The sequence below is a fragment of the Yeosuana marina genome (assembly GCF_011762485.1).
Lineage (GTDB): Bacteria > Bacteroidota > Bacteroidia > Flavobacteriales > Flavobacteriaceae > Yeosuana > Yeosuana marina.
The window spans coordinates 576,507-634,177 of sequence record NZ_JAAKGI010000001.1 but is presented as its reverse complement, the minus strand read 5'-3'; the positions used below and the strand labels follow the sequence as shown (position 1 = coordinate 634,177).

At 33.0% G+C, this 57,671-nt stretch carries 62 protein-coding genes (1 of these 62 only partly in view); 32 read left to right on the top strand and 30 right to left on the bottom strand.

Features of this window, described 5'->3' with window-relative positions; all coding sequences use genetic code 11:
* The 7 genes from nrfD to rimM all read left to right on the top strand — a co-directional run.
* Positions 1-822, top strand: the 3' portion of a protein-coding gene (gene nrfD, locus G5V56_RS02820) for an NrfD/PsrC family molybdoenzyme membrane anchor subunit (protein ID WP_166961004.1). 513 nt of this gene lie to the left of the window's left edge; only the last 822 of its 1,335 coding nucleotides appear in the window; its start codon lies off the left edge, out of view; it ends in the stop codon at positions 820-822.
* 5 nt (positions 823-827) lie between these two features.
* On the top strand, positions 828-1,724 hold the full coding sequence (locus tag G5V56_RS02815) for a hypothetical protein (RefSeq protein ID WP_166961001.1): 897 nt from the start codon (positions 828-830) through the stop codon (positions 1,722-1,724).
* 7 nt (positions 1,725-1,731) lie between these two features.
* Positions 1,732-2,130, top strand: coding sequence for a c-type cytochrome (locus G5V56_RS02810; RefSeq protein WP_166960998.1), 399 nt, complete (start codon positions 1,732-1,734; stop codon positions 2,128-2,130).
* Positions 2,131-2,338: 208 nt separating this feature from the next.
* Positions 2,339-3,556, top strand: a complete 1,218-nt coding sequence (gene hemA, locus G5V56_RS02805) for a glutamyl-tRNA reductase (RefSeq protein ID WP_166960995.1) — start codon at positions 2,339-2,341, stop codon at positions 3,554-3,556.
* A gap of 71 nt (positions 3,557-3,627) precedes the next feature.
* A complete protein-coding gene (locus G5V56_RS02800) occupies positions 3,628-4,695 on the top strand; it encodes a lactonase family protein (protein WP_166960992.1) in 1,068 nt (355 codons plus the stop codon).
* 120 nt (positions 4,696-4,815) lie between these two features.
* Positions 4,816-5,379 carry a 30S ribosomal protein S16 gene (locus tag G5V56_RS02795; protein ID WP_166960989.1) on the top strand — a complete coding sequence of 188 codons (564 nt, stop codon included), beginning with the start codon at positions 4,816-4,818 and terminating at the stop codon, positions 5,377-5,379.
* A gap of 143 nt (positions 5,380-5,522) precedes the next feature.
* Complete coding sequence (gene rimM / locus G5V56_RS02790) at positions 5,523-6,047, top strand: ribosome maturation factor RimM (RefSeq protein WP_166960986.1); 525 nt, start codon at positions 5,523-5,525, stop codon at positions 6,045-6,047.
* A 63-nt stretch (positions 6,048-6,110) separates the two neighbouring features.
* On the opposite strand, the gene G5V56_RS02785 is transcribed toward rimM, so the two are convergent.
* Positions 6,111-6,560: a PA2169 family four-helix-bundle protein gene (locus tag G5V56_RS02785; protein ID WP_166960983.1), complete on the bottom strand. Its 450-nt coding sequence runs from the start codon at positions 6,558-6,560 to the stop codon at positions 6,111-6,113.
* 146 nt (positions 6,561-6,706) lie between these two features.
* On the opposite strand from G5V56_RS02785, the gene G5V56_RS02780 reads away from it, so the two are divergent.
* Entirely contained in the window at positions 6,707-7,423 is a 717-nt protein-coding gene (locus G5V56_RS02780; protein ID WP_166960980.1) for a tRNA1(Val) (adenine(37)-N6)-methyltransferase, read from the top strand.
* Here the strand turns inward: G5V56_RS02780 and G5V56_RS02775 are convergent, their stop codons facing one another.
* Positions 7,424-8,731 carry an amino acid permease gene (locus G5V56_RS02775; RefSeq protein WP_166960977.1) on the bottom strand — a complete coding sequence of 436 codons (1,308 nt, stop codon included), beginning with the start codon at positions 8,729-8,731 and terminating at the stop codon, positions 7,424-7,426.
* Between the two features lie 74 nt (positions 8,732-8,805).
* Between G5V56_RS02775 and G5V56_RS02770 the strand changes: the two genes are divergently transcribed.
* From G5V56_RS02770 to G5V56_RS02715, 13 genes are all read left to right on the top strand, one after another.
* Positions 8,806-9,894: an SRPBCC family protein gene (locus G5V56_RS02770; protein WP_166960974.1), complete on the top strand. Its 1,089-nt coding sequence runs from the start codon at positions 8,806-8,808 to the stop codon at positions 9,892-9,894.
* A gap of 131 nt (positions 9,895-10,025) precedes the next feature.
* Positions 10,026-11,204: an acyl-CoA dehydrogenase family protein gene (locus G5V56_RS02765; RefSeq protein WP_166960971.1), complete on the top strand. Its 1,179-nt coding sequence runs from the start codon at positions 10,026-10,028 to the stop codon at positions 11,202-11,204.
* A 101-nt stretch (positions 11,205-11,305) separates the two neighbouring features.
* Positions 11,306-12,073 (top strand): SGNH/GDSL hydrolase family protein, encoded by a 768-nt coding sequence (locus G5V56_RS02760; RefSeq protein WP_166960968.1) that lies wholly within the window; start codon positions 11,306-11,308, stop codon positions 12,071-12,073.
* 59 nt (positions 12,074-12,132) lie between these two features.
* Positions 12,133-13,032 carry a metallophosphoesterase family protein gene (locus tag G5V56_RS02755; RefSeq protein WP_166960965.1) on the top strand — a complete coding sequence of 300 codons (900 nt, stop codon included), beginning with the start codon at positions 12,133-12,135 and terminating at the stop codon, positions 13,030-13,032.
* 16 nt (positions 13,033-13,048) lie between these two features.
* Complete coding sequence (locus G5V56_RS19135) at positions 13,049-13,810, top strand: glycoside hydrolase family 18 protein (protein WP_206285859.1); 762 nt, start codon at positions 13,049-13,051, stop codon at positions 13,808-13,810.
* Positions 13,782-14,240 carry a glycosyl hydrolase family 18 protein gene (locus G5V56_RS19130; protein ID WP_206285858.1) on the top strand — a complete coding sequence of 153 codons (459 nt, stop codon included), beginning with the start codon at positions 13,782-13,784 and terminating at the stop codon, positions 14,238-14,240. Before G5V56_RS19135 ends, G5V56_RS19130 begins: the two co-directional genes overlap by 29 nt.
* A gap of 287 nt (positions 14,241-14,527) precedes the next feature.
* The gene (locus G5V56_RS02745; RefSeq protein WP_166960962.1) at positions 14,528-14,956 is read left to right on the top strand and encodes a SoxR reducing system RseC family protein; all 429 of its coding nucleotides are present in this window, start codon (positions 14,528-14,530) and stop codon (positions 14,954-14,956) included.
* A 6-nt stretch (positions 14,957-14,962) separates the two neighbouring features.
* Complete coding sequence (locus G5V56_RS02740; protein WP_166960959.1) at positions 14,963-15,853, top strand: Fe-S cluster domain-containing protein; 891 nt, start codon at positions 14,963-14,965, stop codon at positions 15,851-15,853.
* Complete coding sequence (gene rsxC / locus G5V56_RS02735; RefSeq protein ID WP_166960956.1) at positions 15,846-17,174, top strand: electron transport complex subunit RsxC; 1,329 nt, start codon at positions 15,846-15,848, stop codon at positions 17,172-17,174. The genes G5V56_RS02740 and rsxC overlap by 8 nt, the downstream gene beginning before the upstream one ends.
* Positions 17,175-17,176: 2 nt before the next feature.
* Positions 17,177-18,187, top strand: a complete 1,011-nt coding sequence (locus G5V56_RS02730) for an RnfABCDGE type electron transport complex subunit D (protein ID WP_166960953.1) — start codon at positions 17,177-17,179, stop codon at positions 18,185-18,187.
* Positions 18,188-18,189: 2 nt separating this feature from the next.
* Positions 18,190-18,786 (top strand): RnfABCDGE type electron transport complex subunit G, encoded by a 597-nt coding sequence (locus G5V56_RS02725; RefSeq protein WP_166960950.1) that lies wholly within the window; start codon positions 18,190-18,192, stop codon positions 18,784-18,786.
* Between the two features lie 5 nt (positions 18,787-18,791).
* Positions 18,792-19,397 carry an RnfABCDGE type electron transport complex subunit E gene (locus G5V56_RS02720; RefSeq protein ID WP_166960947.1) on the top strand — a complete coding sequence of 202 codons (606 nt, stop codon included), beginning with the start codon at positions 18,792-18,794 and terminating at the stop codon, positions 19,395-19,397.
* 1 nt (position 19,398) lies between these two features.
* Positions 19,399-19,974 carry an electron transport complex protein RnfA gene (locus G5V56_RS02715; protein WP_166960944.1) on the top strand — a complete coding sequence of 192 codons (576 nt, stop codon included), beginning with the start codon at positions 19,399-19,401 and terminating at the stop codon, positions 19,972-19,974.
* A gap of 9 nt (positions 19,975-19,983) precedes the next feature.
* Here the strand turns inward: G5V56_RS02715 and G5V56_RS02710 are convergent, their stop codons facing one another.
* The 15 genes from G5V56_RS02710 to G5V56_RS02640 all read right to left on the bottom strand — a co-directional run bounded on the left by G5V56_RS02710 (position 19,984) and on the right by G5V56_RS02640 (position 33,640).
* Positions 19,984-20,313 carry a 2Fe-2S iron-sulfur cluster-binding family protein gene (locus tag G5V56_RS02710; protein WP_166960940.1) on the bottom strand — a complete coding sequence of 110 codons (330 nt, stop codon included), beginning with the start codon at positions 20,311-20,313 and terminating at the stop codon, positions 19,984-19,986.
* A 173-nt stretch (positions 20,314-20,486) separates the two neighbouring features.
* Positions 20,487-20,816 (bottom strand): hypothetical protein, encoded by a 330-nt coding sequence (locus tag G5V56_RS02705; protein ID WP_166960937.1) that lies wholly within the window; start codon positions 20,814-20,816, stop codon positions 20,487-20,489.
* A 6-nt stretch (positions 20,817-20,822) separates the two neighbouring features.
* Positions 20,823-22,250, bottom strand: a complete 1,428-nt coding sequence (locus tag G5V56_RS02700; protein WP_166960933.1) for an NADH-quinone oxidoreductase subunit N — start codon at positions 22,248-22,250, stop codon at positions 20,823-20,825.
* Positions 22,251-22,271: 21 nt separating this feature from the next.
* Positions 22,272-23,762, bottom strand: coding sequence for a complex I subunit 4 family protein (locus G5V56_RS02695; protein WP_166960930.1), 1,491 nt, complete (start codon positions 23,760-23,762; stop codon positions 22,272-22,274).
* A gap of 10 nt (positions 23,763-23,772) precedes the next feature.
* Positions 23,773-25,692, bottom strand: a complete 1,920-nt coding sequence (gene nuoL, locus G5V56_RS02690) for an NADH-quinone oxidoreductase subunit L (RefSeq protein WP_166960927.1) — start codon at positions 25,690-25,692, stop codon at positions 23,773-23,775.
* 11 nt (positions 25,693-25,703) lie between these two features.
* Complete coding sequence (nuoK, locus tag G5V56_RS02685; protein WP_166960924.1) at positions 25,704-26,021, bottom strand: NADH-quinone oxidoreductase subunit NuoK; 318 nt, start codon at positions 26,019-26,021, stop codon at positions 25,704-25,706.
* The gene (locus G5V56_RS02680; protein WP_166960921.1) at positions 26,018-26,542 is read right to left on the bottom strand and encodes an NADH-quinone oxidoreductase subunit J family protein; all 525 of its coding nucleotides are present in this window, start codon (positions 26,540-26,542) and stop codon (positions 26,018-26,020) included. Before G5V56_RS02680 ends, nuoK begins: the two co-directional genes overlap by 4 nt.
* A 4-nt stretch (positions 26,543-26,546) precedes the next feature.
* Positions 26,547-27,023: a 4Fe-4S binding protein gene (locus tag G5V56_RS02675; protein WP_166960918.1), complete on the bottom strand. Its 477-nt coding sequence runs from the start codon at positions 27,021-27,023 to the stop codon at positions 26,547-26,549.
* Positions 27,024-27,027: 4 nt separating this feature from the next.
* The gene (gene nuoH / locus G5V56_RS02670; protein ID WP_166960915.1) at positions 27,028-28,092 is read right to left on the bottom strand and encodes an NADH-quinone oxidoreductase subunit NuoH; all 1,065 of its coding nucleotides are present in this window, start codon (positions 28,090-28,092) and stop codon (positions 27,028-27,030) included.
* A 10-nt stretch (positions 28,093-28,102) separates the two neighbouring features.
* A complete protein-coding gene (locus G5V56_RS02665) occupies positions 28,103-29,227 on the bottom strand; it encodes an NADH-quinone oxidoreductase subunit D (protein WP_240911198.1) in 1,125 nt (374 codons plus the stop codon).
* Entirely contained in the window at positions 29,227-29,688 is a 462-nt protein-coding gene (locus tag G5V56_RS02660) for an NADH-quinone oxidoreductase subunit C (protein ID WP_166960913.1), read from the bottom strand. Before G5V56_RS02660 ends, G5V56_RS02665 begins: the two co-directional genes overlap by 1 nt.
* A 9-nt stretch (positions 29,689-29,697) precedes the next feature.
* A complete protein-coding gene (locus tag G5V56_RS02655; RefSeq protein ID WP_240911197.1) occupies positions 29,698-30,291 on the bottom strand; it encodes an NADH-quinone oxidoreductase subunit B in 594 nt (197 codons plus the stop codon).
* Complete coding sequence (locus G5V56_RS02650; RefSeq protein WP_166960907.1) at positions 30,282-30,632, bottom strand: NADH-quinone oxidoreductase subunit A; 351 nt, start codon at positions 30,630-30,632, stop codon at positions 30,282-30,284. Before G5V56_RS02650 ends, G5V56_RS02655 begins: the two co-directional genes overlap by 10 nt.
* A 135-nt stretch (positions 30,633-30,767) precedes the next feature.
* Complete coding sequence (locus tag G5V56_RS02645; RefSeq protein WP_166960904.1) at positions 30,768-31,781, bottom strand: 2-oxoacid:ferredoxin oxidoreductase subunit beta; 1,014 nt, start codon at positions 31,779-31,781, stop codon at positions 30,768-30,770.
* Between the two features lie 2 nt (positions 31,782-31,783).
* A complete protein-coding gene (locus G5V56_RS02640; RefSeq protein WP_206285857.1) occupies positions 31,784-33,640 on the bottom strand; it encodes a 2-oxoacid:acceptor oxidoreductase subunit alpha in 1,857 nt (618 codons plus the stop codon).
* A gap of 157 nt (positions 33,641-33,797) precedes the next feature.
* On the opposite strand from G5V56_RS02640, the gene G5V56_RS02635 reads away from it, so the two are divergent.
* From G5V56_RS02635 to G5V56_RS02625, 3 genes are all read left to right on the top strand, one after another.
* A complete protein-coding gene (locus G5V56_RS02635; protein ID WP_166960901.1) occupies positions 33,798-34,148 on the top strand; it encodes a 4Fe-4S dicluster domain-containing protein in 351 nt (116 codons plus the stop codon).
* A 299-nt stretch (positions 34,149-34,447) separates the two neighbouring features.
* The gene (gene nifJ / locus G5V56_RS02630) at positions 34,448-37,981 is read left to right on the top strand and encodes a pyruvate:ferredoxin (flavodoxin) oxidoreductase (RefSeq protein WP_166960896.1); all 3,534 of its coding nucleotides are present in this window, start codon (positions 34,448-34,450) and stop codon (positions 37,979-37,981) included.
* A 119-nt stretch (positions 37,982-38,100) separates the two neighbouring features.
* Complete coding sequence (locus tag G5V56_RS02625; protein WP_166960891.1) at positions 38,101-38,475, top strand: HEPN domain-containing protein; 375 nt, start codon at positions 38,101-38,103, stop codon at positions 38,473-38,475.
* A 77-nt stretch (positions 38,476-38,552) separates the two neighbouring features.
* Here G5V56_RS02625 and G5V56_RS02620 read toward each other — a convergent pair whose 3' ends face one another.
* Positions 38,553-38,792: a NifU family protein gene (locus tag G5V56_RS02620; protein ID WP_166960886.1), complete on the bottom strand. Its 240-nt coding sequence runs from the start codon at positions 38,790-38,792 to the stop codon at positions 38,553-38,555.
* 3 nt (positions 38,793-38,795) lie between these two features.
* A complete protein-coding gene (locus tag G5V56_RS02615) occupies positions 38,796-39,932 on the bottom strand; it encodes an Mrp/NBP35 family ATP-binding protein (protein WP_166960881.1) in 1,137 nt (378 codons plus the stop codon).
* A gap of 216 nt (positions 39,933-40,148) precedes the next feature.
* On the opposite strand from G5V56_RS02615, the gene G5V56_RS02610 reads away from it, so the two are divergent.
* Positions 40,149-41,000, top strand: a complete 852-nt coding sequence (locus tag G5V56_RS02610) for a hypothetical protein (RefSeq protein WP_166960875.1) — start codon at positions 40,149-40,151, stop codon at positions 40,998-41,000.
* A gap of 5 nt (positions 41,001-41,005) precedes the next feature.
* Here G5V56_RS02610 and G5V56_RS02605 read toward each other — a convergent pair whose 3' ends face one another.
* The 3 genes from G5V56_RS02605 to trmB are packed head-to-tail and all read right to left on the bottom strand — an operon-like array spanning position 41,006 to position 42,645.
* Positions 41,006-41,335, bottom strand: a complete 330-nt coding sequence (locus G5V56_RS02605; RefSeq protein WP_166960868.1) for an MGMT family protein — start codon at positions 41,333-41,335, stop codon at positions 41,006-41,008.
* 3 nt (positions 41,336-41,338) lie between these two features.
* Positions 41,339-41,968 carry a lysine transporter LysE gene (locus G5V56_RS02600; protein WP_166960862.1) on the bottom strand — a complete coding sequence of 210 codons (630 nt, stop codon included), beginning with the start codon at positions 41,966-41,968 and terminating at the stop codon, positions 41,339-41,341.
* Positions 41,969-41,970: 2 nt separating this feature from the next.
* Positions 41,971-42,645 carry a tRNA (guanosine(46)-N7)-methyltransferase TrmB gene (gene trmB, locus G5V56_RS02595; protein ID WP_166960855.1) on the bottom strand — a complete coding sequence of 225 codons (675 nt, stop codon included), beginning with the start codon at positions 42,643-42,645 and terminating at the stop codon, positions 41,971-41,973.
* Between the two features lie 130 nt (positions 42,646-42,775).
* Between trmB and G5V56_RS02590 the strand changes: the two genes are divergently transcribed.
* Positions 42,776-43,852: a UDP-N-acetylglucosamine--N-acetylmuramyl-(pentapeptide) pyrophosphoryl-undecaprenol N-acetylglucosamine transferase gene (locus G5V56_RS02590; protein WP_166960849.1), complete on the top strand. Its 1,077-nt coding sequence runs from the start codon at positions 42,776-42,778 to the stop codon at positions 43,850-43,852.
* Here G5V56_RS02590 and G5V56_RS02585 read toward each other — a convergent pair.
* Together G5V56_RS02585 and G5V56_RS02580 are read right to left on the bottom strand one after the other, a co-directional pair.
* Positions 43,826-44,869 carry a sensor histidine kinase gene (locus G5V56_RS02585; protein ID WP_166960845.1) on the bottom strand — a complete coding sequence of 348 codons (1,044 nt, stop codon included), beginning with the start codon at positions 44,867-44,869 and terminating at the stop codon, positions 43,826-43,828. The genes G5V56_RS02590 and G5V56_RS02585 overlap by 27 nt on opposite strands.
* Complete coding sequence (locus G5V56_RS02580) at positions 44,869-45,549, bottom strand: response regulator transcription factor (protein ID WP_166960842.1); 681 nt, start codon at positions 45,547-45,549, stop codon at positions 44,869-44,871. The genes G5V56_RS02585 and G5V56_RS02580 overlap by 1 nt, the downstream gene beginning before the upstream one ends.
* A 203-nt stretch (positions 45,550-45,752) precedes the next feature.
* Here G5V56_RS02580 and G5V56_RS02575 point away from each other — a divergent pair, with 203 nt between their 5' ends.
* Both G5V56_RS02575 and G5V56_RS02570 read left to right on the top strand, forming a co-directional pair.
* Entirely contained in the window at positions 45,753-46,100 is a 348-nt protein-coding gene (locus G5V56_RS02575) for a T9SS type A sorting domain-containing protein (RefSeq protein WP_166960839.1), read from the top strand.
* Positions 46,101-46,176: 76 nt separating this feature from the next.
* The gene (locus G5V56_RS02570) at positions 46,177-47,157 is read left to right on the top strand and encodes a LuxE/PaaK family acyltransferase (RefSeq protein WP_166960836.1); all 981 of its coding nucleotides are present in this window, start codon (positions 46,177-46,179) and stop codon (positions 47,155-47,157) included.
* Positions 47,158-47,428: 271 nt separating this feature from the next.
* On the opposite strand, the gene tyrS is transcribed toward G5V56_RS02570, so the two are convergent.
* Positions 47,429-48,724, bottom strand: a complete 1,296-nt coding sequence (tyrS, locus tag G5V56_RS02565) for a tyrosine--tRNA ligase (RefSeq protein ID WP_166960833.1) — start codon at positions 48,722-48,724, stop codon at positions 47,429-47,431.
* 87 nt (positions 48,725-48,811) lie between these two features.
* Here tyrS and G5V56_RS02560 point away from each other — a divergent pair, with 87 nt between their 5' ends.
* Positions 48,812-49,822 (top strand): NAD-dependent epimerase/dehydratase family protein, encoded by a 1,011-nt coding sequence (locus G5V56_RS02560; RefSeq protein ID WP_166960830.1) that lies wholly within the window; start codon positions 48,812-48,814, stop codon positions 49,820-49,822.
* Here G5V56_RS02560 and G5V56_RS02555 read toward each other — a convergent pair.
* Genes G5V56_RS02555 through G5V56_RS02545 form a run of 3 tightly spaced genes read right to left on the bottom strand, consistent with a single transcriptional unit; the run spans position 49,782 to position 52,403 of the window.
* On the bottom strand, positions 49,782-50,270 hold the full coding sequence (locus tag G5V56_RS02555; protein ID WP_166960827.1) for a DUF4296 domain-containing protein: 489 nt from the start codon (positions 50,268-50,270) through the stop codon (positions 49,782-49,784). The two genes, G5V56_RS02560 and G5V56_RS02555, sit on opposite strands and share 41 nt — an antisense overlap.
* A gap of 59 nt (positions 50,271-50,329) precedes the next feature.
* Entirely contained in the window at positions 50,330-51,676 is a 1,347-nt protein-coding gene (locus G5V56_RS02550; RefSeq protein ID WP_166960824.1) for a dihydroorotase, read from the bottom strand.
* A 4-nt stretch (positions 51,677-51,680) separates the two neighbouring features.
* Complete coding sequence (locus tag G5V56_RS02545) at positions 51,681-52,403, bottom strand: polyprenol monophosphomannose synthase (protein WP_166960821.1); 723 nt, start codon at positions 52,401-52,403, stop codon at positions 51,681-51,683.
* A 176-nt stretch (positions 52,404-52,579) separates the two neighbouring features.
* Here G5V56_RS02545 and G5V56_RS02540 point away from each other — a divergent pair, with 176 nt between their 5' ends.
* Positions 52,580-53,224: a DUF4271 domain-containing protein gene (locus G5V56_RS02540; protein WP_166960818.1), complete on the top strand. Its 645-nt coding sequence runs from the start codon at positions 52,580-52,582 to the stop codon at positions 53,222-53,224.
* Between the two features lie 25 nt (positions 53,225-53,249).
* Positions 53,250-53,999 (top strand): uroporphyrinogen-III synthase, encoded by a 750-nt coding sequence (locus G5V56_RS02535; RefSeq protein ID WP_166960815.1) that lies wholly within the window; start codon positions 53,250-53,252, stop codon positions 53,997-53,999.
* A 57-nt stretch (positions 54,000-54,056) separates the two neighbouring features.
* On the opposite strand, the gene pckA is transcribed toward G5V56_RS02535, so the two are convergent.
* The gene (gene pckA / locus G5V56_RS02530; RefSeq protein ID WP_166960811.1) at positions 54,057-55,673 is read right to left on the bottom strand and encodes a phosphoenolpyruvate carboxykinase (ATP); all 1,617 of its coding nucleotides are present in this window, start codon (positions 55,671-55,673) and stop codon (positions 54,057-54,059) included.
* A 65-nt stretch (positions 55,674-55,738) separates the two neighbouring features.
* A complete protein-coding gene (locus G5V56_RS02525; RefSeq protein WP_166960808.1) occupies positions 55,739-56,131 on the bottom strand; it encodes a DUF423 domain-containing protein in 393 nt (130 codons plus the stop codon).
* Positions 56,132-56,210: 79 nt separating this feature from the next.
* On the opposite strand from G5V56_RS02525, the gene G5V56_RS02520 reads away from it, so the two are divergent.
* Complete coding sequence (locus G5V56_RS02520) at positions 56,211-57,575, top strand: saccharopine dehydrogenase family protein (protein ID WP_166960806.1); 1,365 nt, start codon at positions 56,211-56,213, stop codon at positions 57,573-57,575.
* Positions 57,576-57,671 lie beyond the last annotated feature (96 nt).

Sequence of the window (57,671 nt, the reverse complement as noted above, 5' to 3'; positions counted from 1 at the left end):
AGTGAAAACGCTCCAAAATGGCGACAAAAACTGTATAAAACATTGGCTATTAAATATTACGATACGCCAACACAACGAGAAACATTACATAAAATTACCAGAACCATGTCTGTCATGGTTATTGCTCTAGCAATCGTTGCTTACTCAGTTTTAGCATGGATATTTAGTTTAACGTTACAGCCTGGATGGAATAGTTCCATTTTTGCACCTTACTTTATTATTGCAGGTTTATATTCTGGAGTAAGCGTTATTATTATAGCAATGTATTTGATTCGTAAATTTTATCATTTAGATCATTATATAAGAAAAGTTCATTTTATGGGAGCTGGTGTCATTCTTTTAATCATTTCATTATTATTTGGATACTTTACGTTCAGTGAATATTTTTCACGCTGGTTTAGTCATAAAATTGAAGATGTCAAGCTTTTAGATACACTTTTCAATAGGTATTTTTGGAACTTCATCTTTGCCAATTATATTGGTGTTTTAGTTCCTGTAGTTATTCTTTTCTTTAAAAAGTTTAGAACAATAAAATCAGTAACATTCGCTGCTGTGATAGCTATATTAGGTTTGTATATGAATAGGTATCTTATTGTGGTTCCTACTTTAGAAAGCCCTTATATGCCAATTCAAGATACTAGACCCGAATATATTCAATACACGGCCACTTGGATTGAATGGGCATTGAGTTTTGCCGGTATAGCAGCATTCATATTGTTCTTTATTTTAATTATGAAACTAGTTCCAATCATTCCGATGTCTGGAATTATAGATCATGAAAGAGAGCAAAAAAGAAAACCTCATCTATCAAATAATCATTAGAAATTATGAGAACTAAAATATATACATTAATTTTTGTTGCTCTAGCTTTTTTAATTAATACCAAAAGTTTTGCTCAAGAAGTCAATTTAAAAAACTACAGAGTTCGTTTTGGTTTAAGCACAACAAAACAAGCTGATAATTCACGCAAATTAGAAGTTAGTTATATTGCTTCCAATAAAAAAGACAGAAAAGATAGAGTGCCTATTTATGGTGCCGATATTAACTTTTATAATGTTACCGAAGATAAAGATATTCTTTTAGGTACTGCAAAAACAGATAAAGAAGGGACTGCTCAATTAATAGTTCCTGCAAAACAAGCCTACACAGCTAATGCCGAGGGCTACATAAACTTAAAAGCTGTTTTTGACGGTACTGATGCTTTAGATTCTGAAGAAGATGAACTTGCCATAAAAGATGTCTTTCTTGAATTAAATTTAAAAGAAATAGATAGCGTTAAAACGGTCATTTTAAACGCATACACTCTTGATAGTTTACAAACCAAAATCCCAATTGACGAAACTGAAATAGTATTTTCTATAGGTGGTATGATATCTAACATGCCCATAAAACGAGAATTTGTCTCTGATGGAGCTTTTAAATTTGAGTTTCCAGAACATATCTCAGGAGATAAAAATGGGAATGTTGATGTTTTTGCATCTATTATAGATAATGATAACTATGGCAACGTTATTCAGAAAAAAAATATTGATTGGGGAATCAATAAACAAATCACTCATGAAACAAATAAATTATGGTCAGAAGCTGCACCTATTTGGATGTATGTTGTCCTATCTATTTTGTTAATTGGTGTTTGGGCAAACTATGCCTACAGTATTAAAAATTTATTTGATATTAAAAAAGAAGGAAAAGAATTAGAATTAAAATCACAAAATGAAAATTAAATCAAACATGAAAACAGTAAAATTATTAATGGTTATTGGAGTTTTAAGTGTAGCACTTTTAGCTTTCACAAAAGTAGAACAAGACAAATGGGTAGTTCCAGCGAAATATGAGAACATGAAAAACCCAACAAATCCTAAAGAAGATTTGTCAATTGGTAAATCATTGTATGACAAACACTGTAAATCTTGCCACGGTAAAGAAGGTTACGGAGACGGAACAAAAGCAGATGGATTAAAAGGAGATCTAGGAGATTTTTCTACTGCAGAATTTCAAAGTCAATCTGATGGTGCTTTATATTACAAAACTACCATTGGTAGAGACGATATGCCTGAATTTACAAAAAAAATACCAGATGATGAAGACAGATGGCTTATTGTAAATTACATGAGAACATTGGAAGAATAAACATCACACTATACTTTTATTAACAAAGCCGAACAAAATTTGTTCGGCTTTTCTTTGTAACATATTTAGAACCTTATTATAATTGTTTTTTGTAACATATGTTACACAATATGATAAATGTCATTATCTATGTAATGTCCTCTTACTATCTTTGAAGTTAAATAATAAATCTGTATAAATTTTTGAAGATTTTATAGTTAAACTATTTATGGAAAAATCACTACGTTATATAAGTATTTCACATAAAACAGCAACTACTGTTCAAAGAGAAAGATATCATATTTCTGAAGAAGAAAAAGAACGCTTAACTCATATTATTAGTAATGATTTTACTGATGTATCTGGCTTGTTTATTTTAGCCACTTGTAACAGAACAGAAATTTACTTTGAATCTGTTAACACTTCTGCAAATACCATTCTTGACTTTTTTATAAAGAATAAATCAAACGAAAGTATAGTATCAGAAAAAGCTTTGTTCTGTTATAGCAATAACACTTTGGAGACAGTAAAACACCTTCTACAAGTCTCTTCTGGTTTAGAGTCTTTAGTTTTTGGTGATGCAGAAATAATTCATCAAATAAAAAAGGCACATCAATTTTCAATGAGTCATAAATTACAAGGTTCTTTATTAGAACGCGCTTTACAAGCCGTATTTAAAACTCATAAGCGTATAAGTAACGAAACCGATTTTAGAGACGGAACAACTTCCGTAGCCTACAAATCATTAAAAGTAATTAGACAATCCTTTGATAAGGTTTCTGTTAAGTCTAAAAAAGTATTATTTGTTGGCGCTGGTGATATTGTAAAACAATTGTTTAAATACAATTCTAAATTTAATTTCAACAACATATACATTAGTAACCGTAGTGAAGAAAAAGCCATTATCCTGGCTCAAAGCAATCAATGTAAAACCTATCCATGGCCTAATGTGCTTGCCAATAATTTTGATGATTTCGATGTAATTATTAGTGCTGCAAGTAATTGCCCTAATTTAATTAAAGAAGTTCCTGCTTCAAATAAAAAAACATTACTGATAGATTTAGCGGTTCCTTGCAATATTGATAAAAAATTAGCAGACAAAAACAATATTGTTTTTCATGATTTAGATTCAATTTCAGTCGAGCTTGAAGAAACAAAAGAACATAGATTAGCCGCTACAGATGACGTTGCTTGCATTATCAATGATGAAATAGAGTCTTATAACGAATGGCTAGAAGGAGCGCCTTTAAGAGCTCTTTTAGCAGATTTAAAAATAAAGGTAAATAAGAAAGTTAAAACTCATTTTGAATCAACTGAAAAAAAACAAAACATAAAAGAAGTCACCAATCAAATAATGAAAAAATTGATGACAAAAAGTAAAGCAACAATTTCGTTAGATAATATGGACACCCTAATTTCTAATGAAATTTCTACTTTAGATATTTAAAAAAGTTCTCCCTAAGAATTTTTAATTAAATAGTTTTAAATTCATAATTTTAAAGTCTTAAAAAACTTCAAATGAATTTTAAACTATTTTTTTTATGCCTTTTGGCGAGTCTATTCAATTGCAAAGCACAAAATATACCTTTATATGTTGGCACATATACTAACGGAGAAAGTAAAGGTATTTATAACCTTGAGTTTAATACAGAGACCGGTGCTCTGAGCAATTTAGAATTAGCAGTAGAAACCGAAAACCCTTCATTTATAACCTATTCACCTGATAAAAAATATGTCTATGCTGTTAACGAAAGCGGAGGCGGTTCCGTTTCGTCATTTTTTGTTAAAGAAAATAGATCACTCCAGTTTTTAAATACGGTTCCTAGTAATGGTGGCGCTCCTTGTTATATTGCAACTAATAAAAAAGGAGACAAAGCGGTTGTTGCCAACTATCTTGGTGGCACTATTTCTATTTACAACATTACTAATAACGGAACACTTGATACAGCATCGCAGGTTTTTGATTACAAAACTTCAAACAAAGAATCTCATGCCCACTCTGCTCAGTTTTTTAATGATAACCTGTTCGTTGCAGATTTAGGTGTCAATGCAGTCTACCAATATAAATTAAACTCAGACGCTGACTCATACAAATTAGTATCGCCTTCTATTGTAGACATTCCTGAAAAATCAGGACCTAGACATTTTGCAATCACTAAAAACGGAGATTTTATATACATTATTAACGAACTTGGAAACTCGATAACCGCAGTAAAACACACAAATGATTCCTTCAAACTAATAGGTAACTATTCAACTTTAGACGATTCGTATAAAGGAGCTAGCGCTTGTGCCGACATTCATTTATCTAAAGATGAAAAGTACTTATATGGTTCTAACAGAGGAGAAAATTCTATTGCTGTTTTTAAACGTAATACCGTTGATGGAACTATTGAAAAAATACAAAGTATGTCTGTTAATGGCGATTGGCCGAGAAATTTCACTCTAGATCCAACTGGAAAATTCCTTTTAGTAGCTAATAAAAAGAGTAATAATATCACTGTTTTTAAAATTGATTCAAACTCAGGGAAACTGTCATTTTTACATTCTGTAAAGGCACCTTCTCCCGTTTGTTTGTTGTTTTAAAAAAAATGGCTTGAAACTGATTTAATTCTCTGTAAAATAATCTCTTGTAAATTAAAAAAATATAGTATCTTTGCGCTCTCATTAATAACCGGGGTCGAGAACCCCAAATAATTAATTATTATGCCAGTTAAAATTAGATTACAAAGACACGGTAAAAAAGGGAAACCTTACTATTGGATTGTTGCAGCTGATGCACGTTCAAAAAGAGATGGTAAATACTTAGAAAAATTAGGTGCTTACAATCCAAACACAAATCCAGCAACTATTGAATTAAATATTGATGGTGCAGTAACATGGTTACAAAATGGTGCTCAACCAACAGATACTGCAAGAGCTATTTTATCTTACAAAGGCGCTTTACTTAAAAATCACCTAGCAGGTGGTGTTAGAAAAGGAGCTTTAACTGAAGAACAAGCAGAAGCAAAATTTAATGCTTGGTTAGAAGAAAAAGGATCAAAAGTTGTTGCTAAAGTTGATGATTTGGCAAAAGCACAAGCAGATGCAAAAGCAAAAGCATTAGAAGCTGAAAAAGCTGTTAATGAAGCTAGAGCTGCCTCTGCTGTAGTTGAAGAAGAAGTAGCAGAAGAAGAAACAGAAGCTGCAACTGAAGAAGCTGCTGAAGAGATTGTTGAAGACACTACAGAAACTGTAGCTGAAGAGACTCCTAAAGCAAAAGAAGAATAAAAATATTATTTTTTTATACTTTTAAACTCCGATAATAATTATCGGAGTTTTTTATACCCATAAGTGTCACATAGAGTACAGTCAAGGTATAATTAACTTGATATTTAATGGTTTTAAACCGCACTCAAACAGATAGATTTGTTATGAAAATTGAAGATTGTTTTTATCTAGGTAAAATTGTTAGAAAGTATAGTTTTAATGGAGAATTACTTATAAAGCTAGATACAGATGAGCCGGAACTTTATGAAAATCTAGAGGCCGTTTTTCTTGATTACAAAAATACATTCATACCTTTTTTTATCGAAAGTTCTCAGTTGCATAAATCTAATTTACTGCGTGTGCAGTTTGAAGATGTCACGACAGAAGCCGATGCCGATAGCTTAATAAAGAGTGACGTGTATTTACCTCTGGAATTTTTGCCAAAACTTGAAGGTAATAAATTCTATTTCCATGAAGTTATTGGTTTTACTATTGAAGACAAAAACTATGGCCTAGTTGGAACTATAACAGGAGTTAATGACACTACTGCTCAAGCCTTGTTTGAAATAGAAAAAGATGGTAAAGAAATTTTAATTCCTGTTAATGATGAATTTATTGTAACGGTTGACAGAAAGAAAAAAACCGTTATCGTAAATACACCAGAAGGGTTGATTGATTTGTACTTATAATTTAAAGCACAAAAGCCGACTTTAAGGGTCGGCTTTTGTGCTTTTCTCACTAATCCAACTCAATTAAACAAGGATTGCTTTTTTAGTTGTTAACGAATTTAAAGACATTTGAACACTATCTCTTTGTTTCACCAATAATTTGCAAAGCGACAATGATAAATTTCTCTCTTGCAAAAGCTTATTGTAAGCTGCTATATTGCGTCTTTTTATCTTGCTAATTTCATTCAATAGCTCATATTCATTATCTGTATCAAGCAATTCTTTGAACTTCATCCAATCCTTATAATACCTGTCACTTAAATCATTTAATCCTTTTGGGCTGCCCCCAAGCTTAACTACTTCTCTCTTTAAGGCCCTTCCAAATTCATTTCTTTCAAAATTTCTTTCCCTAAAAAATGTTCTTAAATCTTCATCATTTACTATATCATGAGCTTCAAGATAAATTATTTCAACCTCATAATTCATAATTAATAATTCGTTTAACCTCCTAAAAACTTTTTCCAAATGTCTCATGTGTCATGTTTTATTTTTTACTTTATCCTTCTGAATCATATTTACGTATTTATAACTCAAATAAGACTCCTAATAGTATTATTTTTAACATAGTTTTATAGAAATTATGACTTTTTAACTATTTAATAAAAAAATTAAACCAAGCCATGTCTAAGAAACCGTTTATTTTCAAACAATTCATCGTAAATCAAGACCGTTGCGCCATGAAAATTGGTACAGATGCTGTTTTACTTGGATCTTGGGTTTCTTTAGAAAAAAATCCCTTTTCAATATTAGATATTGGAGCTGGTACGGGTATCATTTCGCTGATGTTAGCACAACGTAGCCAAGCAGAACTTATTGATGCGATTGAAATTGACGATGATGCCTATGAACAGTGTGTTGACAATTTTGAAAATGCCCCTTGGGGCGATCGTTTGTTTTGTTATCACGCGTCTTTAGAAGAGTTTGTTGATGAGATTGAAGACACATACAATATCATAGTATCCAATCCTCCATTCTATTCTGAAAATTATAAAACTGATAATAACCAACGTGACATGGCTCGTTTTTCTGATGCGTTACCATTTAGTCACTTACTTGAAAGCGTATCTCAATTACTTTCAGAAGATGGAATTTTTTCAGTTATTATTCCTTTTAAAGAAGAAGCAAACTTTGTCTCTTTAGCGTCAACCTTTAATTTATTTCCAAACAGAATTCTTCATGTAAAGGGCAATGAAACTTCTGATATAAAACGAAGTCTTTTAGAATTTTCATTCCGCGAAAGCGATGTAAAAACAGAGGAACTCATTATTGAAACTTCAAGGCATGAGTATACTCAGGACTACATAAACCTTACCAAAGATTTTTATTTAAAGATGTAGCTATTTTTCTCTTTTGTTGTAAAGCATCAGAAGATAAAACGGAATACCTAAAAGCAACAAGATTAAACCATAAAAAACCGTATCTGGCCCAGATCCGTAGATAGTCCAAAGAGAATACAAAAACCCTAACCCTCCTAAAACAAAGGTTTTGACCCAACTATTGAGGTGCAATTTCCTTTCAATAATAATTAAAATATACGCTGCACACGTTAGCAAATACGCCATAAGAGCTGTAAATACAACAATTTCAACAATAATCTGAAACTGGTCTACAAGTCCTTTTGTAAAATTCATAAGCATCACAGCGGTAGATAATACGCCACCAATAATCAATCCAAATACAGGAGCTCCCTTCTTATTTTCTTTTTTAAAAATTTTTGGAAACAAATTATCCTTCGCGGTGGCTAGCGGCAATTGACCTGTTATTAATATCCACCCGTTTAAAACACCCAAACCAGAGATAATGACCCCTACCGCCACAAAATATCCACCAAATTGTCCAGAAATTAGCTTAGCTGCTTCGGCGAATGGTGCTGGAGAATTTTGCAAAATATCCGTTGGAAGTATTCCAAAAAGAACCACGGTGGCCAAAATATAAACAATAGCCGTTAATATCGTTCCAAACATAGTCGCTTTTGAAACAACAACCCCTGGATTCTCAATATTTTCCGCGGGAATGGTAGCAGATTCAATCCCAATAAATGCATATAATGTTAAGGCTGCTACCATAGGAAATGCTGCCATATTACTTTTTCCTGTTAAGTTAAATGCTGGAAAATTATCAAAATCAAAAAAGAAAATGCCAACAATAATAACAAAGGCCAAAGGCAATAGCTTCAATGCTGTTGTTATAACCTGAACGATTCCTGATTCTTTGATACCTCCAGTATTAATCCAAGTAAAAAGCCAGATTAAGGACAATCCAATACTAACAGAATATAACGAATTTGTTTCCAACACAGGGAAAAAGAAACTTAAAGCTCCCACAATGGCGATGGCTATGGCACCATTTCCTACCCAACATGAAATCCAGTAACCCCAAGCCATTAAAAACCCAATAAAATCGCCAAAACCTTCTCTGGAATATGCATAAGGACCACCACTTTTATTAACAATAATTTTGCTTAAATTACTGAATATTTTAGCTAGGATTAATGCACCTGTCGCCGTAAAAACCCAACCCAATAAACTAATACTACCGTATTTAGCCAAAGCTGCTGGTAACACAAATATCCCAACTCCTATCATATTGCCAACAACTAAAGACGTTGCTGTGATTAAACCAATTTTTTGTGGTTTTGAATTCATTTAGTGAATTTTAAAAGTAGATATACTTTAATTATGTAAATTACAGGGCAGTTAAATATACAATTAAATAGTATATGTCATATAATTTTAAAATTAACCCTGATATTACAAAAGCAGAAACACTTCCTGCTTCATTTTATAGAGATAACACTCTTTTTGAAACTATAAAAGAAAAAATATTTTTAAAATCTTGGCAATGGATTGGTGATGAATCATTGGTTTCATTAAAAGAATCAACCTATCCATTAATTTTACTTGATGGCTATCTAACAGAACCTATGTTACTTACTAAAGATATTGATAATACCATATCTTGTTTAACCAATGTATGCACTCACAGAGGAAATTTAGTGGCTTTAAAATCGGGACTTTCAAAAAAGCTAACCTGTACCTATCACGGTAGACGATTTAATCTCAAAGGGGACTTTGAGCATATGCCTGAGTTTGGACAGACTCAAGATTTCCCTAAGCCTTGTGACAATCTTCATACATTTCCTTTAAAAAAATGGGGGCCATTTTTGTTTGCTGGATTAAACCCTTCTTTTGATTTTCAGCAAGTCATTGATAAGATGAATGAACGCATAGGATTTTTGCCTTTGAATGAATTTATTTTAGATCCATCATTAAATAAAAACTTTACAGTTCATGCTCATTGGGCATTATATTGTGATAATTATTTGGAAGGATTTCATGTTCCCTTTGTTCATAAAGACTTAAATGCGGTATTGGATTATGGGAGTTATAAAACGGAAGTTTATGACTTTTGCAATCTACAAATTGGATATACTGAAGATACTAAAAACGTATTTAATCTACCCAAAAATCATATTGATTACGGCAAAAATGTAGCTGCCTATTACTACTGGGTTTTCCCTAATATGATGTTTAATTTTTACCCCTGGGGACTTTCTATAAACATTGTACAGCCACTAAGCATAAACAAAACTAAAGTATCTTTTATATCTTATGTATATGATTCAGACAAGTTGAATAAAGGTGCTGGTAGTGCATTAGATAAAGTAGAACAAGAAGATGAAGCTATTGTAGAAAATGTACAAAAAGGGGTGCGCTCATCATTTTATAAAGCGGGACGATTTTCGCCAACAAGAGAGCAAGGTGTGCACCATTTTCATTGTTTACTTGCTAAATTTTTAAATCGATAATACCTTAAATTATTTCTCTTATCAGTAACATAAAAATCATTTACTTTAGTTAAATTTGATATCTATTACATTTTTAATAAAAAAAGATTGTATAATTTTAGAATTATGCATTTAACATATAACTAAATAGCATGAAACCAGATTTATTTGAAGCACCAGATTATTATAATTTAGACGAACTCTTAACTGAAGAACATAAATTAGTTCGTGACGCTGCTCGCGAATGGGTAAAACGTGAAGTTTCTCCTATTATTGAAGAGTATGCCCAAAAAGCAGAGTTTCCAACTCAAATAATAAAAGGTTTAGCAGATATTGGCGCTTTTGGACCTTATATTCCTATGGAATATGGTGGCGCTGGTTTAGACCAAATGTCCTATGGACTCATCATGCAAGAAATTGAACGTGGTGATTCAGGTGTTAGAAGTACAGCCTCTGTACAATCATCTTTAGTTATGTATCCTATTTGGAAATATGGTAACGAAGAACAACGTCAAAAATATCTACCAAAGTTAGCAAGTGGAGAATGGATGGGATGTTTTGGATTAACCGAACCAGACCATGGAAGTAATCCAGGTGGTATGACTACCAACTTTAAAGATAAAGGCGATCATTATTTATTGAATGGTGCGAAAATGTGGATTTCTAATGCGCCTTTTGCACAAGTAGCAGTCGTTTGGGCTAAAGATGAAAGTGGCCGCATACATGGATTGATTGTTGAACGTGGTATGGAAGGGTTTTCTACCCCTGAAACACATAACAAATGGTCGTTACGTGCAAGTGCAACTGGTGAACTTATTTTTGACAACGTGAAAGTTCCAAAAGAAAATCTATTACCTAATAAGTCTGGTTTAGGCGCACCACTTGGATGTTTAGATTCTGCAAGATATGGCATTGCCTGGGGAGCTATTGGTGCTGCCATGGATTGTTATGATACCGCCTTAAGATACAGTAAAGAACGTATGCAATTTGGTAAACCTATTGGTCAATTCCAACTACAACAAAAAAAGCTAGCCGAAATGATTACTGAGATTACTAAAGCTCAATTACTAACTTGGCGTTTAGGAACCTTGCGTAATGAGAATAAATCAACCTCTGCGCAAATTTCAATGGCTAAACGGAATAATGTAGATATGGCTATTAATATAGCACGTGAAGCAAGACAAATTTTAGGAGGCATGGGTATTACAGGCGAATATAGCATTATGCGTCATTCTATGAATTTGGAAAGCGTGATTACCTATGAAGGCACACACGATATTCATCTACTTATTACAGGTTTAGATATTACAGGCTTAAATGCTTTTAAATAAACTTTAATACTATTTTAATTAAAATGCTTCTTTAGTTAAAGAAGCATTTTTTTTTTGCAAATAACTTAAGAATAGATAAATATGTATATTTATGGAAAAAAATGAAAAAGGTATTTTACTTAATAATCTGCTGCATAACTTATAGTTGTAACAGTGAAACTGCTGTTTTAAAAGAAAAAGAAAAAACCGAAGACGTCCAAATAACCGTTCCAGATGACACATCTGTAACTGATGAAACTACCGAAGAAAACACGAACCCCCAAGATAACTACAAATTGCTTGCCTTAGGAGACAGTTACACAATTGGACAGAGTGTATGCGAAACTTGCAGATTTCCAGAACAGTTAAAAGATGCTTTAATTGCAGAATTTGATTCCAACAAAACATTTGAATTAAAAATTATTGCAAGGACTGGATGGACAACAACTAATTTAATAAATGCTATAAATTCTGAAAACCCTAGTTCCGATTTTGACTTAGTAACACTTTTAATTGGTGTTAACAATCAATTTCAAAATAAGCCTTTTTCTGTCTATGAAAGCGAATTTCCCCAACTCATCGACATAGCCATTGCAAAAGCTAAAGGAGATTCAAGTAATGTTATTGTGGTATCAATACCAGATTATGCGTACACACCTTTTGGGAATGGTAATGAAACTATTTCTAATGATATAGACCGTTATAATAACTTTGCGAAAAACTATTGTGATTCAAAAAATATAGATTTTATACCGATTACAGACATTACAAGAATGGGCTTAGACAATCCAGATTTAGTAGCTTCTGATAATTTACATCCTTCAGAATTAGCTTATACCAAATTTGTTGAGCGCATACTTCCCTATGCCATTCAAAAACTAAAAAATTAATACCCTAGAATTTAAAAAAGTGTTTCAAATTAAATTACTTTTTTGTTTACATTTACTATATGCTCACATCAAAAAAACGGTTAGACAACGCCTATAAAACAGCTAAGGTTATTGAGTTTGATGACACTTCAAAATTTATTTTGTTTAGTGACTGTCACAGAGGAGACAACAGTTTTGCAGATGACTTTGCTAACAACCGCAATATTTACTTCCATGCTTTAAAACACTATTACAATAACGGTTTTATTTATTGTGAAATTGGTGATGGCGATGAGTTATGGGAAAACCTGTTTTTTAAATCAGTTTTTGAGGCCCATAAAAATGTGTATCTACTCATGAAGCAATTTTATATAGAACATAGGTTACACACTATGTGGGGAAATCATGATATGGTATATAAAAACCCGAATTATGTCAAAAAATATCTCTCAACCTATTTTGATGTAAAAACAGGAGAAGATGTTGAGTTGTTTAAAGATATTACATACCATGAAGGCATTATTTTAAAACATACACAAACAAATCAGGAGCTATTTTTAACGCATGGTCATCAAGCAGATTGGTGGAATTATCTGTTTTGGAAATGGAGTCGTTTTATGGTTAGAATTCTTTGGAAACCTTTAAATATTATGGGCATTGCAGACCCAACAAGTCCTGCCAAAAATTACAAAGAACTTATTAAGGTTGAGCGCAGAATCAAAAAATGGATTACTGATAACAATAATTTAGTAACTATTGTAGGCCATACCCACCGACCTCGTTTTTCTGAACCTGGAGATATTGCATTTTTCAACGATGGTAGTTGTGTGCATCCACGCAGCATAACTGGTATTGAAATTGAAAATGGAGAGATTTCACTGATTAAGTGGCAGGTTGATACCACAGACAATGGGTTTCTTCAAATAGTAAGAAATGTACTTGAGGGACCAAGAAAATTAGTAGATTACAAAAAAGAATAAATTAAAAATCAATCCAATGAATTATTTTAAATATTACGCTATTATTATTTTTAGTTTAATGCCGTATGTTGTAAATGTTACTCCATATTCTTCAGATAAAAACACGCCATCTTTTTCAATTATTGCCTATTATGTTCCAGAAGAACATTATAATCCTGAAAACCTCCCTTTAGATAAACTAACTCATATCATCTTTTCTTTTACAAAAGTAATTGACAATGAAATGAAATTTCAAAATAAAGATTATGGCAAAAAACTCAAAAAACTAGTAGCGCAGAGAAAAAATAATCCAAACTTAAAAGTCATGGTAGCTTGTGGAGGTTGGGGTTCAAAAGGATTTTCTGATATGGCTTACACACCAGAAAGTAGACATAAATTTGTAAATAGTGTTGTTCAGTTTAATAAAACATATCAGTTAGATGGTATTGATATCGATTGGGAATACCCAACAATACCTGCTGCTGGGACAAAAGGATGGCCTGAAGACAAGCAAAATTTCACACTTTTAATGAAAGAGCTCAGAAAAGCTTTAAACTCTTTAAAAAGAAATCAAACCTTAACATTTGCTTCTGCTGGATGGGAGCGTTATTATGATAATGTAGAAATTAATGAGGTGTTAAAATATGCAGATTATATGAATGTTATGACCTACGACCAAACAAGTGGTTCGTCTCCATTTACAGGACATCACACACCTTTAGGTTGGATTAAAAATGACGATTTAAAACAATCTCCTGAATATTCAGTAATTGAAGGAACTAGCACAATTAGGCTATGACTACGAGCTACGTTCTGCTAACAAAATAATCAATTATTGTAAAAATCTGGGCGTGAAGCCAGAGCAAATTATTATTGGTGCTGCCTTTTATGGTCGTGCTTGGCAAGGAGTTCCTCCAAAAAACAACGGACTCTACCAACCTAATAAAGGTCCATATATTGGTTGGAGTGCATATAGCCAAATAAGAAAAGAATTTGAAACTAATAACAATTATAAAAGGTATTGGGATTCCATAGCAAGTGCTCCTTATTTATATAGTGCAAAGGATAGTATTTTTATTTCCTACGATGATACCGTTTCAGTTAGATTAAAAACAAATTATGCCTTAAAGAATAAGTTAGGCGGCATCATGTTTTGGCAATTAGGAAACGATACTAAAGAAAAAAATAATTTATTAGATGCCATTTATAAAGAAAGTACTAAATACTAATTAACTCTAATTTATATTCAAATCCTTTTTTGCAACTACATAGTTCTTCTTTATATTTTAATTGCATCAGCTTTTAACCTAAAAAAAAATCGAGAATTATAATTGGTTAAATTATGAACGTTTCTTTACAAATAGAGTAATCGATTACAATTCTATAATATTTTTTTAAACTATAACGTTTTCGTAAACGAGAATCTATGTAAAACCTAGCATAACCTGATATAAATCATATATTCTCATATACTCATCGAGTACTTTAGCATTGTATACTTTTTAACTTAAAGGATATGAATCTAGGAGTATCTGAAAAAAACACATTTGTCCACTCAGGAGTTATTTCAAAAATAACTGGAGATTCTGTTATTGTCTCTTTAGAACAAAATGTGCATTGTGAATCTTGTCGGGCAAAATCGGCCTGTGGTATATCAGAATCCAATACTAAAGATATTGAAATCATAAACTCAAACGATTCCTTTAGCATTAACGAACACGTGAAAGTAGTTTTAAAAAAAGCTTTAGGCTTGAAAGCCGTTTTTTGGGCTTATGTCTTTCCGTTTATACTCATGTTTTCTACGCTATTAATAGCATCAAGTTTTTTAAAAGAATGGATGGCAGGAATATTATCGCTTGGTATTCTATTGCCATATTATATAACGCTTTATTTTTTAAAAAACACACTTAAAAGTGCCTTTAAAATATCCATATTAAAAACATAAATTCGTATGTCAGAATCTGTTTTATATAGTGTTTTCTTATTAGTCTCATTAGGGTCAATTGCAGCAATTGTGTTGTATGTTGTTTCTAAAAAATTCTATGTTTATGAAGACCCTTTAATCGCTGAAGTTGAAGATTTATTACCCGCTGCGAACTGTGCCGGTTGTGGTTCTCCTGGTTGTAAATCTTTCGCAGAAAAATTAGTTGCTACCGAAGATATTTCAAACCTATTTTGTCCTGTTGGCGGTAACGATGTTATGAAACTTGTTGCCGAAGTCTTAGGTAAAGAGGTTGCAGAAAAAGACCCAACGCTTGCTGTTGTTCGCTGCCAAGGTGGTTGTGATGTTAGACCAAAAACTACCGAATATCAAGGTCCAAGATCGTGTGCCATTTCCGCTATGATTTATAGTGGAGAAACCGATTGCCAATACGGTTGTTTAGGTGATGGAGATTGTGTGACTGTATGTAAGTTTGATGCCATGTATATGGATGAAGCAACTGGATTACCAGTTGTAATCTCAGATAAATGTACCTCATGCGGTGCCTGTGTAGAAGCTTGCCCCAGAGATATTATAGAAATGCGACCTAAAAACAAAAGAGATTTAAAAGTATTTGTTGGTTGCCTTAATGAAGACAAAGCCGGTATTGCAAAAAAAGCCTGTGATGTTGCCTGTATTGGTTGCTCTAAGTGTCAAGATATTTGTCCAAAAGATGCCGTTACTATGATAAACAATTTAGCCTATATAGACCCGGCTATCTGTACGCTTTGCAGAAAATGTGTAGAAGTTTGTCCAACGCATTCTATTATAGAGACCAATTTTCCACCTAAAAAAGTCAAAAAAGAAACGCCAAAAGTTGAAGCGAAAGTTGAATCTGAAAATATAAAGACCGATGCTTAAAACATTTCCAAAAGGCGGTATTCATCCTCCAGAAAATAAGTTAACCTCAGCGAAAAGCATCAAAAAGATGCCCGTACCAAAAATGGTTTACGTGCCTATTTCGCAACACATAGGTATTCCTTCAGAAATAATTGTTAATGTTAAAGACAAAGTAGAAATAGGCCAAGTTATTGCTAAATCTGGTGGTTTTGTGTCTTCAAATGTGCACTCACCAGTAGCAGGAGTTGTTACCAAACTAGATAAGATAATTGATACCAGCGGATACAAAAAACAATGTATTGTTATTCGTACCGATGCTAAAAACGAATCGAATTTTGAAGAGATAGACTATCCTCTAAAAAAGGATATCACTATGGAACCAAAAGACATTCTCCAACGTATTAACGACTACGGAATTGTTGGTCTGGGTGGTGCGACATTTCCATCTCATGTGAAATTGAGCGTAAAAGAAGGAACCGTTTTAGATCATCTTATTATTAACGGGGTAGAATGTGAACCTTATTTAACGGCCGATCATCGTTTAATGCTTGAAAAAGCTGAAGAAATTCTTGTTGGCATTAAAATTTTAATGCACGCCCTTCATATTGATAAAGCCATTATTGGTATTGAAAATAATAAGAAAGATGCCATTGATATTTTCAAAAAACTCACTGTAAACGATTCTGGTATTAAAGTCGCAGCGCTACAAGTAAAATACCCGCAAGGTGGTGAAAAACAATTGGTGAGAGCCATATTAAACCGCGAAGTTCCTAAAAACGGATTACCACTAGATGTTGGTGTTATCGTGCATAATGTAGGAACCATTTTTGCGATTTATCAAGCGATTCAACATAACAAACCATTAATTGAGCGTGTGGTTACCGTTACTGGAAAAAAATTAGAAAACGCCTCGAATTATTGGGTGAAAATAGGAACCCCAATTTCTGATTTAGTTAATGAAGTTGGCGGCTTACCAGAAGGTACTCGTAAAATTGTTAATGGTGGCCCCATGATGGGAAAAGCTATTAAAAACTTAGATGTTCCTGTTACCAAAGGAACCTCAGGAATTTTAGTTATTTCTGAAGATGAAGCGAGCCGAGGCGAACCAAAAAACTGTATTCGCTGTGGTGAGTGTGTCGAGGTTTGTCCAATGGGACTTGAACCTCATCTTTTAATGAATTTATCTGAAAAAGGGATGTATGAAAAAGCAGGTTCCGAAGATATTATGACTTGTATTGAATGTGGTTCTTGTAGCTACGTGTGCCCATCGCATCGTCCGCTATTAGATTATATCCGATTTGGGAAAACGATTGTTAAAAAATTAAATACGGTTAAAAACTAACTATGAGTACGCAACCCATCATTGTATCGGCTTCGCCGCATGTTCATTCAGATAGAACGTCTAAAAAACTAATGTACGATGTCATCATAGCACTATCACCTGCTTTTTTAGTATCTATATATGTTTTCGGATTGGGTGCTTTAATTGTAACCTCAGTCGCGATTGCCTCGTGTGTCTTGTTTGAATACCTTATTCAGAAATATCTTTTAAAAACCGCAGTAACCATCACCGACGGTTCTGCGTTGCTCACCGGAATTTTACTGGCGTTTAATTTGCCTTCAAACTTACCTATTTGGATGGTTATTGTTGGTGGATTAGTTGCTATTGGTGTTGCCAAACTATCCTTTGGCGGTTTAGGTTTTAATATTTTTAACCCTGCGTTAGTTGGCCGTGTATTTTTATTAGTTTCTTTTCCTGTTCAAATGACGATGTGGCCAACAGCCATAGAAAACAACACTAATGTTGTTGATGCCGTTACAGGCGCGACCTCTCTCGGCGTCATAAAAGAAGGACTTCAATATGGAGACACCATGACTGAAATAAGTTCGAGAATTCCTTCAGCTATAGATATGCTGTTCGGATTTACGGGAGGTTCTTTAGGAGAAATGTCGGCTCTAGCATTATTGCTTGGAGGATTATATTTAATATTCAGAAAAGTTATTTCTTGGCATATTCCTGTTATGGTTTTAATGACTATGGCGGTTATGACTGGTGTTTTCTGGGCATTAGATCCCGAGCATTATGCGAACCCTATCATTCATATCCTATCTGGTGGCGCTATTTTGGGTGCTTTTTATATGGCAACAGATTTAGTGACCAGCCCTATGACGAAAAAAGGCATGATTATTTTCGCCATTGGCATAGGGATAATAACGGTAGTGATACGGCTTTTTGGAGCCTATCCTGAAGGTGTTTCGTTCGCTATTTTAATTATGAACGCCTTTGTGCCATTAATCAATAAATATTTTAAGCCTCGAAGATTTGGCTCGAAAATTAAAGCTAAAATCGTGTAATTATGAGTAAAAAAGAATCTACTTTTTTCGGAATGTTGTTATCACTTTTGGTCATTACATTAGTTTCTGGTTTCGCATTAGGATTTGTAAATGATTTAACCATAGAACCAAAGGCTAAAGCTAAACTTGAGAAAAAAATAAACGCCTTAAAATTGGTATTACCTGCGTTTGATAATAACCCCGTTGAAGACGTTAAAATGGTAACATCTGATAAGGTTTCAGACAGTGTAGAAATATATCCTGCCTATTCAAAAAACGAATTTGTTGGGGCTGCTGTTATTGGGTCAACCGATAAAGGGTTTAGTGGTTTAGTGAAACTTATGGTTGGTTTTAAACCTAATGGTGATATTGAAAATGTAGTAGTTCTAGAACAAAAAGAAACCCCTGGTTTAGGTACTAAAATGACCGAAGATAAATTTTTAAATCAATTTAAAGGCATCAATATTTCAGACTTTAAATTGGCAGTAAAAAAAGATGGTGGCGACGTTGATGCTTTAACAGGTGCTACAATTTCTTCACGAGCATTTTGTGATGCAACACAAATGGCTTACGATGCTTTTATAAAAAATAATAGTTCGTTAATTGAATTAAAACATTAAGAATTATGGCTGAAACTCTAAATCAAAAACAAAATTTCTTAAAAGGAATTATTAAAGAAAACCCCATTTTTGTAATGTTACTGGGCATGTGTCCAACGCTAGGTGTTACCTCATCAGCATTTAATGGCTTAGGCATGGGCGTGGCTACAGCTTTTGTATTACTAATGTCTAATATTGTGGTTTCATTAGTAAAAAACCTAATACCTGCTAAAGTTCGTATTCCGGCATTTATTATCATTATAGCATCTTTCGTAACGATTGTAGAAATGATTTTAGAGGCATTCGTTCCCTTTCTTTATGAGCAATTAGGAATCTTTATTCCTTTAATCGTAGTGAACTGTATTATATTAGGAAGAGCAGAAGCCTATGCTTCAAAAAACAATGTATTATCTTCAATAATTGACGCCTTAGGAATGGGTTTAGGATTTACATTGGCTTTAACAGCATTAGGCTCTGTTCGTGAAATATTAGGTAGCGGAAGTTTATTTGGACTTAGTTTTGTGCCAGATGATGCCAATACGTTTATACTTTTCATATTACCACCAGGTGCTTTTATAGCCCTAGCCTATTTAACCGTTATCTTCAATAAACTAACAACAAAAACTGCTTAATATGGATTATGTAATTATACTCATAGCTGCCGTATTCGTTAACAATATTGTATTATCACAATTTCTAGGTATTTGTCCTTTTTTAGGGGTTTCTAACAAAGTATCGACATCAGTTGGAATGTCTGGAGCGGTATTATTTGTAATGACCATAGCCACAACGGTGACCTATTTGCTACATGAATATGTGTTAGTGCCTGCCGGATTAAATTATTTAAGAACCATTACCTTTATTTTGGTTATTGCTGCCTTAGTGCAAATGGTAGAAATAATTCTGAAAAAAGTGAGTCCACCATTATATCAGGCACTAGGGGTTTTTCTACCTTTAATTACAACGAATTGTGCTGTTTTAGGCGTCGCTATATTAGCCCTTGGGTTAGACAATGGTAGTTTGATAAAAGCCGTATTTTTTGCTATTTCAAATTCCTTAGGATTCAGTTTAGCCTTAATAGTTTTTGCTAGTATACGAGAGCAATTAGAACTCGCTAACATTCCTGAAGGCATGAAAGGCGTACCTATTAATTTATTGGTAGCTGGTTTATTATCGTTAGCTTTTCTAGGATTTACAGCTTTAGTTTAAATTAAAGTATTAACTCTCTGGAGCCAATTCTACTTCCAATCCATGCAGATTTGGTGTAATAGGTATTTGGCAGCCTAAACGACTATTTTGTTTGACATAAAACGCTTCAGAAAGCATCGCATCTTCTTCATCTTGCTTTATTGGTAATTCTGTATCGCTTAAAATATAACATTGGCAAGAAGCGCACATAGCCATCCCACCGCAAACTCCAATCGTTCCTTCTGGAGCCAATTCGTAAGAGCGAACAACTTCCATAAGGTTCATAGCCATATCGGTTGGTGCTACAATATCATGCTTGGTTCCGTTTCTATCTGTTATTTTAATGGTAACATCTTTCATAGCAATTAAATTTCTTCGTTTTTACCGTTTTACTTTTTTAAAAGAATAAGAAATAGCAGCAAAATTAAAATTTAATTCAGAATAAAAAAATATTCCTACTAAATTAGTAGGAATTAAATTTTGTTAAAGATGATTGTGTAGTAAAAAATATGCTTCCAGAAATTTAAAGCACATTATTTGTCACCATTATTCCAATAATGCGGATTGGTGTCCTCTGAGCGCTGTTCCCAGTAGTCTTGATTAACTTTATGTCCATCAAAGGTTTTTAGTTTTCTTTCGTAAACCCAAATAGTTGGATTAAAAACCATATCAGTGACCGCTACAGTATATAATTGGGGGTCTTCTTCTGCTTTCTTTTTCTCTTCTTCAATAATAACTTCAAACCCATTATGCTCCAATAGTTTTTTTAAAAAATTCATTCGATCTTCAGAAGCTCCCTTTTGAACAAACGTTACTCTAGTATCTCCAATACTTCCAAATTTATGACTTCCTTCTAATGGCATAACCTTCTAATTTAAATTCTTACTTAATTCAAAAATATAATCATACAATGGGCTATAAAGACCAATCACTAAAATACCTATTACAGTAATTAAAAGCCCTAATCTCATATATAATTTATTCTTGAAATACGGAATAGCTTGATCACTTGTTCTTAAAAACATAGCTCTAACTACCAATAAATAATAGTATAATGAGATGGTTACATTAACAACGGCTAAAAATACTAACAAATAATACCCTTCGCTTGCGGCTGCGGTAAATAAGAAAAACTTACCAAAAAAACCTGCTACTGGTGGTATTCCAGCCAGTGAAAATAAGGCCAACATCATCACCAAACTTAGATTAGGATTAGTTCTGTACAAGCCTTCATAATCATTCATATTCTCTTTTCCTGTTTTTAATGAGATTGCTTGTACGACACCAAATGCAGCCAAATTGGAAAAGATATAAATCATTACAAAATATATAATTGTAGCGGTTCCTAATTGCGTTCCAGTGATTAATCCTAACAAGATGAATCCTGCTTGTGCAATCGATGAAAATGCTAAAAACCGTTTCATATTTTGTTGTCTTATGGCGAATAAATTACCTATAAACATGGTTGCCAATGCTATGACATAAACTATGTTTTCCCAAACGTGCATTAATGTTTTAAATACGGTGAAGAATAAGATCATGAGGATAAAAACCGCTGCTCCCTTTGAAATAACTGATAAATAAGACGCCACACTAATAGGTGCTCCTTCATAAACATCAGCAGTCCAGAAATGAAATGGTACTAATGATATTTTAAAAGCTAATCCAGCAAAGAACAAAACAAATCCTAATATGGTTAAGTTAGTGGCTGAAATCATCGTGATAATATCATCAAAATAAATAGAACCCGATGTAGCATATAACATAGAAATACCAAACAAGGAAACTCCTGAGGCTAATCCAGCAGACAAAATAAATTTAATTCCTGCTTCACTGGAAATTCTCTTGGTCACTTCAAAAGCAGCCAACGCAGCCACAGGTAATGTTGAAAGCTCCAATCCTAAATAAAACATTAAGAAATCGCCTGCAGAGATCATAAAATACATTCCTAATAATGAAGAAAATAAAAGGATGAAAAACTCTGTTCCTTTATTCTCATCCACCACCTTTTCCTGCAACCAGTCTGCTGATTGTAGCAATAAAATAAAAACGCCAACATTAAGTACATTTTTAAAGAAATGCACAAGCTCATTTGAGTGAAACATACCTCCAAACAGTTTGCCTGATTCTATTGGCAAAAAACCAACAATGGTATGAATTCCAAACAAGAAAATAGCCAAATGGACGATACTTTGTTTTTTGGATTTAGAGATTGAAATTTCAGCAACTAATAACAATAGAATAATTGTTAAAAGTATAATCTCTTGACGCATTAATAAAAAGCTACTAAAATTCATTTTAGTTATCTGTTTAATTTTTTATAATACTCCTTGAATAAAGGGTTCTAAACTTTTCATAATCATTTCACTTAACCAGAATGGCGCTACACCTATTCCAATTACGGGAATCATTAATAACAAAATACCTGTTTTCTCAAACCAGGTTGCTTTTGGTAAGTCGTTAACATCATTCGTTTCTAAAGGCCCCATCATTATTTTTCCAACCAACCTTAGTATATATACTGATGTTACAACAATTGATGATACTACCAAGATGGTTAAGATTCTATTAAACGTATCTGAATTTTCCTGAAAAGCTCCCACAAAAATGTTCATTTCGGCCACAAAACCACTAAATCCTGGCAATCCTAAATAAGCTAATCCGGTAATGACATAAATAGCACCAATAAATGGTAAAATCTTCATCATACCACCCAATTTTCTAATATCTCTTGTATGTGTTCTACCATAAATCATTCCTATCAGTGCAAAAAATAAGGCTGTTAATAGTCCATGTGATAGTGATTGAATAATGGCTCCGTTCCAAGCTATTTTATTTAGCGTTAATAAGGCAAATAATACCAATCCTAAATGACTTACCGAGGCATAGGCATTTATAAATTTTAAATCGGTTTGTCTAATAGCTGAAAACGCTCCATAAACAACGCCGATAGCCGCTAGAATGATAAAGAACCAAGACCAATGCAATGCTCCTTCTGGCAATAAAAACATGGCAATTCTAAACACACCATAACCTCCTAGTTTCATTAAAACACCGGCATGCAACATAGAAACCGCTGTTGGTGCTGAAGCATGACCATCTGGCGACCAGGTATGAAAAGGAAATAATGCACTTATAACAGCAAAACCTATAAAGACAAATGGGAAAAATAGTTTTTGAGCTTCTATTGGGATATTAACCTTAGCTATTTCCAGAATATTGAATGTTAAAGCACCGCCGTCTGCATTGGAATTAAAATAGATTCCTAAAATCCCCACTAATAAAATAGCCGAAGCACCCATAAGCATTAGGGTTAACTTCATTGCGGAGTATTCTCTTGGACCAGAGCCCCAAATACCAATTAACAAATACATTGGGATTACAGCGATCTCAAAAAACACAAATAAGGTGAACAAATCGATGGAGATAAATACCCCGTAAACTCCTAGTGATAATACAATAAGTGAAATAAAGAATTCTTTAGGCAATTCTTTCATTTTCCATGAAATAAAAACACCTGCTAGAACGACAATAGCCGTTAATAATATTAAAGCAACCGAAATACCATCAACTCCAATATTATAATGAATATTGAAATTTTTAAACCAGACAACATCTTTGGTAAATACCATAATGTCGCTATTAACCTTTATTTCTCTCAAATACGCAAACAATAAATTGATTGCCATACCTAGTTGAATGAAGCTTCCAATCATTGAAACAACACGCGCTCGTTCTAAACCTTTAGAAAAGACTAAAGCTATAACGGTGATTATAGGTACAATTATGAAAAGAGTTAAAATATCCATATTAATCCATTTAGTTTGTCCATAAATAAATAAACACTAATGCTATGATGACAGCTCCCATAACAAATGAAAACGCATAATCTTGCACCTTACCAGATTGAATTCCTTTTATGGCTTTAGAAATCAATACAGTTTTGTTACCAATGCCTTCCATGGTACCATCAACATATTTTTTATCAAATTTTGCAATCGGTGCAGAAATATGTTTGAATATGATTTTCTTTGTGATGAATAAATATATTTCATCAATATAGAATTTATCACTTGCCCATCTATAAAAAGGGCCAAATGCCAGTGCGTATTTATCAGATAAGCTATTTTCTTTTTTATAAAACACCCACGCCAATACAATTCCAATTAAACCAACACCAGTTGCAATGGCAGCAAGTGGATAATTTAAATGAGCTTCAAAACCAATTCTATCTGGAGTAATCAATTCACTAAACGGAATGAAGCCTCCTACTGCACTAAGTATAGCAAGAACTATTAAAGGCCCTGTCATTGATAGTGGTGATTCATGAGGCGCATGCTCATATTGTTTTTCTTTACCCCAGAAGATTCCGAAATAAACTCTAAACATATAAAAGGCTGTTAATCCTGCTACAAAAACGCCTACGTAATAAATTAGTTTATTGTGTTCGAAAGCAGCTACTAAAATTTCATCTTTACTCCAAAATCCTGCAAATGGTGGTACCCCTGAAATAGCTAATGCAGCGATTAAAAACGTAATATTTGTAATGGGCATATACTTGCGTAAACCACCCATATCTTTTAAATAATTACTGTGTACTGCGTGAATTACAGAACCAGCACCTAAGAACAATAAGGCTTTAAACATGGCATGCGTAAACAAATGGAACATAGATGCCATATAGCCGACGCCTTCGTGACCATCATAACCAGAAACGCCTAAGGCTAACATCATATAACCGATTTGTGACATGGTTGAAAATGCCAAAACACGTTTGATATCGGTTTGAGTAATCGCTATAATTGCCGCAAACAATGAAGAAAAAGCGCCAACATAAGCAACCACATTCAATGCAAAACCATGTTCGACAAAATAAAACATTGGGAATAGTCGCGCTACTAAATAAACACCTGCAACAACCATGGTAGCTGCGTGAATTAAAGCCGAAACTGGCGTTGGACCTTCCATAGCATCAGGCAACCAAATATGTAACGGAAACATAGCTGATTTACCAGCACCTCCAATAAATATTAATAGTAATGCCCAAGTGATTACTGAAAGTCCCATGAATGAGGTGGAGGCCCAATTTAAAATAACCGCTCCTTCTGGGTTGTTTAAGGTTTCAAAATCATAGGTCCCAGTAAAATAGCCCATAATTAAAATCCCTATTAGGAATCCTAAATCGGCAAATCGAGTGACTATAAATGCTTTTTTTGCAGCTGAAACTGCTGACGGTTTGGTGTAATAATAGCCAATCAATAAAAATGAAGACACTCCAACCAATTCCCAAAAAATATAAATTTGAAAGAGATTAGTTGCCAAAACCAATCCGTACATAGAGAACGTAAATAGTGATAAATATGAGAAAAATCGGGTGTATCCGTCATCCCCTTTCATATATCCTCTACTGTAAATATGAACCATGAGCGATACAATGGAAACCACGATAAGCATCATGATTGAAATAGGGTCGATTAAAACACCCATATCAATATGCAATGTCTCTGTAAAATTCATCCATACACTTTTATTGACAAAGGTTTGATAAACGCCATCCACTTTTCCACTTACAAAAAAGTATTGATAGGCTGTATAAAACGATAATACGGCCGAAACAGACAACCCTAGAACTCCAATATAACCAGAAATTGCAGGTTTTATTCGTTTACTATTAAGTCCTAACAATAAAAATACTGCTAGTGGAATTAAAGGAATTAATATAGTGTAACTAATATTCATAATTCAACCTATTAATATTTCATGATTTCAGTGTCTTTAACCTCAACAGAACTAATCTGTCTGTAAAGATTAATTATTATGGAAACTGCCAAGGCTGTTTCGGCGGCTGCAACGGCTATAATAAAAATTGAAAAAATAACCCCTTGCAACATATCTGGGTATAAATACTTATTAATCACCACAAAATTTACCACAGATGCATTCAATATTAATTCAATAGAAATCAATACTGAAATCAAATTCTTCCGTGTTATAAAACCGTAAATCCCAATAAAAAACAAGATGGATGTTACCGTTAAAATCTCGTATATACTAATGCCTGCTATCATAACGCTTCGTTATTTTTGTCATTTAGTTTTCTTCCTTTAGCTATCACAATAGCTCCAATCATAGACGCTAAGAGTAATAAACTTATTACCTCAAATGGCAATATAAATCCGCCTGCATCGTAACTTAAAAGTTTAGCTCCTATATCTGCGGTAGACGTAGTAACGTTATTTTCTACCACATTAAAGTCATTATTATAAATGGTATATAAAAAAACGCCTAAACCTAATAAACATAACAAGCCTGTAAGGACTTTTCTTAATGGTTTAGCCATTTCTAGTTCCATTTCAATATGATGAACAAGCAGAACTGAAAAAATAATAAGTACTATAATTCCTCCTGCATACACCGTAAGTTGAATGGCTGCTAAAAAATTGTAATCAATTAAAAAATAAATACCAGCTATTCCGCACAAAACAAATAATAGGTATATTACAGAACGAAGCATTTTACGGCTGCTTACTGAAGCCACTGCAAATGCAATGATTATAACCGATAAGATGTAAAAAATATATTTTTCCATATGCTTAATCTTCTACGCCAGCTTTAACTTTTGATCCAGGCCTGTTTAAAACTTTAGTTAATTGTGTTCTATCATACGTTGAGTTCTCGTAATTCTGAGCCCAGACAATGGCATCGGTAGGACACGCTTCAATACACAAACCACACATAGTACATAATCCTAAATGGTAAACGTGTTTGTCTATAAATTTTTTCTTTTTACCTGTTGCTTCATCAATCCCTCTATCCCAAATGATTTCTATACTTCCATTGGGACAAGCCAGTTCACATTTTTGACAACCAGTACATTGATGTTCATTATTTTCATCATGAGGCATTACAACTTCACCACGAAAACGTTCAAACATTTTTAAGGTGTCCCTGTTATCTGGATATTGCTGCGTAATTGCTCCTTTTCTGGAAGTTAAAAAGTACTTACCGGTAACACTCATGCCGGTTAGCAGTGTTTTTATTCCATTATATATATCTGAAAAATAACTCATGCCTTTAAAATTTAATGGTTAAGTTCAACCAAACAATGATGGCCATTATCACGATGTTAACCAAGTTGATTGGTAACAAATATTTCCATTCAAGCGTTAATAACTGATCTACTCTTAAGCGCGGGAACGTCCATCTAAACCACATCATTAGAAATACTAATAACAATGTTTTTCCTAAGAACCAGAAAATACCTAACCAAGGAAGAGATTCGGTAATTCCGAAAGGTGATAACCAGGCTCCAAAAAATACGGTAGTAGCAATCGCAGCAATAATGAACATATTAATAAACTCTGCCAAAAAGAAATAGGCGAATTTCATTCCAGAATACTCTGTATGGAAGCCTGCTCCTAATTCAGATTCGGCTTCAACCATATCAAACGGTGCTCTATTAGTTTCTGCTGTTCCAGCAATCATATAAACCATAAACGCTATGATAGCGGGTACATGACCTTGTAAAATTAACCAACCATGTTTTTGAACTTCTACTATTTCTGATAATTGTAAAGTTCCTGTAATAACAATCATAGTTAATAATGACAACCCCACCGATAATTCGTAACTAATGGTTTGTACCCCACTTCGCATCGCTCCGATAAGTGCAAATTTGTTGTTACTACTCCAACCTCCTAATAAAATCCCAATAACACCAATAGATGAAATAGCAATTAAAAAGAAGATTCCTATATTAATATCGAAAGCTTGAAATTCTTGTGTAAACGGAAACACAGCTAATGCCATTAATGAAGATATAATGACAAAATAAGGTGCTAAATTGTACAAAAATTTATCGGCTTTAACAGTTCCTGTTAACTCTTTTGAAACTAGTTTTAAGGCATCTGCCATCGTTTGAAATAGTCCCCAGTATCCAACTCTGTTAGGTCCAATTCGCAATTGAAACCAGGCTGCAACTTTACGCTCAAGAAGTACTAAATACAATCCGGCAACAGCAAAAATTGCTAAATAAATCAAGGCAACTAAAGTCATTGCAAGAATACTTGCAACGCCTTCTGGCATCATGGTAATAAGCCAATCTTGAATTGTTTCTGTTATGCTTAAAGATATATTCATTGTGCTCATGTTATCTGTCAATATCAGGTATTACAAGATCTAGCGTAGCCATAGATGCTACTAAATCTCCTATTTTTCCACCAACTGCTATATGGTTTAACAATGATAAATTTGAAAATCCAGGTGAGCGGAATTTAACACGGTACGGATTTTTTGTTCCTGTACTAATAATGTAAACTCCTAACTCCCCTCTCGCTGTTTCTACTTTTTGATAAAACTCGCCTTTTGGTAATTTGATGACAGCGTTGGTTGCTACTTTATGTTCTCCTTCCGGAATATTATCAATCAATTGTTCAATGATTGCCATTGATTCCCACATTTCCTGAATTCTAACTTGGTATCTTGCAAACGTGTCTCCTTCTGTTTTCAAAGCCTCATTAAAAGTGACTCTATCATAAGCACTATACGGATGATGCTTTCTAACATCACATGAATAGCCCGAAGCACGACCAACAGGACCGGAAGCTCCGAAAGAAATGGCATCTTCTTTTGATAAAATCCCAACGCCTTTAGTTCTTTTTTGAAAGATGATATTACCTGTTAGTAAGGTATCATACTCTGGTAATTTTGTTTTGAAATGAGTGATAAACTCTTTAGTTCTTTTTACAAAATTTGGATGAATATCAAACATTAAACCACCAGGAATATTATAATTCATCGTGAGTCTGGCACCACAGGTTTCTTCAAAAATATCATTAATCATTTCGCGATCTCTGAAACCATAGAAGTACGTCGTTAATGCACCAACGTCCATACCCATAACACCCCACCATAAACAATGTGATGCTATTCTAGTTAATTCACTAAGAATAGTTCTAATCACTTGAACGCGATCTGGAATTTCTAATTGAAGCGCATTCTCAACAGTTAAACAAACAGCTTCGTTATTTATATGTGACGACAAATAATCCATTCTATCTGTAAGATGTACGATTTGCTGATAGCTGTCACGCTCGCACATTTTTTCAATGGAACGATGAATATAGCCTAAATCCGGCTCTACTTTTTTAATGATTTCACCATCAATGGTTAACAACAAACGTAACACACCATGCGTAGCAGGATGCTGTGGCCCCATATTAATAAAATATTCTTCTGATTTGAAATTACTCTTAACTGCAGTTGTTTCCATCATTATTTAATTACCATGTTAATCTCATCTTCATAGTCTTTTCTTAATGGAAAGCCTTCCCATTCCTCTGTTAAAAACAAACGTTTTAAATTAGGGTGATTATTGAATGTTATTCCGAAGAAATCAAAAACCTCACGTTCATGAAATTCGGCTGTTTTCCATATATCACAAACAGAATCTATTGTTGGATTTTCCCTATCGGCAGTTTTTACTTTTACAACAAGCATATGTCTGTGGGTTGTAGATTCTAAATGATACACAACACCTAATTCTGGTTGCCAGTCAACACCACTTAAACAGAACAAATAATCGAAACTAGTTTCTTTATTAGTCTTTAAATCTTTCATTAATTGATGAAGATGTTCGGGCGTAACTGTAATATTTAAAAATTGAGATTCTTCTTCAGAAAACTCTAAATCTGGAATCCAGCTACTTATTAAACTTTGTAAGGCTTCGTTAGTCATAACTTCTTATTATTTTCCTTCATCAAATCCATCAATAGGATTTTCTTTCTGCTTCATGTTTTCAGTTCTAATTTTATCTTGAAGCATGAGCATACCCTGCAACAAAGCTTCAGGACGAGGTGGACAACCGGGCACATACACATCAACCGGTATGACATGGTCGGCTCCTTTTACTACTGAATACGAATTATAAAAAAATGGTCCTCCAGAAATAGCACAAGCTCCCATAGCAATTACATATTTGGGCTCGGCCATCTGGTCGTACAAACGACGTAACACAGGTGCCATTTTATTGACGATAGTTCCTGCAATAATGATTAAGTCGGCTTGTCTTGGGGAAGGTCTTGCCACCTCAAAACCAAACCGTGAATAATCATGTCTGGCGGCTCCGGTTTGCATCATTTCTATAGCACAGCAACTGGTACCAAAGTAAAGCGACCAAAGTGAATTTGATCGCCCCCAATTGATTATTTTGTCTAATGAAGTAACAATCACGTTAGCTCCATTTCCTGCCGGAATAACTTTTCCGGGGAAATCTTCAGGAATTTCTTGATTTCTATATTCTGCTTGCGATAAATATCGTTCTTTGTCGTCTACTCCCATTTTAATGCTCCTTTTTTCCATGCATAAATTAACCCTAATCCTAAAATAAATAAGAAAACAAGTATCTCAATTATTGCTACAGACCCAAAGTCTTTAAAAACTACAGCCCACGGCACTAAAAATGCTACCTCTACATCAAAAATTAAAAATAAAATAGCAAAGAGGTAATAGCCAACTTTAAATTGCACCCAAGTAGGTCCAACAGTAACCATTCCGCTTTCATAAGGTTCTCGTTTTTGTGGATTATCTGATTTATGAGAAATTAAATTTGATAAGAAATTTGCTCCTGCAACTAATATAATTCCCGCTAGTAAAAATACTATAATCGCTTCTGATCCCATTTAAATGATCTGTTTTAAAAAATTCAAAATTAGTTGTATTAATTAACCTGAATACTAACATATGTCAGGTTTTAAAAATTAATTTTAAATACTATTTATTTTTAAAAAATACTCTATAATCTTAAGTAATAAAATTTATTTTACCATGTATATTTCTCCTGAAAAGAATAAATCGTTTGTTTTTGTAAACTTAGAATTTGCCTTCACCTGTCTTGTTAATTCATCTTCTCGTTCTTCAAGAGTTACGTCCTCAAAACTTCTGATGATTCCTGTTGCGACAGGATATTCTAACCGTACTAACATTTGATGCATTGTTGGATCCTTTTCCTTAGCATTATGGACTAAAATATCATCTTCAGTAATACCATTTTCGCCAATAGTCACCACTTCTAATTTCAGATTATTTAGAACCAATCCTTTGTCCCGATTTTTACCAAAAATCATGGGTTTACCATGCTCTAAATAAATCTGCTTATCTTCTTTTGTGTCTTTATTTGTAATATTACTATAACATCCGTCATTAAAGATAACACAATTTTGAAGGACTTCTATTAATGAGGTTCCTTTAAACTGATGTGCTTCAATAAGCATCTGTGTTATGTCTTTTGGTACATTCCCTCCTATTCTTCCAAAAAATCTGGCACCTGCACCTAAGGCTAACTCGCCTGGACGAAATGGTGGTTGTGTATTTCCGTAAGGAGACGATTTTGTTTTCTGACCAACTAATGATGTTGGTGAAAATTGCCCTTTTGTTAATCCGTAAATTTCGTTATTAAACAATACAATGTTTAAATCGATATTTCTTCTTAACACATGGATAAAATGATTACCCCCAATAGCCATCGCATCACCGTCACCTGTCATAACCCAAACACTCAATTCAGGATTAGCCAGTTTTACTCCAGTAGCAATGGCAGGAGCTCTGCCGTGAATGGTATGCATTCCGTATGTATTCATATAATAAGGAAAACGAGATGAGCATCCAATACCAGATACAAATACAACATCTTCTTTTTTCACGCCCATTTCTGGAAGTGCTTTTTGCATAGAACGTAAAATAACATAGTCATCACATCCAGGACACCATCTTACTTCTTGATCGCTAGCGAAATCTTTAAAAGTGTATTTTTTTTCAAGAGTTGCTTCCATAATTATTTTACTATTTTTTTAAATTCTTCGATAAGTTCATTGTTTCCAAAAGGTAAGCCTTGAATTTTATTAAATTGTAAAAACTCAATACCATTGAAATTAATTCTTAAAACCTTAGCAAACTGACCATTATTTAATTCACAAACAACAATTTTTTTGAATCTAGATAATAAGTCACCCGTATTTTTTGGTAAAGGGTTAATGTAATTGAAGTGAGCAAACCCAATGTTTTTATAACCTTCTTCGTTTATTTGTTTTACTGCAGAATGCAACGAACCATAGGTTCCTCCCCATCCTACCACCAACAAATCTCCTGAATCGGCAAATTCTGTTTTAATATCTGGAATATAATTTTGAACGCGCTTCACTTTTTCAGCTCTGATCTTCGTCATTTCTTCATGATTCTCTGGTGCTTGATTGACGTCACCAGTTACTTTGTCTTTTTCTAAACCTCCTAAACGGTGTTCAAAACCTTCTGTTCCTGGTATGCCCCAATTACGAGCCAGCGTGTCTTCATTTCGTGTGTAAGGATGCCAATCTTCTATAACGCCTTTAGATATATTGTTTTTAATTTCTGGCAACTCATCAATACTTTGTATTTTCCAAGGTGCCGATCCGTTAGCTATATAACCATCTGTTAATAATATAACAGGTGTCATATGTTCTAAAGCTAGTTTAGATGCTTGAAACGCAAAATCAAAACAATTGGCAGGTGTACTCGCCGCAATAACAATCACTGGACTTTCACCATTTCTGCCATACATAGCTTGTAATAAATCTGATTGCTCTGTTTTTGTTGGTAACCCTGTTGATGGACCTCCACGTTGTACATTAACTACAACCAATGGCAATTCCATCATCATAGCCAAACCTAAAGCTTCACCTTTTAATGCTAAACCAGGTCCGGAGGTTGTTGTAATCGCTAAATCTCCGGCAAAAGATGCTCCAATGGCCGAAGAGATTCCGGCAATTTCATCTTCAGCTTGAAATGCTTTTACACCAAAATGTTTGTGTTTTACCAGTTCATGTAATATATCTGTAGCTGGTGTAATAGGATATGATCCTAAAAACAACTCTAAACCAGATTTTTCAGCCGCTGCTAAAAATCCCCAAGCTGTAGCTGTATTACCCATAATAACTCTATAGGTTCCTGCTGCCATTTTCGCAGGGGAAATGGTATAGGCATTTGGAATTAATTCTAAGGTCTCAGCAAAATAATAACCTGCATTTAAAACCTTAGTATTAGCTTCTATAAGGTGAGGTTTTGTTTTAAATTTTTTATTGAAGAAATCAATGGTGTGATCTTTTTCTCTTCCATACATCCAATACACCATCCCTAAAGCAAACATGTTTTTACTTCGAGTAATTGATTTATTATCTAATCCTTCAACATCTTTTAACGCTTCTTTAGTTAACGATGTCATATCGACTTGAATCACTCTATAGTTATCTAAACTATGGTCTTCAAGTGGATTATTTTCATACTGTGCTTTCTCTAAATTCTTTTTAGTAAAAGCATTTGTATCAACTATAATAGTATGACCCGGCTTTAATGCATACAGGTTAGTTTTTAAACCCGCAGGATTCATGGCCACCAATAAATCTAAATTATCGCCTGGTGTACTCACTTCAACACTACCAATATGTACTTGAAAACCTGATACACCATATAAGCTTCCTTGTGGCGCCCTAATTTCTGAAGGGTAATTAGGGAAGGTAGCAATATCATTACCAAACATGGCCGACGTATCGGAAAATTGGGTCCCTGTTAATTGCATACCATCACCTGAATCTCCAACAAAACGAATAACAACGGCTTCTAACACTTCTGGTTGGAGCTCCATTTTTTCTGTTAACATAATCTATTTAATTTAGTTCAAATTCATTAAATGTTATTATATTTAATGTGATCAAAGATAATTTCACTTTTTAATATGAAATATGATTTATGTCATTTAAAAGAATTGAAATTAAGATTAATATTGCACTATATTATAATAAAAAACACTTTAAATTATGGCTATAATTATAACTGATGAATGTATAAATTGCGATGCATGTGTTTCTGAATGTCCTAACAATGCTATTTATGAACCAGATCAAAACTGGGCTTACTCTGACGAAACTGCTTTAAGCGGCTCCGTAACAACTCCAGATGGAAGAGAGGTTGATGCAGATGCAGAAAACGATCCAATTTCAGACGAATTTTACTTTATTGTTTCAGACAAATGTACTGAATGTAAAGGATTCCATGATGAACCACAATGTGCCTCAGTTTGTCCAGTAGACTGTTGTATCCCTGATGAAAATCATGTAGAGTCTGAAGACGAACTTTTAACTAAGAAAGCTTGGTTACACGGTGAATAATCTCACCATTATTTAAAACGGTTATTTTTATTCAAAATATTATGTTTTAAAAAATTAATGTTCACACAAGCATACTATTTTCTTTAGATTTTAGTATGACAAAAAAAGGTATAAACAAAAAGATGTTTATACCTTTTTTTATGTGATCCAATGAGTAACATCTTCTAAATATGATATATATCATAAAATAAAAACAACGCGTTTTTTTTCTGAACTGACATAAGTCATAGAATTAGTTATGCAATGTTTATAATTTCACCCCATATTAAAATTCTGAAAAATTAATTAAATATAAAATCATGGAAAAAGGATTTGAAAAACTCATTTGTGACGCTAATGAAGCGGTGGCCAGAGTAGCACACAAGACTAATGAAGTTTGTGCTATTTATCCTATAACACCAGCTTCTCCTATGGGTGAGCATGTGGATGTTTATAGTTCAAAAGGACAAAAAAATATTTGGAATAACATTCCTAGAATTGTTGAAATGCAAAGTGAAGGTGGTGCCGCAGGAGCAGTTCACGGTTCGCTTCAAGCTGGTGCGTTAACGACCACCTTTACGGCTTCACAAGGATTACTTCTTATGATACCTAATATGTACAAAATAGCTGGAGAATTACTTCCAAGCGTTATTCATGTTGCAGCAAGAACAATTGCTACACATGCGTTGTCTATTTTTGGTGATCATTCAGATGTTATGGCAGCCAGACAAACTGGATTTGCTATGTTATTTGGTAGTTCTGTGCAAGAAGCTCAAGATTTTGCTCTTATTTCTCAAGTAGCAACCTTAAAATCTAGAGTCCCATTTTTAAATATTTTTGATGGATTTAGAACGTCTCACGAAATTTCTAAAATAGATAGCATTCCAGATAGTATTATTAAGGCTATGATGCCCGAAGATAATATTATGGAGCACAAAAAACGCTCTCTAGATCCAGATCATCCTGTTGTTAGAGGAACATCTCAAAATCCGGATGTATTTTTCCAAGCTCGTGAAGCAGCGAACCCATATTATCAAAGAGTTCCAGAAATTGTTCAAAATACAATGGATGAGTTTTATAAACATACTGGCAGACGTTATAATTTGTTTGATTATATAGGTCATCCAGAAGCAGAGCGTGTTATAATCATTATGGGATCTGGTGAAGGTGCAGTTAAGGAAACTGTTGCTGAAATGGTTGAAAATGGCGAGAAAGTTGGTGCTCTTTTAGTTAGATTGTATAGACCTTTCTCTATCGAAGACTTTGTAAAACAACTTCCTAAATCAGTTAAAAAAATAGCTGTTTTAGACAGAACAAAAGAACCAGGAAGTATAGGTGAACCTCTTTATTTAGATATAATTTCTGCACTTTCTGAAAGTGATAGAGATATGCCAACAGTTGTTGGTGGCCGTTACGGATTATCATCAAAAGAGTTTAATCCTAGAATGGTTAAAGGTGTTTATGATGAATTATTAAAATCCAAACCTAAAAATCATTTTACCGTTGGTATTTATGATGATGTTACCCATACCAATTTAGAAATTGATAATACCTTTACAGTAAAACGTTCTACAATAAACTGTATGTTTTATGGTTTAGGTTCTGATGGTACGGTTGGAGCAAACAAAAACTCAATTAAAATTATTGGTGATACAACTGATAATTATGTACAAGGTTATTTTGTGTACGACTCTAAAAAAGCAGGTGCACAAACTATTTCTCACTTGCGCTTTGGTCCAAATCCAATTCACTCTACTTATTTAATTGATAAAGCTGATTTTATTGCAAGTCATCAATTTAACTTTATTGAAAAATACAATATGTTAGTTGACTTGAAACAAGGTGGTACTTTCTTATTAAATTCACCATATTCAAAAGATGAAATCTGGAATGAATTACCACAAAAACTTCAAAGAGAAATCATTGAAAAAGAAGCAGAATTCTATGTAGTTGATGCTAGTAAAGTGGCTCATGATGCTAATCTTGGAAAACGTGCTAATACGGTTTTACAAACTTGTTTCTTTGCTATTTCTGGTATCTTACCAAAAGAAGAAGCTATACAAAAAATTAAAGATGCTATTGTAAAATCATATTCTCATAAAGGAGAAAAAGTTGTGAAAATGAATTTCAACGCGGTTGATAAAGCCCTTGAAAATTTACAAAAAGTAGACTATCCTAAAGTATCAACAAGCGAGAAACATTTATTATCCGCTATGACTGATGCTCCTGATGGATTTGTAACAGAAGTATTAGAAAAAATATTAGCTGGAGCTGGTGATGAATTACCAGTAAGTGCGTTCCCTGTAGATGGTACATTCCCTACTGGAACTACACAATATGAAAAACGAGGAATTGCTGATTTTATACCTGTTTGGGATGATGAAAACTTATGTACACAATGTAATAAATGTGTGGCTATTTGTCCTCATGCAGCAATCCGATCAAAAGTAGTTTCAAATGATCTATTAGCTGATATGCCATCATCGTTAAAAGCAGTTCCCGCTAAAGGAAGACCTTTTAATGCTGAAACGGAATCTTATGTTTTACAAGTGTCTCCAGAAGACTGTACAGGTTGCGACCTTTGTGTGGCAGTTTGTCCTGCTGTAAGTAAAGAGATTGATGATTTTAAATCAATCAACATGACCAAAAAACTGGATGTAAAAGATAAAGAGATTGCTAATTGGGACTACTTTACAAGTCTTCCTTATTACGATCGTAATGAATTACAAATTACAAACGTAAAAGGATCACAATTCTTAGAACCTTTATTTGAGTTCTCTGGTGCTTGTTCTGGTTGTGGAGAAACTCCTTATATTAAATTACTTACTCAATTATATGGAGATAGTATTTTAATAGCAAATGCTACAGGATGTTCTTCTATATATGGTGGAAATCTTCCAACTACACCTTACAAAACTAATGAGTTTGGTAGAGGACCTGCCTGGGCAAACTCTTTATTTGAAGACAATGCCGAATTTGGATTAGGTATGCGATTAGCATTAACCAAAAAACAAGAAATAGCTGTTGATTTATTAAAATCTTTAGAATTTTTAGTAGGTAGTGAAATCGTAGAATCTATTTTAAGTAACCCAGAAGTTACAGAAACAGAAAAAAGCAAAAAAATAGCAGACATTGAAGAGCTTAAGAAAACTTTAAAAATTCTTGACAACAACGATGACGCCATTAAACTAAGCCAGTTAACCGAGTACTTACGTAAGAAAGCTGTTTGGATTCTTGGTGGAGACGGTTGGGCATACGACATAGGTTATGGTGGTGTAGATCACGTATTAGCTTCTGGCGAGGATATCAATATTTTGATCATGGATACCGAAGTATATTCAAATACTGGTGGACAAACTTCTAAAGCAACACCTCTAGGCGCAAGTGCTAAGTTCTCTGTATCAGGAAAACGAACTGGTAAAAAAAGTTTAGGACTGCAAGCTATATCATATCAAAATGTATATGTAGCTCAAATAGCCATTGGTGCCAAAGATTTACAAACACTTAAAGCTATAGAAGAAGCAGCAGCATATCCTGGGCCATCAGTTATCATTGCTTATTCTCATTGTGGTGAGCATGGTTATGATTTAAAACATGGTGCTGAACAACAAGAAAAAGCAGTTGAATCTGGTTATTGGCCTTTATTTAGATTTGACCCTCAACAACCAAAAGGGAAAAAATTTAGATTAGACTCTAAAAAACCAACAATTCCTTTAAGCGACTTTATGTATAACGAAACACGTTTTACCAGAGTTGTTAAAGATGATGCTGAATTAGGTAAATCATTACTTGCTGAAGCTCAAGAAGCTGTAGATTCTAAATGGGAACGCTTAGAGCTTTACAGAGATATGTAATTCTGTAAACCTAGGAGTTAACCTAACTTGAATATCTTAAAAGTTTATTCTAAATGCCATGAAATACTGGTATTTAGAATAAAACTTTTGATAATTATAAACTTAAAAAGCCATTCATTATGGGAACAAAAGCCAAAGAACATTTTGAAACTGCCCAAGAGAAACTCAATGAAGCTAAAGAAGAATTATTTAGACCCGAAGAAGATATCGTTTCCTATTTAATTTGCAAAAATTCGCAACATGCTATTGAGTCTTATTTAAAGGGATATCTATTAAAAAATGGTGTTGATATTGAAGATTGCAATACCATTGAGAGTCTTTACAAACAATGTGTTACCATTAATTCAAATTTTGAAAAAGTTGATTTAACAAGTTTTGAATGTAAAGGACACAATTTAAATTCTCGTTATTGTAATGAAGTCGAAAAAGTTAGCAACTGTTTTGATGCTGCTGATAATTTAGATACCTTTTTAAGAAAAGAAAAAATAATTTAAACTTAACTAAACTATTGCTAAAAGGGCTATTAAACTTTAAGTTTAATAGCCCTTTTTATTTAAATTAATTTTATAACTTAAATAACATTAACCACAGTTTCTATTTGAGGTGCATACTTTTTTATGGTCATTTCTACACCCGATTTTAAGGTCATTTGATTCACAGTACATCCAACACAAGCTCCTGACAGTTGAACTTTAACATGTTTATCATCTTCAATAGATAGTAACGAAATATCCCCACCATCACTTTGTAAAAACGGACGAATTTCTTCTAACGCTTTTTCAACATTCAACCTTAATTCTTCTGAGGTCATAAGTTATTTTTTAACGGCGGCACATCCGGCCATAGTCGTAATTTTTATTGCTTCAGTAGGTGGCAAATCTTCATTTCTATTTACAACTTCCTGCACAACATTCTGGGTCATCTCCTTTAACGCTTCAGCTAAAGGTGTATCTATCTGTAATGCTGCTGGACTTCCCACATCTCCTGCCTCACGAATGCTTTGCACTAATGGTAAGGCTCCTAAAAACTTAACACCTAAATCTTCGGCTAAATGCTTTGCTCCGTCCTTTCCAAAAATATAATATTTGTTATCTGGAAGCTCTTCTGGTGTAAAGTAGGCCATGTTTTCTATAATACCTAGTACAGGTACATTGATGCTTTCTTGTTGAAACATTGCAACTCCTTTTTTTGCATCGGCTAATGCCACAACTTGAGGTGTACTAACAATAACGGCTCCTGTAATAGGAAGTGATTGCATAATACTTAAATGAATATCTCCTGTTCCTGGAGGTAAATCGATTAATAAAAAGTCTATCTCTCCCCAATGCGCATCAAAAATCATTTGATTTAAGGCTTTTGCTGCCATAGGACCTCTCCATACAACAGCTTGATCTGGTTGCGTAAAAAAGCCAATCGATAAAATTTTAATGCCATAGTTTTCTACAGGTTTCATTTTAGACTTGCCATCAATATCTACAGCCAAAGGACGTTCCTTTTCAACATCAAACATAATAGGAATAGAAGGTCCATAAATATCCGCATCTAAAACACCTACTTTAAAGCCCATTTTTTGTAAAGACACCGCTAAATTTGCCGTAACGGTAGATTTCCCTACGCCTCCTTTACCTGAAGCTACTGCAATAATATTTTGAATACCAGGAATGGCATTTCCTTTAATTACATTAACTTTTGGTTTTTCTGAAGCCTCAACTTTTACATTCACTGTAATTTTAGCTTTTTCATAAACCTTATCATGAATAACTTTCATGATATCAACTTCTGTCCTTTTTTTAGCTTGTAAACTAGGATTAGTAATCGTAATATCTACAATAACTTCATCGCCAAACGTCATTACATTTTTAACCGCTCCTGTTTCAACCATATTTCCTCCGTCTCCTGGAGCCGTTATAGTTTCAAGCGCTTTAAGTATATCTTGTTTACTTAATTTCATGTGTGTGTTTATTTAATTTGAGTTTCAAATCATTTCAATAAATCTAATTATTAATTAATAATTTAGATTTATTCTAAAGTACAAATATACGCTGAAAAGTTTATATTTTAAAGTAGATGTATTGAAATGATTGTTAAACTATATACATTTTTTTAGATATATATTTGGTATGATTAGTGTGCTATAATTTCTCTATAAATAACATACTTTTGACTTATGAAAAACTCTATTCTTTATTTTGGTTTTATACTACTAATTGGATTTTCTAGTCATGCACAAAGTAAAATTGGAAAAGCAGAAGAAAGTTTAAAGAAAAATGAAACTTCTACAAAAAATTCTAAAACATCCTATAGTGAAGGTGAAAATAACAACGATTCTGAAGGTAGTTTTTTTACTGAGGTTTTTGGCGGTTTGTTTGTGGAGGTATTTGTACAAGCATTTGCTTATACCGTTTATGGCATTGCTATTGAATCGCCCTTTGAGCAAGGTCATCAAGCAAGTAATGCCTATTTAAGCAAATATCCTTACTATAAATTAAATACAGGAAACTACACCTATGAATGGAACGAGGACACGCCTATTTTTAGGACGTCATTATCCGCTAGATATATTTCTGAAAACAGCCGATTGAAAGGATCTCAACTAAATTTAGATATGCGATTTTTAAAAAGAGTAGCATTGGAATTAGATTATCTTCAATTATGGGAAAACAATCCCAACTTTGGAAATGATAATTTGGCTATTTATACAGCTCTTGCAAAATACCACCGTGTTCGAACAGAAAAATTTGATGCTTGGTGGGGATTAGGAACTTCATACATTGATGGGTCTGTAAATAGGTTTGGGTTTGCCTACGGTTTAGGTGCTGAATTGTTTTTTGCTAAACCAATTAGTCTTGAAGCAAATTTTAATCAAACCTTTATAAATGATGATACCGTTAATAAATTAAATGGACTCATCAATTATCATCTTAATACATACAAACTAATTTTTGGATATCAACACCTTAGAATTGGAAACCAGAACTTTTCAACAGTTACATTGGGTGCCGGTATTTTCTTAGATTAAAAAATCTATAATTCTTTTAAAGGATCCCAAAACACACGTTCAAAATCTTGAATTTGATTATCTACCACCTTAATTCCTTCACTTTCCAACAGCTGTTGCATAAGATTCGTTCCATCAAAGTGATGTTTTCCTGTTAATAATCCTTTGCGGTTTACTACTCTGTGAGCAGGTACTTTTTTTCCTGTAGAACCATTCATAGCATAACCAACCATACGAGCACTTTTCGCAGCTCCAAGATATGTAGCAATGGCGCCATAAGAGGTCACCCTTCCATAGGGTATTAATTTTGCAACCTCATAAACTCTATCAAAAAAACTAGAAGTTTCTGATGACATACACTATAATTCTTTGATAATATTAATCAATGTGACGATTGAAATAATACCCGTAATACTTCCAATAAGATAGTTCATGCTTTTTTGAGACGCAATGGGTTTATCTTTTATTTTATGGAAAAAAAACATATACACATACAACATAACAAACGTCCCCATGCCAGCCCCAGCCACATAAGAAATAATATTAATTTGACTAAAATCTAACCATCCAAAAGAGGCTAAGGTAATAGTCATGTACGCTTGATAAGGAATAGGAAACACATTAATAGCCGATAAAAATAGTCCTTGGAAAAACCGACTTTGCTTGCTTCTTATATGAGGTTCTAATTGAGGTTTTACTTGTTTTTTAGCTATAAATAAATAATATACAGTAATTAATACAAAAATTACAAATGCAACTCGTTGAAGAATATCAATAACCTCTGCATGATTAGACATATATCTAGCAAAAATTGAAGCTAAATAGGTTTGCACAAAAACAATAACACAAACACCTATGGAAAACAGAATACCCCGAGCATGACCTTCTTTTAAGCTTATTTTAGCAGCTGTCATATTTAATAACCCCGGAGGTATAATACCAATTAACGATACAATAAGTCCTAAAAAAAAGATAAAAGTAATGTTCAATGTTATTTAATTTTAAACCTAATATACGTAATTGCTTTGTTTTGTTCTAGATATTGGGCCTCATAAAATGTTTGAATACTAGTTACTTCTTCCGGGCTCCCTTCTTGTTTATACACATTATGATTGGAGTAAAGTACTTCATGTCCCTCACCATGCAATAACCCTAGAGTATACCCATGCATAAACTCGCTATCAGTTTTTAAATTAACAACACCCTCTGGTTTTAAAATAGATTTATACTTTTTTAAAAACGTTGAGTTCGTCATACGGTGTTTGGTTCGCTTATATTTTATTTGCGGATCTGGAAAGGTAATCCATATTTCGTCTACTTCATTGCTGGCAAAAGCATAATCGACAAGTTCTATTTGGGTTCTTAAAAAAGCTACATTATCTAGATTTTCTTCAATGGCTGTTTTAGCGCCTCGCCAAAAACGAGCCCCTTTAATATCGATACCTATGAAATTTTTATTAGGATATTTTTGTGCTAAAGCCACCGAATACTCACCTTTTCCGCAGCCTAATTCCAGAACCAATGGATTGTTATTTTTAAAAAAATTAGCATTCCAATTACCCTTTAAAGAATAGTTTTGATTAACTAATTCATCTCTTGTTGGTTGAAATACATTCTTAAACGTTTCGTTTTCTTTAAATCGTTTCAGTTTATTTTTACTTCCCACTCTTTTAAAAATTTTGGTAAAATTAAGGAAACAAATTAGCTTTATCTTTGTTTTTATATGAAATGAGAATAACTCCTTTTAAAATTGATGAATTTTAATGGCATATAACCTATAAAAAATAGTCTAACTGATGAATATCAAAAAGCGAATTTTAATAGCTCCGTTAAACTGGGGTTTAGGTCATGGTTCACGTTGTATCCCTATTATTAATGCATTAATTGAACACGATTTTGAACCCATAATAGCAAGCGATGGTGACGCTTTACAGTTACTCAAAAAGGAATTTCCGAAACTAACATGTCTTGAACTTCCATCTTACCAAATTAAATATTCTAAATATGGCTTTTTATTAAAATGGCAATTGCTTAAAACTATTCCAAAATTACTTAAGTCAGTTCAAGAAGAAAAAAAAGTCGTTGAAGATCTTATTAAAACTCATGATATCAAAGGAATCATTTCAGACAACCGCTTTGGTATTTATACTTCGAACAAGCATATTCCAACTGTTTACATCACACATCAACTTAAAGTTTTTAGCGGTTTTACTTCGACTTGGTTAACAACCAAGTTACATCAACAAGTTATTAAAAAATATAATGAATGCTGGGTTCCAGATTTTGAAAACAATCAGAATTTAAGTGGAAAACTTGGGCACACTAACAACCATAAACTCAATCTTAAATATTTAGGTCCTTTAAGCCGGTTTAATAAAACTGAACCTACAACATCAAAGTATACTATTTTGGTATTGTTATCGGGTCCAGAACCTCAACGGTCACTTTTAGAAAATAAAATTTTGCGTGAATTAAAAAACTATAAAGAATCTATACTAGTTGTAAAAGGAGTGATTGAACATACCCAAAAAATGACACACCAAAATAATATGACTATTTATAACTTTATGAAAAGTCTGGAACTAGAAAACGCAATTAAACAAAGTGATATCATGGTATCGCGCTCTGGTTACACCACCATTATGGATTTAGCTGTGTTATTTAAAAAGAAAGTCTTTTTTATTCCGACACCCGGACAAAATGAACAGTTATATCTCGCAAAAAGAATGCAAGCGTTACAAATTGCACCCTACTGCAAACAAAGTGATTTTACATTTGATTGTTTAAAAAAAATTAATGATTATAAAGGTTTTGAAGTCGTCGAAAACAATCTAAATTTCAGTCAGTTATTTAGCCTTTTCAAGGGTGAATGAAAATTCGCTACCAACACCAAATTCACTTTCAACATATATTTTTTCATCATGCGCTTCTATAATGTGCTTTACTATTGAAAGTCCCAAACCAGAACCGCCTTCACTTCTAGAACCGCTTTTATCAACCCTGTAAAAACGTTCAAAGAGTCTTGATAAATGAGGTTTTCCAATTCCTATTCCATTATCAGTTATTCTAACAATTACCTTGTTTTTAATAAGATTTTCAATACTTACCTCGGTTGTTCCTTTTTCACGACCATACTTTATGGAGTTTACAACCAGATTAATCAATACCTGCTGGATACGTTCCTTATCGGCATTGACTAAAATGGGTTTGTTATACTCAATATCAAATGTTAATGTGATTTTTTTCTTGTTGGCTCGCATCTCAAACATATCAAATACATTTTTTACCATTTCAACAATGTCAAAACGTTCAATTTTCAAACGTAAATCACCTATTTCTAATTTGGTAATCATGTCTAAATCATTAACTATGTAAACCAGTCGTTCAACTCCTTTACTGGCTCTAGTTAGGTATTTTTCACGTATTTTTTCATCATTCATAGCACCGTCCAGCAACGTTAAAATATAGCCCTGAACAGTAAATAACGGTGTCTTTAATTCATGAGACACATTACCAAAAAACTCTTTTCTGTACTGGTCTCTAACTTTTAATGTTTCTATCTCTAGTTTTTTATCTCTAGCAAATTTATCTATTTCCTGAGTAAGCGTACCCATATCCGTATTTATTGGGCCGCGTGTTAAACTTGCAGATTCTAAAAGTGTTAAATCATCATATATTTTTTTTACTCTCCTGTAGATAAATCGTTCTACCCTAAACTGAATAACTAAAAATGCAAAAACGTAGCATATTATTGAAAAGACTAAAAGAATCAGCCAGTTAATAGTATAAAAACTATATAAAAAAACACCCATTAAGAGCGTTATAAATAGCGTTATAAAAAGCGATGTTTTTATTGCAAACTTATATGTTTTTTTGAATTTTGAACGCATTAATCTACAAACTTATAGCCTACACCTTTAACTGTTTTGAAGCAATCATCACCTATTTTTTCTCTTAGTTTTCTAATATGAACATCTATGGTTCTTCCGCCTACAACCACTTCATTTCCCCAAACTTTATCAAGGATTTCATCTCTTTTAAAAACTTTACCAGGCTTAGATGCTAATAAAGATAATAACTCAAATTCCTTTCTTGGCAAAATAATTTCTGTGCCGTTTAAAATAATTTTATACTCATCTCTATTGATAACTAAATTGCCTATTTTAACAGTATTATCAATATCTTGTTCTTTAAAACGTCTTAATAAGGCTTTAACTTTACTTACTAATACTTTTGGTTTAATAGGCTTGGTTATATAATCATCTGCTCCAGCATCAAAACCTGCTACTTGAGAATAATCTTCACCTCTAGCTGTTAAAAAAGTAATTACTGTGTCTTTTAAATCAGGACTTTTTCTAATAATTTCACAAGCCTCTATACCATCCATTTCTGGCATCATTACATCAAGAATAATTAAATGAGGAAGTTCTTTTTTAGCCTTTTTAACAGCTTCAAGACCATTTTCTGCAGTTAACACCTGATAGCCCTCATTTGATAAATTATAACCTACTATCTCTAAAATATCTGGCTCATCATCAACTAAAAGTATTTTAATGTCTTTTTTATTCATTCTGTAATTACGATTATAAGTTTATTATTTGAAGTAAATATAAAATTAATAACACAGATTTAGAGTAAATTTAATATAAATAACCATAAGGTAACGTATAACTTACAGTGTTTTAACCTTTCGATTAAAAACATGTTTTTTTAACAATACTTTGGTATAACTTTTGAAAGAATTTAGTAATTTTAAAACATAAACAACCTACTATGCAAAAAAACTACGTTTTAACTTTTATTTTTTCTCTTTTGTTTTTGATTTCTCTTCAAGGGTTTTCTCAATCAAATCAGAATTATACGCCCCAACAGCAACAACAAAATATTGAAGGTCTCTCTATATACCCCAACCCTGTTAGTAACGGAAAATTATACATTTATATTACATCTAAACGAGGATTAAATAAAACGGTTGCCGTATATAATGTTTTAGGCAAGCTAATATCGTCTACTGTATTAACAGGTAAAGAATTTAATATCTCACAGTTAAGTACCGGTGTTTACATTTTAAAAATTACTGAAAACAACATCAGTGAAACCCGGAAATTAATAATAAAATAAACTTAAAAAATACAATTTTAAAAGCGTTGCTAATAGTAACGCTTTTTTATTTTAGTACTTTTGCGTTTTTAAATCTATGATAGATACAAATGCCATTTTTAATATTCAATCTGAACAAAAGTTCACTGAATTGGCGTTGGATGTTTTTAACTATCAGTTTAAAAACAATACTGTTTACAGATCATTTTGTGATTTGTTATACAAACATCCAAGTGATGTTAAAACCATCAAAGACATTCCGTTTTTACCCATTCAATTCTTTAAAACTCACGAAGTTTTAAGCTCTCAAAATAATATACAAACCACCTTTACAAGTTCGGGAACAACTGGCAGTAAGACAAGTAAACATTTGGTTACCAATTTAGATATTTATAAAAATAGTTTTACTAAGGGATTTGAACAATTTTATGGAAGTGTAAACAACTATGTCATACTAGCGCTTTTACCATCCTATCTTGAGCGCGAAGGTTCTTCACTGATTTATATGGTAGATGCTATGATTACGCAATCAAAGCATTCAGAAAGTGGTTTTTATCTCAATAATTTAGATGAATTAAAAAACACCTTAACTCTATTAGATTCACAAGGGAAAAAAATATTGCTCATTGGTGTTTCCTTTGCTTTGTTAGATTTAATTGAGACGTATCAATTTAGCTTAAATAATACCATCGTCATGGAAACCGGAGGCATGAAAGGACGTCGAAAAGAATTGATACGCGAAGAACTCCATAGTCAACTTAAAGTTGGTTTTGGCGTTGAATCTATTCATAGCGAATATGGTATGACCGAATTATTGAGTCAGGCGTATTCACAGGGGAACGGTGTTTTTAATACTCCTAATTGGATGAAGGTTTTAGCTCGTGATACTGAAGATGCTTTAAGTATACTACCTACAGGAAAAAGTGGCGGACTTAATGTCATTGATTTAGCCAATATAAACTCTTGCTCTTTTATTGCCACACAAGATTTAGGACGTGTTTACAAAGATGATTCTTTTGAAGTCATTGGACGCTTTGACCATTCAGATATTCGTGGGTGTAATTTAATGGTGCTTTAATTTTTTCGTCATTGCAAATCCCTATAGCTCTCTGGAGAAGCAATCATATTCTTGCAACGTCATTGCGAACGCGGTGAAGCAATCTTATTATTTTTGAACTCCATTTATAAAAATTACTTTGTCATTGTGCTCTTTGTAATGAAGACACATTAAATCTATTTTTTTTGTAAGGATTATTAAAAATTTACGACCAAAAAATCAGCTATGAAAAAGAAATTATTTTCAAGCTGGTTGGTTAGTTTAAAGCCTGATGTTCTTCGTCAGGCTTTTCTTATGATATCCTAATTACAAAATAGTTTTTCTTACCACGTTGTAGCAACACAAACTTATTGTTAATTAAATCAGACACTGTAATTTTATAATCTTCTTTTACTTTTTCTTTATTAACTGAAATCGAATTTTCTTTAAGAGCTCTTCTGGCCTCTCCATTCGATTTTAAAAATCCCCCTTTTTCAGCTAAAGCAGCAATAATATCTAACCCTTCTTCTATTTCAGATTTTAAAATTTCTGTCTGAGGTACACCATCAAACACATCTAAAAAGGTTTGTTCGTTTAAATGCTTTAAGTCATTACTAGTAGAATTTCCAAATAAAATATTACTCGCTTTAATGGCATTATCTAAATCATCTTTAGAATGCACCATCGTGGTAATTTCCTCAGCTAAACGCTTTTGTAACACACGTAAATGCGGCGCTTCCTGATGTTCTGCTATTAAGTCGTTAATTTCAGACTCTGTTAAAAACGTAAATATTTTAATATACTTTTCTGCATCCTCATCACTTGAGTTTAGCCAATATTGATAGAATTTATAAGGTGATGTTCTGTTGGCATCTAACCAAACGTTACCGCCTTCAGACTTTCCAAATTTAGACCCGTCAGATTTTGTGATTAAAGGACAAGTAATGGCAAATCCCTTTCCATTATCAATTCGTCTAATTAATTCGGTTCCTGTGGTGATATTTCCCCATTGGTCACTCCCACCCATTTGAATGCTACAATTTTTTTCTTTATATAAGTGTAAAAAGTCGTATCCTTGAACTAATTGATAGGTAAACTCTGTAAAACTCATACCTTCTGTAGATTCAGATGAAATTCTGTTTTTTACAGAATCTTTAGCCATCATATAATTTACGGTAATATGCTTCCCAACATCGCGAATAAATTCAAGGAATGAAAAATCTTTCATCCAATCATAATTATTCACCAAAATCGCCGCATTGTCTGCATCACTTTCAAAATCTAAAAAGTGGGACAACTGATTTTTTATAGCTTCTTGATTATGACGTAGTGTTTTTTCATCCAACAAATTACGCTCGTTCGATTTTCCTGAAGGATCACCAATCATGCCTGTCGCTCCGCCAACTAACGCAACCGGACGATGTCCGCAGCGTTGATAATGAGCTAATAACATAATAGGGACTAAATTTCCTATATGTAAAGAATCTGCCGTAGGATCAAATCCTACATAAGCACTACGCATACTTTCCATTAAATGCTCTTCTGCACCAGGCATTACGGTATGTATCATGCCTCTCCAAGTCAATTCTTCTACAAAATTCTTTATCATGTTTTTATATTTTTACTAAACTACGGCAAAGATAAAAATCAATGTATAATTACTGATGAATTATGAATAATTCTTTACATTCGTTGTATGATTTTAGTAACAGGTAGTACAGGTTTGGTTGGTTCGCATTTGCTTTATAAACTTATAAGCAATGGTGAAAAAGTTAGAGCGATATATAGAACGGAACGTAAATTAGATAATATAAAACAGGTATTTTCGTGTTATACTGATAGTTACACGCCTCTTTTTGATTCGATTGAATGGGTTCAAGCAGACATTTTAGACATCCCATCATTAACAGATGCCTTTGAGGGCGTCTCCTATGTGTACCATTGTGCGGCTTTTGTGTCTTTTGAACCTGATAAATATCAACTTTTAAGAAAAACAAATATAGAAGGAACGGCCAATGTGGTTAACCTTTGTATATCTGAAAAAATTAAAAAACTTTGTTATGTAAGCTCTATTGCTACCATTGGAACTCTCGATGATACTGAAATGTTAACTGAAGAAAGCGAATGGAATCCTGAAGCTAGTAATAATGTTTACGCCATTACAAAGTACGGTGCTGAAATGGAAGTTTGGCGCGCTGCTCAAGAAGGTCTAGATATTGTAATGGTAAATCCTGGTGTTATTTTAGGGGCAGGTATTTGGCGTTATGGAAGTGGTAGTTTATTTAAAAAAGCGCATCATGGCTTTAAACATTATACCGCTGGTTCTATTGGGTTGGTTGATGTGAAAGATGTGGTATCGGTTATGATCAAACTTACAAAAAGCGACATAACAAACGAACGTTTTATCCTGATTGCTGAAAGCTGGAGTTACAAAGATTTTCTTAGGGATATTTCTATTTCGGTTAACACTTCGCCGCCTAAAAAATTGGCGCCTCAGTGGTTATTGCAAATAGCATGGAGACTAGATTGGTTAACACACAAATTAACTGGCAAACGTAGGCAACTAACTAAACATTTAGTAACATCATTATCTACTAAAAAATCCTATGATACTACCAAAATAAAATCGTATTTAAATTTTGAATTTAAACCGGTCAAAGATAGTATTACAGAGATTGGGACGCTTTATCTGAAGCAGGTTGAATAAGCTTTTTAGGCTTTGTTTTATTTTTTAAATTAGGATTAAGAATTGAATCTTTTTCTAGTTTTTCCTTTAAAGAAGCTTTTGGCTTTAACAGATTGTTTATTGAATCCTTTTTTCTTACAGCATTAATAGAATCTTGTTTCTTCTTTTCCTTAAGTTCAGTTTCTTCTAACTTTGTATAAAATTGAGATAGCTCTTCTAAACTATCTTTAACCTTTGTGTAAATTTCATCATAATCCTTCACATAAAAAGCATAATAATTATTGCTTAATGCGAATGTAGCACTATCTATATCATACTTTTTATAAACATAATCGTCTGAGTAAATATTTTTATTTTCTAAAATCTTTTTATTGGCTCCATTTGAAGATGATATTAATTTCAAATCTATGATAATGTTGACCATCTCCTTCTTTGAAATTAAATGCTTTGGCTTTTCAGGTTTATTCATGGTGTAACATGATACCGCTAAGAATCCTAGAAACATATATGTAAAAAAACGTTTTAGCATTACCTATTAAAAGTTAAGCGTTTTGCAGATTTAAAATTATGAAATTTAGAATTCTCGAAAACCAAATTACCATTTACAAACGTATGAGTTATTCTCGACTTAAACGTTGTTCCTTCAAAAGGAGACCATCCACATTTATATAAAACATTATCCTTTTTTACAGTATATGGATTATTATAATCTACTAAAACTAAATCGGCATAATAGCCTTCTTTTATAAATCCTCTTTTTTCAATTTGAAATAAAATAGCCGGATTGTGACACATTTTTTCAACCACTTTTTCAATAGAAATTTTTTCTTTGTGACACATTTCTAGCATAGCAGATAAGGCATGTTGCACTAAAGGTCCTCCAGAAGGTGCTTTCGTGTAAACATTTCTCTTTTCTTCTAACGTATGTGGGGCATGGTCTGAAGCAATAACATCTATTCTATCATCAAGCAGAGCTTCCCAAAGTTGATCCCTATCCTTTTTGGATTTTACCGCTGGATTCCATTTTATTAAGGTTCCTTTTGTATCATAATCCTCATCTGAAAACCATAAATGGTGAATACAAACCTCGGCTGTTATTTTTTTATCTTTTAAAGGGGTTTTATTACTGAATAATTTAGTTTCCTTTCCTGTAGACAAATGAAAAACATGCAATCTAGCACCTGTTTTTTCTGCTAATTTAATAGCTTTTGATGATGATAAATAGCAAGCTTCTTCACTTCGTATTTCTGGATGACATTTAATAGGAATATCTTCACCATACTTAGCTATGTACGTTTCAAGATTTGCTTTAATTGTTGTTTCATCCTCACAATGAACAGAAATTAATAAATTGGTGCTTGCAAATATTTTCTCAAGAACTATTGGGTCATCAACCAACATATTACCTGTAGAAGATCCTAAAAATAATTTCAAGCCAGCAACTTTGTTCGCATCAACTTTTAAAATTTCTTCTAAATTATCATTAGTACCACCAAACATAAATGAATAATTGGCGTACGATGTTTTTGCTGCAATTTCAAACTTGTCTTCTAATTTTTCAATAGTAGTCGCTTGCGGAATCGTATTAGGCATTTCAATAAATGACGTTATACCGCCAGCTACTGCAGCTCTAGATTCTGTTTCAATGGTTGCTTTATGGGTAAGTCCTGGTTCTCTAAAATGCACTTGGTCGTCAATAACTCCTGGCAATACGTATTTACCTTCGGCATCAACCACATGGACATCTGAAGATTTTGCACTAATTGAACTACTTATTTCCTTTATAAACTCTCCTTCAATTAGTATATCCCCACAAAATACAGCGCCCTCATTTACAATATGTGCGTTTTTTATAAGTATTATTTTTTCCTTCATAACTCTACTTTTTGAAAATACTTTTAATTTTCATTGAAATTACCCCAAAGATTGCTTCAGAAATTATGCCAGAACTTAATTTTGATTGTCCTTTCGTTCTGTCTGTAAATATAACAGGAACTTCTTCAATTTTAAACTTTTTAATATACGCCTTAAATTTCATTTCTATTTGAAAGGCATACCCAATAAATTTAATAGTATCTAAATTTAAGGCTTCTAAGACATGTCTTTTATAGCAAACAAAACCTGCAGTAGTATCGCGTATTGCCATACCAGTGATAATGCGTACATAAACAGATGCTAAATAAGACATCAAAACTCTGTTCATTGGCCAGTTTACCACATTTACTCCAGTTATATACCTTGAACCTATTGCAACATCTGCACCATTTGTGCTACAAGCATTATATAACTTAATTAAATCTTTAGGGTCATGTGAAAAATCGGCATCCATTTCAAAAATATAGTCATATTTTTTCTTTAAAGCCCATTTAAAACCGTGTATATAAGCTGTTCCTAAACCTGATTTTTCTACTCTTGATTCTAAAAACAATCGCTGTTGAAACTCCTTTTGGAGTTCTTTTACCTTTAAAGCTGTTAAGTCTGGAGAACTATCATCAACAATAAGAATATGAGTGAATTCAGACTCCGAAAACACTGCTTTAATTATGGCTTCAATATTTTCAATCTCGTTATAGGTTGGTATAATTACTAAAGCATGTTTCATGTATTCTCATAGTATTGTTTTTAATATTTCATTTTTCCTAAAAACAGTTTTGTTTTGCCTAGGAAGCATTAAAAACTTATAAATTTTAGCAAATGTACATTATTTAAAAGATACTTTTTTTTAAATATTCCTTAATAATTTAAAGTAGGTATTATTATTTATAATAATTTTAGGGCATGCTTCGTACTATACAAACATTTGAATTATTTACTATTTTAATAGTTATTGGCATTGCTTTTATAGCAGTTGCAAAATCACTATTCCCTAGACGTTTTAATGATTTTGTTTATGTGTTAGGGAACTCAAAATACCTTAAGATTTATGCTAGAGAACAAAAGTTTTTTGACAGATTTGATGCCTTACTTTTTGTTAACCTGATACTTTCTTTATCTATTTTCGGATTTATTTACCTGAAACTTTCAAATCAGGTCTTTGCACCTAACATCGATGTTATATTTAAATTAACGATTGGAATTGGCATCTTTATTTTAATAAAAGTTCTTTTAGAACGACTTATAGGAAGCCTTTTTGAAATCGATAAATTGATTGACCAATATTTATTTCAAAAAATAAGTTACAAGAACTTTATAGGTTTGTTTTTAGTTCCTGTTAATCTAATTTTATTGTTTAGTATTACACCTTCGTTAATTATCCTTTATATAATTATATTTTTATTATTAGTAGTTAATATTATGGGCTTAATCACTACTATAAAAACGCATCAAAGTTTAATAAAACGAAACTTATTTTATTTTATTTTGTATCTTTGCACTCTTGAAATTGCACCTTATATCATATTGTACAAGGTGTTTAATTCATAATAACTGAAGTAACTAATTGCGCCCTATGAAAGTGAAAACCATTTTGGTGTCCCAACCAGAACCTAAAGTAGAAAATTCTCCATATTTTGATCTTCAAGAGAAGCAAAAAGTAAAAATAGATTTCAGACCTTTTATTCATGTAGAAGGCGTTTCTGCTAAAGAAATCAGACAACAAAAAGTAGATTTAAATAACTATACAGCTATTATTTTAACGAGTAGAAATGCTGTAGACCATTATTTTAGAGTTGCTGAAGAAATGCGCTTTAAAGTGCCAGATACCATGAAATACTTTTGTCAATCTGAAGCAGTCGCTTTTTATTTGCAAAAATATGTAGTTTACAGAAAACGTAAAATTTATGTTGGTAAACGGTCTTTCTCTGAATTATCGCCTTTAATTAAAAAATATAAAGACGAAAAATTCTTACTGCCGTGTACAGATAAGGTAAAACCTGAAGTTCCTGAAACCATGACTGCTTTAGGAGTTAATTGGAAATTAGCTACTTTTTACAAAACTGTAATTAGTGATCTTTCTGATTTAGCGGATGTATACTATGATGTTTTAGTCTTTTTTAGTCCTTCAGGTATTGAATCATTATTTCATAATTTCCCAGATTTTAAACAAAATAATACACGAATAGCAGTATTTGGAGACACCACTATTAAAGCGGTTGAAGAAAAGGGATTACGTGTAGATATTGCCGCACCTACTAAAGAAACTCCATCTATGACCATGGCTTTAGAAAAGTATATTGATAAAGTTAATAAAGGCAAATAACTCAATCTATAAATAAAAAAAAGAGCGACTTAATTTTTAAGTCGCTCTTTTTTTATGTTAAAACGCATAGCGTTGCGGACCACCTCTCCGTATTTCTTCACTGGCAAAGGCTTCAAATTTTTTAAAGTTCTCTCTAAAGGCGTTAGTTAGTTTAAAAGCCGTTTTATAATAAGCTTCATCATTATTCCAGGTAGCTCTCGGACTCAAAACCTTCGTTGGAACTCCAGGGCATTCTCTAGGTTGAGCCACACCAAATACTGAATGAATGTGGTAGCTGTCATAAGTATACAATCCTAAATCCCCATTTAAAACAGCATTAATCATAGCACGAGTGTACTTTAATTTCATTCGGGTTCCTACACCATAAGGGCCACCTGTCCAGCCTGTATTAACCAACCAAACACTGACACCTGCTTCTTTCATTTTTTTGCTTAACATATCTGCATATTTAGCAGGATGTAATGGCATAAAAGGTGCTCCAAAACATGCCGAGAAAGATGGTTGAGGTTCTACAACACCTGCCTCAGTTCCGGCAACTTTAGCCGTATATCCAGACATAAAATGATACGCTGCCTGACTAGGTGTTAGTTTAGATATAGGAGGTAAAACACCAAAAGCATCAGCTGTTAAAAAGAAAATATGCTTTGGATTCTTTCCTATGGAAGGGACTTTAATATTTTCAATGTGATTGATAGGATAACTTACTCTCGTATTTTGGGTAATGGCAGTATCAGCAAAATCAACATGACCCTCAGCATCTAAAATGACATTTTCTAAAATGGCTCCCGGTTTAATCGCTTCAAAAATCTCCGGTTCATTTTCAGCAGACAAATTAATCACTTTTGCATAACATCCTCCTTCAAAATTAAAAATGCTATTTTCTTTTGTCCAACCATGCTCATCATCGCCAATTAAACTTCGGTTTGGATCTGTGGAAAGTGTTGTTTTTCCGGTTCCTGAAAGCCCAAAGAAAATAGCTGTATCCCCATCTTTACCAATATTAGCGCTACAATGCATTGGCAGGGTGTTTTTATACATTGGTAAAATAAAGTTTAAGGCCGAAAAAATACCTTTCTTAATTTCGCCCGTATAGCCAGTTCCGCCAATTAAGGCAATCTTTTTTGTGAAATTTAAAATGGCAAAATTATGTTGACGGGTGCCATCCAATTCTGGATTTGCTTTAAACCCTGGCGCATTAACAACCAACCATTCCGCATCAAACGTTTCTAATTCGTCTTCTGTAGGGCGAAGAAACATATTGTAAGCAAACTGATTACTCCAAGGAAATTCATTAATAACTCGAATATTAAGTTTATAATCTTCATCAGCACACGCATAACAATCTCTCACAAAAATCTCTTTATTTGAGAGATATTCTGCAACTTTAGTATATAAGCTTTCAAACTTCTCTGGATCAAACGGAACATTAATATCTCCCCACCAAATATTATCTCTAGTTACATCGTCTTTAACTATAAATCTATCCAAAGGAGATCTACCTGTAAACTCTCCAGTATTAACTGCTAAAGCTCCAGAAGACGCCTCAACGCCTTGTCCCTTTTCTAAAGTTATGTCATGAAGTTCTTTTGGTGAAAGTTGATACCTTACTTTAGCTTTTTTAATGCCGTATTGTTCTAACTCAATCGTTTTCGTAAGTTGGTTGTAATTTGTCATAATTTTGCTTAAAAATGATTATTTGGCAAAATAAAAGAATATTTTTGTGTTATTATATAAAAATATTAATTATTTGCTTTCATTTTTATGAAATTCACAAACAATAAAACCCAGGAAATGATAAGACATAAACCTCCTATTGGAGTCACAAATGCGATGGTTTTAAAATCAAAATTTGTTAATAAATTCGTCGCCAAGCCATAAATAGATCCAGAAAAAAGCAACCACCCTATTAAAACAAAATAGAATATGAGTTTTTTTGATTTAGCTGAAATAAAGGTCGTACTTCCTACAAAAAGCAGTAAAAGAGCGTGATACATTTGATATCGCACACCTGTTTCAAACGTTTGTATGGATTCCGCGGGAATTAATTCTTTCAATCCATGGGCGCCAAATGCTCCTAAAACAATGGCAGTAACTCCTAAAAATGACGCTAAAATTAAAATTTGCTTGTTCATATCTATACTACATTTCAGTTTATAAAACCTTTTGTATTTATTACATTAGTCTCAACAAAATTAGTTAACAAAATTCATTATGCGAAACATTTTAGTTATTGGTTCAGGAAAATCAACGTCTTACTTAATAAAATATCTGTTAGATAAATCAGAAACCGAAAACTTATTCATAACCATAGGAGATATCAACATTAACCACGCGTCGAAGATTATTAATAATCATATTCGTGCTAAAGCAATTATCCTAGATATCTTTGATTTAGATTCAAGAAAAGAGGCAATTAAAAATGCTGATATTATTATTTCCATGCTTCCTGCACGATTACATATTGATGTAGCGAAAGATTGTATTGAATTTGGGAAAAATATGGTTACCGCCTCTTATATAAGTCCAGAAATGGAAGCTTTAAATGATAAAGCCATTGAAAAAGGTTTGATTTTTATGAATGAAATTGGCGTTGACCCTGGTATTGACCACATGAGCGCCATGAAAGTCATTGATAGCATACGAGCCAATGGAGGTAAAATGATTTTGTTTGAATCTTTCACCGGAGGTCTTGTAGCACCCGAAAGCGACAATAACCTCTGGAATTATAAATTTACCTGGAACCCAAGAAACGTGGTGGTTGCGGGTCAAGGTGGAGCTGCCAAATTTCTGCAAGAAGGTACTTATAAATACATCCCTTACCACAGATTATTTAGAAGAACTGAATTTTTAGATATTGAGGATTATGGCAGGTTTGAAGTGTATGCCAACCGAGATTCTTTAAAGTATCAACATGTTTATGGTTTAGACTCCATTAAAACACTGTATCGTGGTACCATGAGGCGTGTTGGATTTAGTCGTGCATGGAATATGTTTGTTATGTTAGGTATGACAGATGATAGCTATACCATTGATGATAGTGAAAATATGAGTTATAGAGATTTCGTTAATGCCTTTTTACCTTACAGTCCATCTGATTCGGTAGAATTAAAATTTAGACATACTCTAAAAATTGATCAAGATGATATTGTTTGGGATAAGTTGTTGGAACTTGATATTTTCAACTCTAAAAAAATGGTAGAACTTAAAAAAGCAACACCAGCACAAATTTTACAAAAAATGCTAATGGATAGCTGGACACTTGATAAAGATGATAAAGATATGATCGTCATGTATCATAAATTTGGCTATGAACTGAATGGTAAAAACTATCAAATAGACTCAACTATGGTTACTCTAGGTGATGATCAAACGTATACAGCCATGGCAAAAACAGTCGGCTTACCTGTTGCTAGCGCTACACTTGCAATTTTAAACGGTAAAATAACCACACCTGGAGTTCAAATTCCTATTACCAAAGAAGTTTACGAACCTATTCTAAAAGAGCTGGCAGATTCTGGTATTTTGTTTAAAGAAAAAGAAGTCCCTTATCACGGTTACAACCCGCTAAATATATAAGGTTTTGGTGTTTCCCTGTCGGTTTAGGCTTTCTCAACTCCCTTTTTTATGTTTTAAAAACTAGAGTTCAATAAATAATCTGTTGTCTTTAAAAAA

Coding starts and splice junctions, on each gene's coding strand:
- G5V56_RS02815 (WP_166961001.1), top strand. CDS start 828: ATGAGAACTAAAATATATACATTAATTTTTGTTGCTCTAGCTTTTTTA.
- G5V56_RS02810 (WP_166960998.1), top strand. CDS start 1,732: ATGAAAACAGTAAAATTATTAATGGTTATTGGAGTTTTAAGTGTAGCA.
- hemA (WP_166960995.1), top strand. CDS start 2,339: ATGGAAAAATCACTACGTTATATAAGTATTTCACATAAAACAGCAACT.
- G5V56_RS02800 (WP_166960992.1), top strand. CDS start 3,628: ATGAATTTTAAACTATTTTTTTTATGCCTTTTGGCGAGTCTATTCAAT.
- G5V56_RS02795 (WP_166960989.1), top strand. CDS start 4,816: ATGCCAGTTAAAATTAGATTACAAAGACACGGTAAAAAAGGGAAACCT.
- rimM (WP_166960986.1), top strand. CDS start 5,523: ATGAAAATTGAAGATTGTTTTTATCTAGGTAAAATTGTTAGAAAGTAT.
- G5V56_RS02785 (WP_166960983.1), bottom strand. CDS start 6,560: ATGAGACATTTGGAAAAAGTTTTTAGGAGGTTAAACGAATTATTAATT.
- G5V56_RS02780 (WP_166960980.1), top strand. CDS start 6,707: ATGTCTAAGAAACCGTTTATTTTCAAACAATTCATCGTAAATCAAGAC.
- G5V56_RS02775 (WP_166960977.1), bottom strand. CDS start 8,731: ATGAATTCAAAACCACAAAAAATTGGTTTAATCACAGCAACGTCTTTA.
- G5V56_RS02770 (WP_166960974.1), top strand. CDS start 8,806: ATGTCATATAATTTTAAAATTAACCCTGATATTACAAAAGCAGAAACA.
- G5V56_RS02765 (WP_166960971.1), top strand. CDS start 10,026: ATGAAACCAGATTTATTTGAAGCACCAGATTATTATAATTTAGACGAA.
- G5V56_RS02760 (WP_166960968.1), top strand. CDS start 11,306: ATGAAAAAGGTATTTTACTTAATAATCTGCTGCATAACTTATAGTTGT.
- G5V56_RS02755 (WP_166960965.1), top strand. CDS start 12,133: ATGCTCACATCAAAAAAACGGTTAGACAACGCCTATAAAACAGCTAAG.
- G5V56_RS19135 (WP_206285859.1), top strand. CDS start 13,049: ATGAATTATTTTAAATATTACGCTATTATTATTTTTAGTTTAATGCCG.
- G5V56_RS02745 (WP_166960962.1), top strand. CDS start 14,528: ATGAATCTAGGAGTATCTGAAAAAAACACATTTGTCCACTCAGGAGTT.
- G5V56_RS02740 (WP_166960959.1), top strand. CDS start 14,963: ATGTCAGAATCTGTTTTATATAGTGTTTTCTTATTAGTCTCATTAGGG.
- rsxC (WP_166960956.1), top strand. CDS start 15,846: ATGCTTAAAACATTTCCAAAAGGCGGTATTCATCCTCCAGAAAATAAG.
- G5V56_RS02730 (WP_166960953.1), top strand. CDS start 17,177: ATGAGTACGCAACCCATCATTGTATCGGCTTCGCCGCATGTTCATTCA.
- G5V56_RS02725 (WP_166960950.1), top strand. CDS start 18,190: ATGAGTAAAAAAGAATCTACTTTTTTCGGAATGTTGTTATCACTTTTG.
- G5V56_RS02720 (WP_166960947.1), top strand. CDS start 18,792: ATGGCTGAAACTCTAAATCAAAAACAAAATTTCTTAAAAGGAATTATT.
- G5V56_RS02715 (WP_166960944.1), top strand. CDS start 19,399: ATGGATTATGTAATTATACTCATAGCTGCCGTATTCGTTAACAATATT.
- G5V56_RS02710 (WP_166960940.1), bottom strand. CDS start 20,313: ATGAAAGATGTTACCATTAAAATAACAGATAGAAACGGAACCAAGCAT.
- G5V56_RS02705 (WP_166960937.1), bottom strand. CDS start 20,816: ATGCCATTAGAAGGAAGTCATAAATTTGGAAGTATTGGAGATACTAGA.
- G5V56_RS02700 (WP_166960933.1), bottom strand. CDS start 22,250: ATGAATTTTAGTAGCTTTTTATTAATGCGTCAAGAGATTATACTTTTA.
- G5V56_RS02695 (WP_166960930.1), bottom strand. CDS start 23,762: ATGGATATTTTAACTCTTTTCATAATTGTACCTATAATCACCGTTATA.
- nuoL (WP_166960927.1), bottom strand. CDS start 25,692: ATGAATATTAGTTACACTATATTAATTCCTTTAATTCCACTAGCAGTA.
- nuoK (WP_166960924.1), bottom strand. CDS start 26,021: ATGATAGCAGGCATTAGTATATACGAGATTTTAACGGTAACATCCATC.
- G5V56_RS02680 (WP_166960921.1), bottom strand. CDS start 26,542: ATGGAAAAATATATTTTTTACATCTTATCGGTTATAATCATTGCATTT.
- G5V56_RS02675 (WP_166960918.1), bottom strand. CDS start 27,023: ATGAGTTATTTTTCAGATATATATAATGGAATAAAAACACTGCTAACC.
- nuoH (WP_166960915.1), bottom strand. CDS start 28,092: ATGAATATATCTTTAAGCATAACAGAAACAATTCAAGATTGGCTTATT.
- G5V56_RS02665 (WP_240911198.1), bottom strand. CDS start 29,227: ATGATGGAAACAACTGCAGTTAAGAGTAATTTCAAATCAGAAGAATAT.
- G5V56_RS02660 (WP_166960913.1), bottom strand. CDS start 29,688: ATGACTAACGAAGCCTTACAAAGTTTAATAAGTAGCTGGATTCCAGAT.
- G5V56_RS02655 (WP_240911197.1), bottom strand. CDS start 30,291: ATGGGAGTAGACGACAAAGAACGATATTTATCGCAAGCAGAATATAGA.
- G5V56_RS02650 (WP_166960907.1), bottom strand. CDS start 30,632: ATGGGATCAGAAGCGATTATAGTATTTTTACTAGCGGGAATTATATTA.
- G5V56_RS02645 (WP_166960904.1), bottom strand. CDS start 31,781: ATGGAAGCAACTCTTGAAAAAAAATACACTTTTAAAGATTTCGCTAGC.
- G5V56_RS02640 (WP_206285857.1), bottom strand. CDS start 33,640: ATGTTAACAGAAAAAATGGAGCTCCAACCAGAAGTGTTAGAAGCCGTT.
- G5V56_RS02635 (WP_166960901.1), top strand. CDS start 33,798: ATGGCTATAATTATAACTGATGAATGTATAAATTGCGATGCATGTGTT.
- nifJ (WP_166960896.1), top strand. CDS start 34,448: ATGGAAAAAGGATTTGAAAAACTCATTTGTGACGCTAATGAAGCGGTG.
- G5V56_RS02625 (WP_166960891.1), top strand. CDS start 38,101: ATGGGAACAAAAGCCAAAGAACATTTTGAAACTGCCCAAGAGAAACTC.
- G5V56_RS02620 (WP_166960886.1), bottom strand. CDS start 38,792: ATGACCTCAGAAGAATTAAGGTTGAATGTTGAAAAAGCGTTAGAAGAA.
- G5V56_RS02615 (WP_166960881.1), bottom strand. CDS start 39,932: ATGAAATTAAGTAAACAAGATATACTTAAAGCGCTTGAAACTATAACG.
- G5V56_RS02610 (WP_166960875.1), top strand. CDS start 40,149: ATGAAAAACTCTATTCTTTATTTTGGTTTTATACTACTAATTGGATTT.
- G5V56_RS02605 (WP_166960868.1), bottom strand. CDS start 41,335: ATGTCATCAGAAACTTCTAGTTTTTTTGATAGAGTTTATGAGGTTGCA.
- G5V56_RS02590 (WP_166960849.1), top strand. CDS start 42,776: ATGAATATCAAAAAGCGAATTTTAATAGCTCCGTTAAACTGGGGTTTA.
- G5V56_RS02585 (WP_166960845.1), bottom strand. CDS start 44,869: ATGCGTTCAAAATTCAAAAAAACATATAAGTTTGCAATAAAAACATCG.
- G5V56_RS02580 (WP_166960842.1), bottom strand. CDS start 45,549: ATGAATAAAAAAGACATTAAAATACTTTTAGTTGATGATGAGCCAGAT.
- G5V56_RS02575 (WP_166960839.1), top strand. CDS start 45,753: ATGCAAAAAAACTACGTTTTAACTTTTATTTTTTCTCTTTTGTTTTTG.
- G5V56_RS02570 (WP_166960836.1), top strand. CDS start 46,177: ATGATAGATACAAATGCCATTTTTAATATTCAATCTGAACAAAAGTTC.
- tyrS (WP_166960833.1), bottom strand. CDS start 48,724: ATGATAAAGAATTTTGTAGAAGAATTGACTTGGAGAGGCATGATACAT.
- G5V56_RS02560 (WP_166960830.1), top strand. CDS start 48,812: ATGATTTTAGTAACAGGTAGTACAGGTTTGGTTGGTTCGCATTTGCTT.
- G5V56_RS02555 (WP_166960827.1), bottom strand. CDS start 50,270: ATGAATAAACCTGAAAAGCCAAAGCATTTAATTTCAAAGAAGGAGATG.
- G5V56_RS02550 (WP_166960824.1), bottom strand. CDS start 51,676: ATGAAGGAAAAAATAATACTTATAAAAAACGCACATATTGTAAATGAG.
- G5V56_RS02545 (WP_166960821.1), bottom strand. CDS start 52,403: ATGAAACATGCTTTAGTAATTATACCAACCTATAACGAGATTGAAAAT.
- G5V56_RS02540 (WP_166960818.1), top strand. CDS start 52,580: ATGCTTCGTACTATACAAACATTTGAATTATTTACTATTTTAATAGTT.
- G5V56_RS02535 (WP_166960815.1), top strand. CDS start 53,250: ATGAAAGTGAAAACCATTTTGGTGTCCCAACCAGAACCTAAAGTAGAA.
- pckA (WP_166960811.1), bottom strand. CDS start 55,673: ATGACAAATTACAACCAACTTACGAAAACGATTGAGTTAGAACAATAC.
- G5V56_RS02525 (WP_166960808.1), bottom strand. CDS start 56,131: ATGAACAAGCAAATTTTAATTTTAGCGTCATTTTTAGGAGTTACTGCC.
- G5V56_RS02520 (WP_166960806.1), top strand. CDS start 56,211: ATGCGAAACATTTTAGTTATTGGTTCAGGAAAATCAACGTCTTACTTA.